The 57,671-nt window shown below is 45.0% G+C and carries 57 protein-coding genes (1 of these 57 running past the window's edge); 35 read left to right on the top strand and 22 right to left on the bottom strand.

Translation table 11 applies throughout. The features are described from left to right. Positions 1-1,056, bottom strand: the 5' portion of a protein-coding gene (locus tag IJ23_RS04240) for a proline--tRNA ligase (protein ID WP_033905527.1). The gene continues 660 nt to the left of window position 1, outside the view; the window shows 1,056 of its 1,716 coding nt (coding positions 1-1,056); the start codon lies at positions 1,054-1,056; its stop codon lies beyond the left edge, outside the window. 111 nt (positions 1,057-1,167) lie between these two features. Beyond that, the gene (gene tsaA, locus IJ23_RS04235; RefSeq protein WP_025768239.1) at positions 1,168-1,863 is read right to left on the bottom strand and encodes a tRNA (N6-threonylcarbamoyladenosine(37)-N6)-methyltransferase TrmO; all 696 of its coding nucleotides are present in this window, start codon (positions 1,861-1,863) and stop codon (positions 1,168-1,170) included. Positions 1,864-1,986: 123 nt separating this feature from the next. On the opposite strand from tsaA, the gene IJ23_RS04230 reads away from it, so the two are divergent. From IJ23_RS04230 to IJ23_RS04225, 3 genes are all read left to right on the top strand, one after another. Beyond that, positions 1,987-2,247, top strand: a complete 261-nt coding sequence (locus IJ23_RS04230; RefSeq protein WP_005380295.1) for a type B 50S ribosomal protein L31 — start codon at positions 1,987-1,989, stop codon at positions 2,245-2,247. Between the two features lie 3 nt (positions 2,248-2,250). Then, a complete protein-coding gene (gene ykgO, locus IJ23_RS23960; RefSeq protein ID WP_005380299.1) occupies positions 2,251-2,376 on the top strand; it encodes a type B 50S ribosomal protein L36 in 126 nt (41 codons plus the stop codon). A gap of 229 nt (positions 2,377-2,605) precedes the next feature. Next, positions 2,606-4,192: an AbgT family transporter gene (locus IJ23_RS04225; protein ID WP_005380301.1), complete on the top strand. Its 1,587-nt coding sequence runs from the start codon at positions 2,606-2,608 to the stop codon at positions 4,190-4,192. Between the two features lie 106 nt (positions 4,193-4,298). Here IJ23_RS04225 and IJ23_RS04220 read toward each other — a convergent pair whose 3' ends face one another. The 8 genes from IJ23_RS04220 to IJ23_RS04185 all read right to left on the bottom strand — a co-directional run bounded on the left by IJ23_RS04220 (position 4,299) and on the right by IJ23_RS04185 (position 11,463). Further along, complete coding sequence (locus IJ23_RS04220) at positions 4,299-5,372, bottom strand: hypothetical protein (protein WP_033905525.1); 1,074 nt, start codon at positions 5,370-5,372, stop codon at positions 4,299-4,301. After that, positions 5,369-6,481, bottom strand: coding sequence for an ATP-grasp domain-containing protein (locus tag IJ23_RS04215; protein WP_033905524.1), 1,113 nt, complete (start codon positions 6,479-6,481; stop codon positions 5,369-5,371). Before IJ23_RS04215 ends, IJ23_RS04220 begins: the two co-directional genes overlap by 4 nt. Next, on the bottom strand, positions 6,469-7,737 hold the full coding sequence (locus IJ23_RS04210; RefSeq protein ID WP_443083025.1) for a F390 synthetase-related protein: 1,269 nt from the start codon (positions 7,735-7,737) through the stop codon (positions 6,469-6,471). The genes IJ23_RS04215 and IJ23_RS04210 overlap by 13 nt, the downstream gene beginning before the upstream one ends. Continuing rightward, entirely contained in the window at positions 7,725-8,588 is an 864-nt protein-coding gene (locus IJ23_RS04205; protein WP_033905523.1) for an MBL fold metallo-hydrolase, read from the bottom strand. The genes IJ23_RS04210 and IJ23_RS04205 overlap by 13 nt, the downstream gene beginning before the upstream one ends. Further along, entirely contained in the window at positions 8,557-9,543 is a 987-nt protein-coding gene (locus IJ23_RS04200) for an NAD-dependent epimerase/dehydratase family protein (RefSeq protein ID WP_033905521.1), read from the bottom strand. The genes IJ23_RS04205 and IJ23_RS04200 overlap by 32 nt, the downstream gene beginning before the upstream one ends. After that, on the bottom strand, positions 9,540-10,529 hold the full coding sequence (locus tag IJ23_RS04195; RefSeq protein WP_200877248.1) for a ketoacyl-ACP synthase III: 990 nt from the start codon (positions 10,527-10,529) through the stop codon (positions 9,540-9,542). Before IJ23_RS04195 ends, IJ23_RS04200 begins: the two co-directional genes overlap by 4 nt. Before the next feature lie 194 nt (positions 10,530-10,723). Then, positions 10,724-11,173, bottom strand: coding sequence for a YaiI/YqxD family protein (locus IJ23_RS04190; protein WP_005380310.1), 450 nt, complete (start codon positions 11,171-11,173; stop codon positions 10,724-10,726). Next, positions 11,170-11,463: a hypothetical protein gene (locus IJ23_RS04185; RefSeq protein ID WP_033905520.1), complete on the bottom strand. Its 294-nt coding sequence runs from the start codon at positions 11,461-11,463 to the stop codon at positions 11,170-11,172. Before IJ23_RS04185 ends, IJ23_RS04190 begins: the two co-directional genes overlap by 4 nt. A 932-nt stretch (positions 11,464-12,395) precedes the next feature. Between IJ23_RS04185 and IJ23_RS04175 the strand changes: the two genes are divergently transcribed. After that, positions 12,396-12,881 (top strand): GNAT family N-acetyltransferase, encoded by a 486-nt coding sequence (locus IJ23_RS04175; RefSeq protein WP_081886393.1) that lies wholly within the window; start codon positions 12,396-12,398, stop codon positions 12,879-12,881. Here IJ23_RS04175 and IJ23_RS04170 read toward each other — a convergent pair. Together IJ23_RS04170 and IJ23_RS04165 are read right to left on the bottom strand one after the other, a co-directional pair. Next, positions 12,841-13,140: a DUF3301 domain-containing protein gene (locus tag IJ23_RS04170; RefSeq protein ID WP_005380315.1), complete on the bottom strand. Its 300-nt coding sequence runs from the start codon at positions 13,138-13,140 to the stop codon at positions 12,841-12,843. The genes IJ23_RS04175 and IJ23_RS04170 overlap by 41 nt on opposite strands. A gap of 13 nt (positions 13,141-13,153) precedes the next feature. Further along, entirely contained in the window at positions 13,154-14,191 is a 1,038-nt protein-coding gene (locus tag IJ23_RS04165; RefSeq protein ID WP_033905517.1) for a DUF3549 family protein, read from the bottom strand. Positions 14,192-14,267: 76 nt separating this feature from the next. Here IJ23_RS04165 and IJ23_RS04160 point away from each other — a divergent pair, with 76 nt between their 5' ends. Further along, entirely contained in the window at positions 14,268-14,582 is a 315-nt protein-coding gene (locus IJ23_RS04160) for a YqcC family protein (RefSeq protein ID WP_033905604.1), read from the top strand. 4 nt (positions 14,583-14,586) lie between these two features. Next, a complete protein-coding gene (gene truC, locus IJ23_RS04155; RefSeq protein ID WP_033905516.1) occupies positions 14,587-15,369 on the top strand; it encodes a tRNA pseudouridine(65) synthase TruC in 783 nt (260 codons plus the stop codon). 67 nt (positions 15,370-15,436) lie between these two features. Here the strand turns inward: truC and IJ23_RS04150 are convergent, their stop codons facing one another. The 3 genes from IJ23_RS04150 to map form a co-directional block, all read right to left on the bottom strand. Beyond that, positions 15,437-15,820, bottom strand: coding sequence for a DUF3461 family protein (locus tag IJ23_RS04150; RefSeq protein ID WP_005380322.1), 384 nt, complete (start codon positions 15,818-15,820; stop codon positions 15,437-15,439). Positions 15,821-15,962: 142 nt separating this feature from the next. Further along, a complete protein-coding gene (glnD, locus tag IJ23_RS04145; protein WP_017636037.1) occupies positions 15,963-18,587 on the bottom strand; it encodes a bifunctional uridylyltransferase/uridylyl-removing protein GlnD in 2,625 nt (874 codons plus the stop codon). Positions 18,588-18,695: 108 nt separating this feature from the next. Continuing rightward, positions 18,696-19,574: a type I methionyl aminopeptidase gene (gene map / locus IJ23_RS04140; protein ID WP_005380326.1), complete on the bottom strand. Its 879-nt coding sequence runs from the start codon at positions 19,572-19,574 to the stop codon at positions 18,696-18,698. 384 nt (positions 19,575-19,958) lie between these two features. Between map and rpsB the strand changes: the two genes are divergently transcribed. The 21 genes from rpsB (at position 19,959) to IJ23_RS04035 (ending at position 42,798) form a co-directional block, all read left to right on the top strand. Beyond that, a complete protein-coding gene (rpsB, locus tag IJ23_RS04135) occupies positions 19,959-20,687 on the top strand; it encodes a 30S ribosomal protein S2 (protein WP_005380327.1) in 729 nt (242 codons plus the stop codon). A gap of 132 nt (positions 20,688-20,819) precedes the next feature. Beyond that, positions 20,820-21,665, top strand: coding sequence for a translation elongation factor Ts (gene tsf, locus IJ23_RS04130; protein WP_005380328.1), 846 nt, complete (start codon positions 20,820-20,822; stop codon positions 21,663-21,665). Between the two features lie 147 nt (positions 21,666-21,812). Then, positions 21,813-22,538, top strand: a complete 726-nt coding sequence (gene pyrH / locus IJ23_RS04125; protein WP_005380329.1) for a UMP kinase — start codon at positions 21,813-21,815, stop codon at positions 22,536-22,538. Positions 22,539-22,638: 100 nt separating this feature from the next. Next, positions 22,639-23,196, top strand: coding sequence for a ribosome recycling factor (frr, locus tag IJ23_RS04120; RefSeq protein ID WP_005385348.1), 558 nt, complete (start codon positions 22,639-22,641; stop codon positions 23,194-23,196). A 96-nt stretch (positions 23,197-23,292) separates the two neighbouring features. Further along, positions 23,293-24,048, top strand: a complete 756-nt coding sequence (locus IJ23_RS04115) for an isoprenyl transferase (RefSeq protein ID WP_005380331.1) — start codon at positions 23,293-23,295, stop codon at positions 24,046-24,048. A gap of 12 nt (positions 24,049-24,060) precedes the next feature. Continuing rightward, complete coding sequence (locus tag IJ23_RS04110; RefSeq protein WP_005385351.1) at positions 24,061-24,903, top strand: phosphatidate cytidylyltransferase; 843 nt, start codon at positions 24,061-24,063, stop codon at positions 24,901-24,903. Between the two features lie 50 nt (positions 24,904-24,953). Further along, positions 24,954-26,159, top strand: coding sequence for a 1-deoxy-D-xylulose-5-phosphate reductoisomerase (gene ispC / locus IJ23_RS04105; RefSeq protein ID WP_017820752.1), 1,206 nt, complete (start codon positions 24,954-24,956; stop codon positions 26,157-26,159). Continuing rightward, complete coding sequence (rseP, locus tag IJ23_RS04100; protein ID WP_033905515.1) at positions 26,159-27,517, top strand: sigma E protease regulator RseP; 1,359 nt, start codon at positions 26,159-26,161, stop codon at positions 27,515-27,517. Before ispC ends, rseP begins: the two co-directional genes overlap by 1 nt. A gap of 44 nt (positions 27,518-27,561) precedes the next feature. After that, a complete protein-coding gene (gene bamA, locus IJ23_RS04095; protein WP_005391802.1) occupies positions 27,562-29,976 on the top strand; it encodes an outer membrane protein assembly factor BamA in 2,415 nt (804 codons plus the stop codon). Between the two features lie 13 nt (positions 29,977-29,989). Continuing rightward, the gene (locus IJ23_RS04090; protein ID WP_005391804.1) at positions 29,990-30,499 is read left to right on the top strand and encodes an OmpH family outer membrane protein; all 510 of its coding nucleotides are present in this window, start codon (positions 29,990-29,992) and stop codon (positions 30,497-30,499) included. A gap of 6 nt (positions 30,500-30,505) precedes the next feature. Then, positions 30,506-31,537: a UDP-3-O-(3-hydroxymyristoyl)glucosamine N-acyltransferase gene (lpxD, locus tag IJ23_RS04085; RefSeq protein ID WP_005380347.1), complete on the top strand. Its 1,032-nt coding sequence runs from the start codon at positions 30,506-30,508 to the stop codon at positions 31,535-31,537. A 232-nt stretch (positions 31,538-31,769) separates the two neighbouring features. Next, complete coding sequence (gene fabZ, locus IJ23_RS04080) at positions 31,770-32,222, top strand: 3-hydroxyacyl-ACP dehydratase FabZ (protein WP_005380349.1); 453 nt, start codon at positions 31,770-31,772, stop codon at positions 32,220-32,222. A 1-nt stretch (position 32,223) separates the two neighbouring features. After that, positions 32,224-33,012 (top strand): acyl-ACP--UDP-N-acetylglucosamine O-acyltransferase, encoded by a 789-nt coding sequence (gene lpxA, locus IJ23_RS04075; protein WP_005380357.1) that lies wholly within the window; start codon positions 32,224-32,226, stop codon positions 33,010-33,012. Positions 33,013-33,131: 119 nt separating this feature from the next. Beyond that, positions 33,132-34,271: a lipid-A-disaccharide synthase gene (gene lpxB / locus IJ23_RS04070; protein ID WP_033905511.1), complete on the top strand. Its 1,140-nt coding sequence runs from the start codon at positions 33,132-33,134 to the stop codon at positions 34,269-34,271. A 9-nt stretch (positions 34,272-34,280) separates the two neighbouring features. Next, complete coding sequence (rnhB, locus tag IJ23_RS04065; RefSeq protein ID WP_033905509.1) at positions 34,281-34,916, top strand: ribonuclease HII; 636 nt, start codon at positions 34,281-34,283, stop codon at positions 34,914-34,916. Between the two features lie 81 nt (positions 34,917-34,997). Then, positions 34,998-38,477, top strand: coding sequence for a DNA polymerase III subunit alpha (gene dnaE / locus IJ23_RS04060; RefSeq protein WP_005385364.1), 3,480 nt, complete (start codon positions 34,998-35,000; stop codon positions 38,475-38,477). 46 nt (positions 38,478-38,523) lie between these two features. Further along, the gene (gene accA, locus IJ23_RS04055) at positions 38,524-39,483 is read left to right on the top strand and encodes an acetyl-CoA carboxylase carboxyl transferase subunit alpha (protein ID WP_005380365.1); all 960 of its coding nucleotides are present in this window, start codon (positions 38,524-38,526) and stop codon (positions 39,481-39,483) included. A 106-nt stretch (positions 39,484-39,589) separates the two neighbouring features. Next, complete coding sequence (tilS, locus tag IJ23_RS04050; RefSeq protein WP_033905508.1) at positions 39,590-40,900, top strand: tRNA lysidine(34) synthetase TilS; 1,311 nt, start codon at positions 39,590-39,592, stop codon at positions 40,898-40,900. Between the two features lie 70 nt (positions 40,901-40,970). Then, the gene (locus tag IJ23_RS04045; protein ID WP_033905507.1) at positions 40,971-41,285 is read left to right on the top strand and encodes a c-type cytochrome; all 315 of its coding nucleotides are present in this window, start codon (positions 40,971-40,973) and stop codon (positions 41,283-41,285) included. Positions 41,286-41,473: 188 nt separating this feature from the next. Next, complete coding sequence (gene glnB, locus IJ23_RS04040) at positions 41,474-41,812, top strand: nitrogen regulatory protein P-II (RefSeq protein WP_005380372.1); 339 nt, start codon at positions 41,474-41,476, stop codon at positions 41,810-41,812. A gap of 140 nt (positions 41,813-41,952) precedes the next feature. Continuing rightward, positions 41,953-42,798: an endonuclease/exonuclease/phosphatase family protein gene (locus tag IJ23_RS04035; protein ID WP_033905505.1), complete on the top strand. Its 846-nt coding sequence runs from the start codon at positions 41,953-41,955 to the stop codon at positions 42,796-42,798. A gap of 1 nt (position 42,799) precedes the next feature. Here the strand turns inward: IJ23_RS04035 and IJ23_RS04030 are convergent, their stop codons facing one another. From IJ23_RS04030 to gloB, 3 genes are all read right to left on the bottom strand, one after another. Further along, positions 42,800-43,486 (bottom strand): YIP1 family protein, encoded by a 687-nt coding sequence (locus tag IJ23_RS04030; protein ID WP_033905504.1) that lies wholly within the window; start codon positions 43,484-43,486, stop codon positions 42,800-42,802. After that, complete coding sequence (locus IJ23_RS04025) at positions 43,483-45,066, bottom strand: lytic transglycosylase (protein ID WP_017820746.1); 1,584 nt, start codon at positions 45,064-45,066, stop codon at positions 43,483-43,485. The genes IJ23_RS04030 and IJ23_RS04025 overlap by 4 nt, the downstream gene beginning before the upstream one ends. 254 nt (positions 45,067-45,320) lie before the next feature. Continuing rightward, positions 45,321-46,079 carry a hydroxyacylglutathione hydrolase gene (gene gloB, locus IJ23_RS04020; protein WP_017636045.1) on the bottom strand — a complete coding sequence of 253 codons (759 nt, stop codon included), beginning with the start codon at positions 46,077-46,079 and terminating at the stop codon, positions 45,321-45,323. 37 nt (positions 46,080-46,116) lie between these two features. Here gloB and IJ23_RS04015 point away from each other — a divergent pair, with 37 nt between their 5' ends. Next, positions 46,117-46,863: a class I SAM-dependent methyltransferase gene (locus tag IJ23_RS04015; RefSeq protein ID WP_017636046.1), complete on the top strand. Its 747-nt coding sequence runs from the start codon at positions 46,117-46,119 to the stop codon at positions 46,861-46,863. Here the strand turns inward: IJ23_RS04015 and rnhA are convergent. After that, positions 46,860-47,324: a ribonuclease HI gene (rnhA, locus tag IJ23_RS04010; RefSeq protein WP_005380384.1), complete on the bottom strand. Its 465-nt coding sequence runs from the start codon at positions 47,322-47,324 to the stop codon at positions 46,860-46,862. The two genes, IJ23_RS04015 and rnhA, sit on opposite strands and share 4 nt — an antisense overlap. Positions 47,325-47,383: 59 nt before the next feature. Between rnhA and dnaQ the strand changes: the two genes are divergently transcribed. From dnaQ to IJ23_RS03985, 5 genes are all read left to right on the top strand, one after another. Next, complete coding sequence (dnaQ, locus tag IJ23_RS04005) at positions 47,384-48,106, top strand: DNA polymerase III subunit epsilon (RefSeq protein WP_017636047.1); 723 nt, start codon at positions 47,384-47,386, stop codon at positions 48,104-48,106. A gap of 8 nt (positions 48,107-48,114) precedes the next feature. Further along, on the top strand, positions 48,115-49,365 hold the full coding sequence (locus tag IJ23_RS04000; protein ID WP_025768253.1) for a TIGR03503 family protein: 1,251 nt from the start codon (positions 48,115-48,117) through the stop codon (positions 49,363-49,365). 202 nt (positions 49,366-49,567) lie between these two features. After that, a complete protein-coding gene (locus tag IJ23_RS03995; protein WP_050550062.1) occupies positions 49,568-50,164 on the top strand; it encodes a hypothetical protein in 597 nt (198 codons plus the stop codon). Positions 50,165-50,175: 11 nt separating this feature from the next. Continuing rightward, positions 50,176-50,568 (top strand): DUF1353 domain-containing protein, encoded by a 393-nt coding sequence (locus IJ23_RS03990; protein WP_033905503.1) that lies wholly within the window; start codon positions 50,176-50,178, stop codon positions 50,566-50,568. 84 nt (positions 50,569-50,652) lie between these two features. Continuing rightward, positions 50,653-51,063, top strand: coding sequence for a GNAT family N-acetyltransferase (locus IJ23_RS03985; RefSeq protein WP_033905502.1), 411 nt, complete (start codon positions 50,653-50,655; stop codon positions 51,061-51,063). Between the two features lie 73 nt (positions 51,064-51,136). Here the strand turns inward: IJ23_RS03985 and IJ23_RS03980 are convergent, their stop codons facing one another. Further along, positions 51,137-52,912, bottom strand: coding sequence for a SulP family inorganic anion transporter (locus IJ23_RS03980; RefSeq protein WP_005380390.1), 1,776 nt, complete (start codon positions 52,910-52,912; stop codon positions 51,137-51,139). Between the two features lie 203 nt (positions 52,913-53,115). Then, entirely contained in the window at positions 53,116-55,560 is a 2,445-nt protein-coding gene (fadE, locus tag IJ23_RS03975) for an acyl-CoA dehydrogenase FadE (RefSeq protein WP_005385392.1), read from the bottom strand. 376 nt (positions 55,561-55,936) lie between these two features. Between fadE and lpcA the strand changes: the two genes are divergently transcribed. Beyond that, positions 55,937-56,512, top strand: coding sequence for a D-sedoheptulose 7-phosphate isomerase (lpcA, locus tag IJ23_RS03970; RefSeq protein WP_033905501.1), 576 nt, complete (start codon positions 55,937-55,939; stop codon positions 56,510-56,512). Positions 56,513-56,563: 51 nt separating this feature from the next. Further along, positions 56,564-57,409 (top strand): class II glutamine amidotransferase, encoded by an 846-nt coding sequence (locus tag IJ23_RS03965; RefSeq protein WP_005385395.1) that lies wholly within the window; start codon positions 56,564-56,566, stop codon positions 57,407-57,409. 50 nt (positions 57,410-57,459) lie between these two features. On the opposite strand, the gene IJ23_RS03960 is transcribed toward IJ23_RS03965, so the two are convergent. Continuing rightward, positions 57,460-57,671, bottom strand: a 212-nt coding sequence (locus tag IJ23_RS03960) for an integrase core domain-containing protein (RefSeq protein ID WP_033905499.1), incomplete at its 5' end; no start/stop codon positions are given.

The following is a 57,671-nucleotide window of genomic DNA, read 5'->3' as shown; positions in this document are numbered from 1 at the left end:
GCTGCGGTCAACAATGAACGGCAGTTTAAGGCCAACAGGGCCAAGTGACCCTGGGCCTGCACCGATAAGCGCACGAATTTCTTCTTCAGGTGCCATTTCCAGTGGAGCTGCAACCTGAGGAAGGTTTTCTGCTTTCACTTCGTTCAGTTCATGATCACCACGAATAATAAGCGCGATGATTGGCGCATCAACTTCGTCAGATGCTTTCACAAACAGTGTTTTCACTGTTTTTTCAATTGGTAGTTCGAACTGCTCAACCAATTCAGCGATTGTTTTCGCGTTTGGCGTATCAACCAACGTCATTTCTTGTGTTGGTGCCGCAGCCTCAGAGGCTGGAGCTAGTGCTTCTGCTTTTTCAATGTTTGCCGCGTAATCTGACTCGCTAGAAAATGCGATGATATCTTCGCCGCTTTCAGCCAGTACGTGGAACTCTTGAGAGCCGCTACCACCGATAGCACCGCTATCTGCAAGTACAGGACGGTAATCCAGACCCATGCGATCGAATGCTTTACAGTAAGCATCGTGCATTGCGTCGTATGACTTTTGTAGGCCGTCTTTATCAAGGTCAAAGCTGTACGCATCCATCATTGAGAATTCACGTGAACGCATTACACCGAAGCGTGGACGACGTTCGTCACGGAATTTGGTTTGGATTTGGTACAGGTTTAGCGGAAGCTGTTTGTAAGAGCTCACTTCATTGCGAACAAGGCTAGTGATCACTTCTTCAGCGGTTGGGCTAAGTACAAACGGACGAACATGACGGTCAGTAAAGCGAAGTAGCTCAGGACCCATCTTTTCGCTGCGGCCTGTCTCTTCCCATAGTTCAAACGGCTGAACAACGGGCATCAAAGTTTCGACTGCGCCTGCATTGTCGATTTCTTGACGAACGATGTTTTCGACTTTACGCAGTACACGTAGACCAGTAGGTAGCCAGGTGTATAAACCTGAAGCCAGCTTACGGATCATACCTGCACGTAGCATGAGCTGGTGGCTCACTACTTCTGCGTCGTTTGGAGTCTCCTTCAGAGTAGAAAGAAGATAATTACTGGTACGCATTAAATTTATCCGTTTATTTAAGTTAGATACTCAAGCTTGAATAAGCAGGAGTATGGGAGTTCCCTAAAGGGAAATTTGTTAGCCGTCTATAATATCAGCCAATTGCGTTTGTCAAAAGCTTTCAATAGCGGTAACCGTTATTAAGTTGCTTGTTGCTGTGAACTTTACGTTCAAGTCGAACAAATTTACCGCATATTCTTTGTCGTCCGGCTTGTTTTTCTTATATGCAGGGCGAGGATCTTGTGCCAGAACTTGTTCAATGACTGATCTTACATAGTCAGTATCGGGTCGATTTTCTATCGTTGCTAATGCTTGAGCAGAAAAGGTGACTTGTGACTTTTCTGGTTCTTGGTCTGCGTATCCGCCTTGTGCTTCCGAAATAGAATCCGAATAGGGAATATAAGGCTTAATATCCACAATCGGTGTCCCATCCACGAGATCTACACTGCCTAAATCAAGATAGATTTGATCGCCTTGCTTAGTGACTCCTTTCACTTCAACGGCTGACATTCCGATTCCGTTTGGACGGAAAGTCGAGCGCGAGGCAAAGACACCAATTCGTTCATTGCCGCCTAATCGTGGCGGACGTACAGTTGGTTTCCAACCAGCTTCCAGATTCTGATCAAATAGAAACAACAACCAAACGTGAGAGAACTGTTCTAGCCCACGCACTGCTTCAGGGCTATTTGCTGCACCTAACAGTTTTACGCGTGCTTTAGCCTCTGGTACTAAGCGTGGTTGGCGCGGAACTGCAAACTTTTCTTTGTACGGTGTCTCAATGACGCCGATGGGTTCGATGGAATACATGGTGGACATCTTTAAGAATTCATTGAGATGAAAAGTATCACAAATTTCTCTTGCTTTTCTTGTTGATAATGATTATTAATTAAAATGTTATAACATAACAATTAAATTAAAAGGAAAAGTATTATGAAACCAGGAATCCACCCTGAATATCGTCCTGTGGTGTTCCACGACACCAGTGTAGATAAGTACTTTGTCGTTGGTTCTACGTTGAAAACGGAGAGAACCATAGAATGGAAAGATGGCAAAACTTACCCTTACTTTACGTTAGATGTGTCGTCAGCTTCTCACCCGTACTACACCGGTAAACAGCGCGTTGTACAAACCGAAGGTCGCATTGCGAACTTCAACCGTCGTTTTGGTCAATTTAAGAGCGAAAAGGAATAAATCATGAAGGTAGTAAAATCATTAAAAAGTGCAAAAAGTCGTCATCCGGATTGCCAGATTGTAAAACGGAGAGGGCGTCTTTATGTCATTTGTAAAACGAACCCGAGATTCAAAGCTGTGCAAAAGTAATCAACCTGCATATATCTAACTTATGGTTTTGTTTAATTGATAATGTTGAGTTAATTATCTTACATGGATGAAATATCTACATTTTTATTCAATGTTGGTTATAAATGCCTCTGTTTGTCACAGTTTGTAACATTTAGGGCTTTTATTTGACCTTCTACTCAAGTACCCTTCGCACGCTTTTTGACATTTTTGTCACATTTGCATAGGAATAAAAACAAGGAGGGAACAGATGAGTTCATCTGATTCAATTAAACAAAACTCGCCTAAGAAGCCGCTGTTTACGCGCTTTTTGGATACTGTCGAATATTTGGGGAACTTATTACCCCACCCGATCACACTATTTGCCATTTTCTGTTTAGCCATTCTGGTGATGTCGGGTATTGCAGGATACTTCGAAGTTTCCGTAGTTGATCCTCGTCCTGAGGGTGCAAAAGGTCGTGCCGCGGATGGCATGATTCATGTCGTTAGCTTGCTTAACGCTGATGGCCTTGAACTAATCGTTACCAATCTAGTGAAAAACTTTGTCGGCTTTGCACCTTTGGGTACGGTATTGGTTGCGATGTTGGGTGTTGCTATTGCTGAATACTCAGGCTTGCTATCTGCAGCAATGCGTGGCTTAGTAATGGGTGCATCTCAACGCATGGTAACAGTGACGGTCGTTTTCGCGGGTATCATTTCAAATACGGCATCAGAGCTTGGCTATGTGGTACTTATTCCACTGGCTGCAATGCTGTTCCATTCTTTAGGTCGTCACCCACTTGCCGGTCTTGCTGCGGCGTTCGCTGGTGTATCTGGTGGTTACTCAGCAAACCTACTTATTGGTACGGTTGACCCGCTGTTGTCAGGCATTACTGAAACGGCGGCGCAAATGATCGACCCAACTTACACTGTTGGTCCAGAAGTTAACTGGTACTTCATGTTTGTGTCGACATTCTTCATTGCAATCACAGGTGCGTTTGTTACTGAAAAAATTGTTGAGCCAAAGCTTGGCAAATACAGTGAAGAAGAAGCTTCAGAAGATTTGTCGAACGACAAAATGGGTGGCTTAACAGACATTGAGAAGAAAGGCCTAAAACTAGCAGGTGTTGCTGTACTGGTTGTTTCAGCGCTGCTTGCTTGGACGGTTGTTCCAGAAGACGGCATTCTACGTTCTGATGCAGGTACAATTGCAGGTTCACCATTCCTGAAAAGTATCGTGGCATTCATCTTTGTGTTCTTTGCTATTCCAGGCTTTGTGTTTGGTAAAGTTGTTGGCACGATGAAGACGGATCGCGATGTAATTGATGCAATGGCGAAATCTATGTCTTCTATGGGCATGTACATTGTATTAGTTTTCTTTGCGGCTCAGTTCGTTGCTTTCTTTAAATGGACTAACTTCGGTCAGGTATTCGCGGTTGCTGGCGCTAGCTTCCTGCAAGAAATTGGCTTAACTGGTCCAATGTTGTTCTTTGCCTTCATCCTGATGTGTGGCTTTATCAACCTAATGATTGGTTCGGCATCGGCACAGTGGGCAGTAACGGCTCCGATTTTTGTTCCTATGTTGATGCTTGTTGGTTATGCACCGGAAACGATTCAGGCTGCTTACCGAATTGGTGACTCGACGACAAACATCATTACTCCAATGATGAGCTACTTTGGTCTGATTCTTGCCGTAGCGACTCGTTACATGAAGAACTTAGGTATCGGTACGCTGATCGCGACCATGCTACCTTACTCAATCTGCTTCATAGTAGGTTGGAGTGTGCTCTTCTACCTATGGGTATTCGTATTTGGTTTACCAGTAGGCCCTGGCGCAGCAACATACTACACACCGTAGAAAACGGTTACCTCACACAGCTCCATTATAAAAAGCCTGCGAACGTCGCAGGCTTTTTTATCGATTGAGACTGTGTACGCAGGCTTACCTGATTATAGATGTCGGTTTATAGCTGAAAACGCATCAACAAAGGGCGATAAAAGTGCTGAGTGAGCCAGCATAAGCTTTTCCAAATTATGCGTTTGTACCAAGGTAAGTGCGCAATATAAACATAGCTAAATTCAATTTCTGGCCGGGCTTTTCTGTTGCGTTTAAAAGCCGGAGCACCTGAGCTCATATTAAAACGACGCTGGAATATCATTGCGTGGCGGATGGTATAGGCCGATATTCGACGATACAATGCGAGGCGTTGTGGCTTATTGGTATCGTAGCCAAAAATTGGGCAAGTCATATCATTATCAATTTCTACAATGCCTAACGTAGCCAGCATCTCTTCTTGATAAAACAGTCCCACTAACTTTACTAATTTGTTCTGGCTCGCCTGTTTTAAATATTGGGTTGAAAACTGGATGTTATTGAGGCTGTATTTATCAAGGTAAAGCATGTCATATAACTCTTTGGCACGCTGAAACTCTTCATCAGTGGTCAGTGGCCTAAACTGCCAATCTTTATCATTAAGCAGTTTGAAGTCTTTCGTTAAATCTCGGTTGAAGCTGAACGCTTGCCAATCATCAAGTAAATACACTTGTCGTGTTACCAAGCTTTGCCATTTTGGCTGCTTCAATCGCTGAATTAAGTGTGAATGCTGACGCTGGTTGAGGGAGCGAAGCACCAAGGGAAAGGTGGGGTATTGATCGAGTGCGACGCGACGCAGTTCATCGAGATTTAAGGCTGCCCATTGTTCGCTATACATATTGGTGGACAAGCACTGATTGTTGAGCGTTTGGACTTGATCCAATCCAGCCAATGATAAGATTGGTTTAGTCATATTAATAAGTAACTTACATACCCATCGAACAGCCACATTTTTGACTTTGTGAAGCTCTTCTTCGGCGTAGCCACTAAGCAGTGTCATAGGGGAGACTGCATAACAGTTGTTTGGTATTTGTGGTGTTACGGAGTAAGGAATGGCAACATCATCGATATAGTAGCAACCAAAGCTTGCTGTGCATTCATCAATAGGATTTGACTGCATAAGAGTGATAAAGGTTTGATGCCATTCTTGAGAGGAAAGTGTCATGAGTTCAATGCCTCTCCATTCCACTCAATATCAACGGTAGAAGCGTCGCTCCACTTCGTCTTGTTCTGCCTAGCTAACCGGAGTAATTCAAACATACTCCGGATTTGGCTCCCGACCGGTAAGTTATGCTGTTGCATCACATTCACTCCAGACCACCAATCTTGCCAAGTTCGAGCCTTGAACAGGGATAACCCGCCTTCAGCGATGAGTGTTATTGGACCTAAATGATGCAATCGCTGCTTGGAAGGACTGGTAAACTCCATATTAGGAAGCAGTTGGTTGCATCGAGACGAGAGTAGGTGCAAACCACTGGTGGCTCTTGGGTTACATTCAATCACGTAGAGTTCATCTTGTGATTTGATGAAGTCAAACGACACTTGCCCATGATAAGTATGACGTTTACCAAAAGCTGCGATAAATGTATCTAGTCGTTCGCACGAGATCGGCTGAAAAGCACTGGCGGCCGAGCCGTTTACACAGTATTTCGGCACATAAGCTTGGTGTGCTTTAAGGTCACCATGTTCAAAAATGGCATAGTTACACACCGGAGTCCCATGGATTTTTTGTTGCTGAACCCAAGGGTAAAGGGGCGATATCGTGGCGGCAGAAATAGACTGAGTCGTCACATCTCTTATGACTTGCCCGCCAAACCGAGAGTAAACGGGCTTTAGAACGGTTCTCTTATTAATTTCAATCTCACTTTTATCAGCGACCAAACGAGTTTTTGGAAGTGTGATTTCTGGCAAACTTTGAAGCTGTTCAAAGACGGTCAACTTGTTGTGCAGGGCATTGAGTAGTCCCACATTGGGCAGAAAAAAATCTACTTCTGGGCATTGTTTGGCAACATGAGCCAAGTAATACACTTCTTCACAAGTGGGTATCACTATATCAATACGCATCTGAGTAATGATTTTTAGGATCTGTTGTTGATAGGTGGGAAACGCAAATCGAGGCGAAGCGGTGGGGATATAAGACTCGATGCCTCGCAAAAACGATCCTAGAGGTTTTTTTAGCGAATCGGTGAGAGTTACGTCATGTCCATGATGCATACACATGGTTGCCCACTCTAGTGCAACTGGTGATCGGGCTCCGGTGATTAAGACCCGCATATGTTCACCACACGTCGTTGTTTATTCATTGGCGTCCAAATAGGCGCAGGGCGGTAACTAAATCTGACAGGATCAAGCCGCAATTGGTCAAACAACTTTATCAAGGCTTGATGTATAACCCGATGGTGGTGAACATCCGCTTCAATTTGAATGGTTTGTGACCCTGTTTGGGTGATTCGGTAATCCACGCGACTTTGGGCGGATAGTGTTATAGCGCGGTAGATGAGATCTGGTAACACCGTCACTGGGACGTGGTTTGCGTTTAGCGTGAGGCGATCACCACATCGTCCGGCAATTGCGCCAAGAGGTTCAAATACGCCATTATCCTGTTTATTCTCAATAATATCGTCGAGCTGATAACGAATAATTGGCTGAGTTTTACGACGAAAATCGGTAATGATTGGGCTGTAATGAGTACGTTCGGTATTCAGCCAATGTTTTTCGATGTAAACAACATCTTGATTCCAGCGCATTTGTCCATGCTGATCCGTACATGCAAGAAAACCTTCAGTACATTGATAGACTTCATGGAGTTCGCTGTCGAACCGTTGAGAAATAAAGTGACGGTCACTCTCGGTTAGGACTTCTGCACCAGAAATGATCCGCTGTGGTTGAATTGCGGGTTGACCAAATTGACCGCTGAACTGGGCGCAGAGCTGAAGAGCTTGCGCACTACCAACCAAAAGCGTGGGTTGGAACTCATCCAGCTCTTTTATCCATTCTTGGTAAGGTTTGGTTAAATCGGCATAAAAAAATGTTACAGGCCCTTTCGCGACGGATTTATACAGTGGGCTGTTGGCGCGCAAGGCTAGAGCAATTCGGTGTTTTTGCCATAGGTTGGGCAACAGGCGAGCCAATATATTGCCAGCCCATAGTTGTGTTTCCTGTTTGTCAGCAAGAAACAACCCGCGCATGCCTGATGTGCCCGAAGAAAGCCCAACAGTAACATCGCCAACTTTCGAAGCGGCGAAGTTGCGTGACTGTTCTGCGTCGAGTGCTTGTTGCATTAGCTGTTCAGCATCTAAGCCTTTCGTATTCAACTCCGAGAGGTTCTCCATCATGGTTTGCTTATTCATGATAGGGAAATCACTGAGTGGTGCACCTTGAAGTGAGCGGTAATACGGTGAATGACGGCATACCCAATCCAAGTGTTGCGTTAAGTGTTGTTGCTGCCATGTTTCGACTTGTTCCCTTGAGCCGAAGGGGCGGTAGCGGGTTCGCCAGAATTCTGAGATAAGCGTTATCACTTCATCCACCCTTCTTTGATTAGCTGCCGGATAGTTTCCTGACAATGTGAAGGCACGAAGCGAACAAAGTGGTGGGTTTGTTGGTAGCAACTTCTCAATTCGGAGAGGGTGTTTTTATAGGCATTTGTGTCATCGCAAAGCATGTTCGCCAGCCAATGCTGATCAATATTTTCACTCAAGCTCTCGATTAACCAGCATGCATCGGCGAGTAAGAATAGCCAACCTTGGTCTCTTTTAACCAGCAAGCCCACTTGGCCAGCTGCATGGCCTGGCAAGCTAACCATATAAATGAATCCGTCGTCGAACATGTCTTTACAGAGCAAATTAACACCTTGGCACTGAGGAAGAATTTGGCTGATTGGTACAGAAAAATCACTATGAATGAATAAGTTAGGTTCAAGCTGTGGAGGAAGTAGAGCTTTTAGGTATCCTTTTCTTACGCCTCCAATTCGACCACTTTTAGTAATTGCATCTACCCCTTTTTGTTGGCAATGCAATTGAGAGTGGGAAAACTCAGACACGGCAGCAATGTGATCAGCATGGAAGTGGGAGAGCACTAAGTGTTCAATATCATGAGGTTTGAGACTTTCTTTTGCTAACTGCGCAACAATTCCGTGTTCTTTTTTATAGCGACAAGGTGTTGTCCAAGCATAAAAACGTTCAGGGAAGGGACGAGTCGCGCTAAAAAAATGCTCGTGATATCCCGTGTCGAACAGGATGTTGCCTTGCGTTGGGTGCTGAATTAACGCAACGGCTGCCGGAAATGCTCTAGGCTTGATACCAGAACCTGGTTTGACAACAAAGCCTGGGTGTACGCAGTGTCCAGCCTCAAAGATTTTTATTTTTAGACCAGTTTGCATACTGCTGTATTCCTTCTTGAATTGAAAAAAGCGGTTGGTAATTCAGTGTTTGTTTCGCCTTGCTGATATCCAGAGTTTGATGATAGTTAAACAATCCTGCGCTGTATGAGGTGAGCCTTGGTTCTGGCTGATGTGGTAAGTGCCTTCGTATTTGCTCACTGAGCTTTAATAATGGTGATACCACACCGTATGGTAATGATTGTAACGTTACTTTTAGGTTTAACCCCTCACATAAAGCTTGCAGAACAGTCTCAATTGGCATTGGTTCGTTGTTGGAAATGTTGAACACATCACCATGCTGAAGTCGGTCTGCCTGAGTGCAAGCGAGCATCGCTGCATGGGCAACGTTGTCGACATAGGTCAGATCAACCACAGGATTTCTACCCGATGGCAGAAGCAGAGTGTTGTTTTTTATCGCCTTAAGCACTCTTGGGATAATCGCGCGATCATTGGGTCCAAAAATGCCACGCGGTCTTAAAATGATCGCTTTGCTTTGGCCTTTTACGGCTTCAATTTCTGATAGATATTTTGTGTGTGCGTAATCATTACACCAGTATGAAGCTATGGCGTCGGTTTCTCGAATATTCCAACGGTCTTGATGGTCAAAGTAGACGCTGGTGGACGAAATATGGATAAAACGCGAGATTTGATGCGTATTAGCCGCATTGACGAGGTTTTTGGTGGCATCTACATTGGCTTGATAAAACGCCTGCCACTTTCCCCATGGGCTTGAGAGAGCGGCACAATGGATGATTGCATCCATACCTTGGCATACCGCATGAACTGCTGAGTGGTCTCTTAAATCGACTATATGTGGGATAACATCGAATTGCTCGGCGAGTTGTTTAGCGATGACTGTATTTCGTGCTGTAAAATGCAGTTCATGCTGCTGGTGAAACATTCTCAGAATTGCGCTACCCAACATCCCGCTGCCACCAGTGACCAATATCTTCATAGTTTTAGCACTCCCATCCCTAGTGACAACCCTGCGGCGGTGCCAGCTAATAACACATGTTTTCCTGCGGTTTCTGGCTGATTACGCAGCCAGTGTAAGTTAATTGGGAGTGAGGCGGCGACTTGGTTTCCCAAAGTCGAAAAGTGATTAACGGTTTTCTCTGTTGGTAGCCCGGTGAGTGAAGGCAGTTTTTTTAATCCATGCGCGCTGGCTTGATGAGGAAGAAAATAATCAATATCGCCGAGTGTTACCGGAGAGGCGTCAAACCCTTTTTTTAGAAACGCTGGTAAGGCGTTACGCACATGTTTAAAGAGTGCTTTGCCCTCCATCTCAAACTGGCAACTTTTTAAATAGGCTTGATGCTCGGAGGTATGCGGATTGATATGACTACCTCCGCCCTTAATTTGACAAAATGAATACCCGGTATGATGCGTTTCAAAGTGACTGGTGAGCAATCCATCATCGTTGCGTTCTTCGAGCAAAAATGCGGCGGCACCGTCTGCGAATAGCGTTGCAACTTCTGGTTTGAGCGTAAAATTTCGATTCAGTGTGATGCCAGTGGCGAGTTCGCTGGTGACAACAAGAATCCGACGGTACCGTTTTGCTAAGAATAGACTCTGAGCAAGATCAAGCGCAGAGAGAAAGGATAAACAAGTGCTGTTCAAATCAAAGCTTTCTAGCCATGTTGGAGCGTCTAACGCGGCGAGAACCGCTGAGGCGTCGTAGGGTAGAGACTGGTGGTGTGTGCCGCTAGCGTAGATAAGGAGATCAACGGAGCTTAAGGTATGTGTGTTTCCTAAACACTGCTCTATTGCCTGCACCGCCATGTAAATAGCGGTCTCTTTTGTATTGGCTACATGACGATATTCAACGTCGAATTTATTTCGGCAGGTCCCTGGCGCTAATTTTAGGAAGTGATCCATCTCTCGATCAGACCATTGATTCGTTGGCAGGTAGCTTCCACTGGAAACGATGTTAAAGCCCATTATTCTCTATACACTTATTAAAAACGTCGTTCAAAATAAACCACGTTGCATATTGAAGCTATGGCGAGCGAGATGAAAAATAAACAGAACAAAACAAATGGGAGTAAGAGCACGCTTTGGGTGCAATGCTGAGAATGAATTTTCAGGAATGAGCCAGGCTTTTATTTGCTGGCTCAATTTGAATAGAGTGAGGGTTACTTCTTAAATTTCGCCAAAATACGATCCAAATGGTTTGCAAATTCGCGTCGATCGGTTTGAGAAAGCGCGGCGGGCCCACCAGTCTGAATTCCGCTTGAACGCATGGTTTCCATAAAGTCGCGGATATTTAGGCGAGCTTTGATGGTGTCTTTTGTATAGAGCTCGCCACGAGAACTGAGGGCTTGAGCGCCTTTAGAGATAACCTCATCTGCAAGCGGAATATCTGACGTGATCACCAAATCGTTGGCTTCTACACGCTTGACGATTTCGTTGTCTGCGATGTCAAATCCCGCAGGGACTTGTAGCGAGTGGATGTTGTCTCTTTTCGGCACAGGGACAACGTGGTTAGCGACAAACGTACATTCAATCCCCGTACGCTCGGCGGCACGCACAATGGTTTCGCGAATAACTTTCGGACACGCGTCTGCATCTACCCATAACTTCATGATGATTTCTCACTGAGTTTCGCTTCTAACTCTTCAATACGAATGGCTAGCATTTTTACGGTGTGTTCTAGGGCTTCAAGACGATCATTATCGGTGTGGTGCTGTGCTGCGATTTCAACCTTGGGTACGCGTTGAGCACTCTTCCAACTTTTTATTGCGGTGATTAACGCTGGCATTGGAACTGGCGTTTTCAATCGTGCTTTCACTAACGCTACGGTTGGCTCTTTTCCTTGTTGTTGCAACTGTTCCATTGCCGCTTCTAATTCTTTAGTAACGTCTTGAGTTAACATTTTTAATCCTTAACAACGATATATCTATCATCATACGTTGAGTGCGCTAATTTGGCGAATGGCATTTTGGAGAGTGTAGTGTGAGAGATCTCTTACATAGGTTGTGAGAGAAAACGATATCGTAAGCGGAAAAAGAGAAGATAAAGAGCTTAAGTTTATGATAAATAATGATTTAACAACTTGTTAACCAATGTGGGGGCCAAATATTTATCTTGGATAGATTGTCTATTTTTGGAAAAGGCGTAAATTGAGAGTTGTCAGCAGGAAGCAGACATGGAACAGGAAAGTACCAAGGATTTGGTTATCGTCAGGAAGACGATTTGGTTGGTCAGGATGATTAATCAAGCATGGAGCGTAGGACATTGTAAGGATACGATCATCAATAGGATGTTGATGACTAAGGATAGACAATGGACCCCTCTAGGATTGAGGTTATGGACAGCATCAGGAAGATGCAAGGGACACCGCTCAAGGAACAAGTGACGTGTGCTAACGAGGAATGTTAGCAGTCAGGATGATAAGGACACCGCTAGGACGGCGACGTAAGGAATAAGCTGACGGAATCAGCCACTATTATGGATGATGCATGGAGCACTTTTAGTAGCCGGACTGCTGCGAGTAAGACCATGACCCCGATACTTATGTGTCGGGGTCTTTCTTATATAAAAACGATATCCAGTGCTCTCATTGAATTAAACATCTCGATGTTACTTGGGGATATCAATATCACAAAATATATAAATTCCTAATAACACTTAATAAAAAACAACTCAGATCAATATCCTTTCCAACCAGTTGGTTTAACTTTCGGCTTCTCTACAAGGTGTTATGCCCGCAATCATTGAGCATGTTCAGCTCATCGAGTTTGTGATCTGCGGATAGATTAAGTTTGTTGTAATCAAGGAACAGATGTGGCCATAGTAACCAGAAGAATGCTTCTTCTACCCTACAATGAGTCGTTGCAACTAGAATTCGTCATGCTGAATTGCTGTGCGAAAAACCGTGCTGAATTGAATGGTCCGTATACAGTTGCGTCTGCCAAACAGATGTTTGAGAAAATACTGGATGATGAGAACATTTATAGTATGGCAGTGCTCGAGAGCACCAGTCGTGACTATATGGGGCACGTGTTTATTGCTAATCTCGATTCCGAACCTGAATTAGGGTTTATGTTTGATAAATCATATTGGGGTAAAGGGTTAGCAACAGAAGCACTAAAAGCATTTTTCCCCAAAGCGTGCCGTGAGTTGGGCTTGAATAAGGTGAAAGCTAACGTGAATAGCAATCATCAGGCTTCTATGGCGGTACTGAAAAAGCTGGGATTTGTTAAAACAAAAGAAAGTAAGGATCTATATGGTCCTTACTTTGAAATGGAATTTACAAGCGATGCGGTGGTAGGTGAAAGTTCTGCGGCCTGAAACCGACCATGGTTAACTCTCCTTGGTAGCAATCGTCACCAAGAGATGAAAACTCAAATTGATACACCGTATGCCAACGCCAGACTCCGTCTGGCGTTTTTAGTTTATGGGCACCAAAGGCGATGCTGATTAATTGGAGATCCAATTGCTCACATTTACGCGTGATGGCCGCTTTTGCGAGTTCGGCTTGGCGACGCTGTTGCCAAAACAGGTAACAGAAAAAGCAGAGCCCTAAAATTGCTAAAAGATCACCAATCATTCCTGAACCTTTCTTAGCTTTTTGTTGCTTGTTGTAAGCTTACTAGCGCATTTGCTAGTTCCTCTGATGGGTTTGAATGCAGCAAAGGCAATAACACCATTCTTAACTCTGGCAGCATCACTAAATCGGCAAATAACTGATTAAATAGGGCTTGATTACCGGTTTGAGCTAAACGCAGCAAAAACTGTTCTGCTACCTTTTCATTGGCGAGTAAGTGCCAAGCGCGACCCGCCACACCAATCAATACCTCCTGATGGCTTAAACGAGGGCTATGCAATATCGCATCTAATACTGGAGAGGCGACTTCTGTTGGTGCACCAGCAAGGGCTCGGATAAGTGCTGAAAGTAGGAAGAGATCAGGTTCGCTACTTGCGATTTCTTGCTGTGCCTTTTCCGCGATACGTTCTGCTAAACGCTCTTGAAGCTCTACATGCTCAAGCGCACCTAATAGTGCATAAAGTGGCTCATTTGGTAGGTGGTTCAACGCTTTGCGTATCATTACCCCGTTTTGCTCTTTGTCCAGGCGAGCGGCTATGTCTGTGATACCTTGCAGACCTACAGTTTGCCAATTATCCCAGCCTAAACCTCCAGAGAAGTAATGCTGGGTATGCTCGTAATATTGGCTGGTAGGAAGATTGAGGTTTGCGCGGACCTGGCTATGAAACACGGCCATTTTATCTTCGGAAGGTTTGAAAGTGTATGGGTTGTTAGACAGCTTTTGTTGTTGCTCTTCAGTGATATCATCATTGAGGCGTGTTCCCATAGCCTCCACGACGTATTTAATGAAATTGCCGATATCCGCTTGCTTTAACAAACCGCGCTCGTCCAATTCAAACTTTAGAAACCAAATCCAAGGTTGCTTTTGTTCATTCCAATAAGCGATGGCAAGGTGTGCTTTACGCTGCATTGGAAATGGGTAAGGTGCTTGACCTTTTTCTACATCGGTAAACTCTTTCTTAGCGATGGTTTTGATACGGCGACCAAGATCGAAGATTTGATAATCACAGTGGCTGTTGTTCAACAGTTGAGTGAGGGTTTGAATGTTTTCCATTAAATACGACGTCCTAACGTTCTTTTCACAAGAAATGGTATCATTCTCGGCTAATTCAAGGTTCGAGATAGAATTAATGGTAACAAATACTCAATTGGTCGACTTACTTCACCAACTTGAAGCGCAGCTTAGAGAGCATAACTTATGGCAATACACTATGCCTTCAGAGCAAGCCTTACAAAGTGCGGAGCCATTTGCGATTGATACATTGCATCCTCATGAGTGGTTGCAGTGGATTTTTATAGCCAGAATGCACGCACTAGTGAAAAATAACCAACCACTGCCAAGAGGGTTTTCTCTCGAGCCCTATTTTTCAGAAGCGTGGAAGCAGGAACCGCAGTTCGCCGAGCTGCTCGTTACAATCCGAACCATTGACGAACTGTGTAAGTAAACGAATGCTAGAACAAGAACTAACGCGATCTTCAGAACCAGTTGAGCTGGAGATCGTTTATCAGGATGAATATTTTGTAGCGGTCAACAAGCCTGCAGGCATGTTAGTGCATCGCAGTTGGTTAGATAAACACGAAACTCAGTTTGTCATGCAAACTTTGCGCGACCAAATTGGTCAGCATGTGTTCCCATTGCATCGTCTGGATCGCCCAACATCTGGTGTGCTCGTGTTTGCGTTGTCGAGTGAAGTCGCATCACAAGTCATGCCGATGTTTGCTGAACATAAAATGGAAAAGACATACCACGCGATAGTACGCGGTTGGATTGAGGAAGAGGGCGTCTTGGATTACGCACTCAAAGTGGAGTTAGACAAGATTGCTGATAAGTTCGCTTCACAAGAAAAAGAAGCGCAAGAAGCGGTGACGGAATATAAGCCGTTGGCTAAAGTGGAGGTTCCCTATTCGACGGGTAAATTTCCTACAACGCGTTATTGCTTAGTTGAGATGAAACCTAAAACGGGGCGTAAGCACCAACTTCGTCGTCATATGGCACATCTACGCCATCCGATCGTGGGTGATACAACGCACGGGGATGGAAAGCACAACAAGCTGTATCGCACAGAGTTTGATTCTCATCGTTTGCTACTGCATGCTTCAGAGTTACGGTTTGTCCATCCATTTACCGATCAAGAGATTGTCATGACGGCCAATCTTGATGAAACTTGGCAGCAATTGTTTACTCGATTTGAGTGGGATGAACCGATAATCGGCGCAGTTAGATCTAGATAATGATTGAGTACAAATAAAAAGGGTTAGCATCAATGCTAACCCTTTTTTAAAATTTAAGACTTAACGTTTACTTTAGTTTTTCAAGATCCGCTTCGATCTCTGCGATCTTACTCGAAACGACTTTTTCTAAATGACGAAGGTCTGAAAGAATTTTCTCTTTTACATCAACCTCAGGTTGTTTCGTTGGCTTAGTGATTTTATTCAGTTCATCAATGACTAATGTGAGGTTACGGTTGATTTCCGTTACTTCTTTATATTTGTGACTGCCACTATCAACAAGAACATTTTTGATTTGGCGTGGGTATTTGAATTTAACGCTTTTAGCGAATAGTTCGCCTTTTTGCTTGTGGAAATAGATCTTGAGTACGTCTTTGTGTGCTTCTTGGCGTAGGGAATAACGTTCAATCTGCTTAGGGTCGTGAATACCCAAACCAGTGAGGTGGGGATACATAGGCTACCTCTATTACATCGAATTGATATTGATATAACTGTAGCAGCCTATGTATGAGCTAGATAGCTGATATTTAGCCAAAATGCTTAACTTGTGGGCAAGATCGCTCTCGCCCTGAACCGAAAAGATTGGCAGGTTTGATCTAAGCTGCGACCTCATCAGATAACTTTTCGATCAATCTCTCTCTTAGCTCATCCTGTTGTTCTTCACTTAATCTTCCCCCTGCATCACTGGTTAAAATAAACAAGTCTTCTGCTCGCTCACCAATGGTGGTGATTTTTGCACCATGAAGGTTGATATTTAAATCAGCAAACGTACGGCCTACTTTGGCCAACAGCCCTGGTGTGTCTAGCGCGACAAACTCCATTAAAGTGTGTTTTTTACCTTTGGTTGGTAAGAAGTCGACTTTGGTTTTCACGTTAAAGTGCTGAAGTTTGTTCGGAGTACGGCGCGTTTTAATCTTGGTTGGTCGGCCTGCCTCCAGTACATGAGTGAGGTGTTTAATCACCGCGGCGTGACGAGACTCATCGATCGCTTCGCCATGTTGATCGAGTACCATAAAGGTATCAATCACGTGCCCATCTTTGCTGGTCATGATTTGCGCGTCGTGTACATTAAAATTACGCCTATCTAACTCCGCCACGACCGTCGCAAATAAAGCAGGCTGGTCTTTCGTATATACAAACACCTCAGTGCCGCCACGAGTGGCTTTTTTACTGATCAACACCAAAGGCTTAGTCGGATCTTCCATGCGAAGTAAGTGTTCGCAGTGCCACGCGATTTGCGTATGGGTATGACGAAGGAAGTAGTCAGCTTTGAAGCGTTGCCACAATACTTCAATTTCGCGCGCGGCAAACCCCTCTTTGCGCAGCATTGCGGAGGCCATTTGTTGATTGTGGCGAATTCGCTCACGCACATCGACAGGGTTCTCTAGGCCTCTACGTAAAGCACGTTGTGTGGAGTAATACAGCTCCGCAAGTAAAGTTCGTTTCCAAGCATTCCAAAGTTCTGGGTTGGTTGCACAAATATCTGCAACTGTCAGGCATACAAGATAATCGAGAGATTCTTCGTCTCTGACTTTTTTGGCAAACTCGGTAATGACATCAGGATCATAAATGTCTCGGCGCTGTGCGGTGACAGACATTAATAGATGATGTCTTACCAACCAAGCGACAAGTTTCGCTTCGGGCTTCGATAAACCATGCTCAATGCAGAAGTCGTACGCTTCTCCTTCACCGATAATCGAGTGATCGCCGCCACGACCTTTCCCGATATCGTGGAAAATAGCGGCAATAATCAGCAGCTCTTTCTTTTGCATCCGAGGGTAGACGTCACAGCAAATAGGGTGCTTCGCATGATTTTCTGGGTCACTAAAAGTGTTGATGTGTTTAAGTAAGCGAATACTGTGTTCATCAACGGTGTAGGCATGGAATAAGTCAAACTGCATTTGACCAACAATCTGACTCCATTGCGGTAAATAGGCCGCCATAACCCCTAATCGGTGCATGAGGCTGAATGCTTTGTGAAGAGCATTAGGGTGACGACATAACGCCATGAACTTTTCACGCGCAGCAGGAATGGTGTGCAAAAACTTGTTGAGCCGACGCCGAGCGGTGCGCAGTTGACGCAGCGTTGGTGGGCTCACCCCTTCAATAGTTGAGTCGTTAGCAATATGTAAGAACATATCCAGAATAGTTTCTGGGCGAGCTTGGAACAATGCGGGTTTCCGCGCTTCAATTAAAGAACCGCGACGTTGAAAGTCTGTATCGAGAATCTCGGCACTTTCTGTCGCCCCACCATTAATGATCGCTTGGTCAAAGAGTTTGAGTAGCATTTTATTGAGCTCTGCCACACGACGAAGCGTGCGGTAGAACTCTTTCATCATCATTTCTACGCCTCGGTTGCCTTCTCCGACGTAGCCTAGGTTTTCCGCAACTTGTGCTTGATGAGCAAAGGTCAAGCGGTTGTCATAGCGGCGAAGCTCCATGTGCAGAGCGAAACGTACTCGCCAAAGGAAGTCCTGACATTCAACCAATTCTCGGTATTCTGCGTCAGTTAAAAATCCGTATCGGCTCATTTCCAACAATGAAGTCGCACCAAAGTGACGTCGAGCGACCCAGCTTAATGTATGAATATCGCGTAGCCCGCCAGGGGTTGATTTAATGTCCGGTTCTAAGTTGTAGGTCGTGTCGTGGTAACGCGCATGGCGTTCGCGCTGCTCTTGAATTTTAGCGCGGTAAAACGTCTCACTTGGCCAGAAGGAGTCTGATAACACGACTTTCTTCAGTGCCTGAAAGGTGTCCTCGCTTCCACACAGCAGTCGCGCTTCTTGCAGGTTTGTCGCGACCGTTAGATCGGCTTTACCAATTTCAGCACATTCAGTAACGGTGCGAACAGCGTGTCCGACCTCGAGTTTTAAATCCCACAACAGCGTAATGAATTCGCTGATTTTTGCTTCTAACGCGGTTGGCAGTTTATTGTTCGACAGAATCAAAATATCGATATCGGAGAGCGGATGCAGCTCGCCTCGTCCGTAGCCACCAACGGCAACTAGGGAAATGTTGTAAATATCCTTGAAACCAAAATGTTGCCACAAACGATTGAGAAGCAGATCCATATATTCAGCTCTGGCTAAAACCAAGCTTGTTACCGGATGATGATTGAGAAACTCTTGGTTTTGATTAGAGCTAAACTTCTCTAATTCTTGTTTGAGTTCACCGATATTGATTTGTTCATCGGAAAAGGTAAGAGGGGACTGAAGTGTCATATTTGCCATCCGTGCAAGCTAATCTAATAACAATCTAACAAATTTGCGGCAGATAAAAAATATCCCCGCCGAAGCAGGGATATAGTAAACAACGAGTGGTTGTCAGCTTTACGCGTTTTTCATTAGGCGAGGAATCGTATCGTCGCTACGAAGCGTCAGTACTTCACAACCTTCTTTTGTTACTACAATGGTATGTTCCCATTGCGCAGAGTTCTTGCCGTCGCCCGTGTAAACAGTCCAGTCATCTTGTGCATCAACAGAGCAACCAAATTTACCTGCGTTAATCATCGGCTCAATAGTAAAGCACATGCCTTCTTTTAATACGCGGCGGTCTTTGTTCTTGTAATGAACCACTTGTGGTTCTTCATGGAACTCATCGCCGATACCGTGACCACAGAAGTCTTTCACAATAGAAAACTTGTTGCGAGGATTGTTCTTGTTATTCTCTTTGATGTACTTCTCGATAGCTGTACCGATGTCGCCAACTGTTGAACCTGGCTTAACGGTACGCATACCAACGTACAGTGCTTCTTGAGCTACCATGCACAGACGTTTGTTTGCAGGCGAAACATCACCGACTAGGAACATCTTAGAAGTGTCACCATGGTAACCCTGAGGACGCACGCTCAGATCGGCATTCTCATCATTTGGAACGATTACGGTAATATCAACGTTTAAGATGTCACCATCTTTTAGTACCGCCGGCTTCATTTGGCCGTTGCTACCGATTTCGTCTTTCTCCGCTGGAATACCATGGCATACGATATGGTTGATTGAAGTACAGATCGACTTAGGGAAACCATGGTAATCAAGCGGAGCAGAGTATGCGCCTTTTTCTAGAGCGTACTCATGACAGATTTTGTTTAACTCTTCTGTCGTCACACCAACTTTGATGTGTGGTTCGATCATTTCTAGAATCTCTGCGGCTAGCTTGCCCGCAATGCGCATGCGTTCTATTTCTTCAGCAGTTTTAATCTTGATTGACATTGGCTTTCTCTACTTATTCCTAAGCACGTAAACGTGCGAATGGCCGCATTCTATCAGACATCGGGGCGTTAACCCAAGTTAGATAGGAATATGCATCATTCTTAATTCGATCATATGTTTAAAGTTTTGCTTATAAATAGGAGAAAGTGGCTCGGTGAAGAAATAATTTTTACTAGCCACAGTGAGCTAAAATATGGTATAAAGCGCGCCGGAATAGAGGACTGTTCTCTTCGTTTAGCAAAGTTAAGCGGCGAAGCAAGCTTCATCCGAATAACCTTTTATCTTTAAATCACACACATTCCGTCACATATTCCGGGGTGCTGAGCAGAAGCTTGGTCGGAGTTATGGGGAATGTGGAGGCCTAACCCCATAGAGGATTTTAAAATGGCAACTGTATCAATGCGCGATATGCTAAAAGCTGGTGTTCACTTCGGTCACCAGACTCGTTACTGGAACCCAAAAATGAAGCCATTCATCTTTGGCGCTCGTAACAAAGTTCATATCATCAACCTAGAAAAAACTGTACCAATGTTCAACGACGCTCTAGCTGAACTAGCTAAAGTTGGCGAGAAGAAAGGTAAGGTTCTATTCGTAGGTACTAAGCGCGCTGCATCTGAAGCTGTTAAAGAAGCTGCAATCGCAAGCAACCAGTTTTACGTAAACAACCGCTGGTTAGGCGGTATGCTTACAAACTACAAAACAGTTCGTCAGTCTATCAAGCGTCTAAAAGAACTAGAGACTCAATCTCAAGACGGTACTTTTGACAAACTAACTAAGAAAGAAGCTCTAATGCGTACTCGCGAAATGGAGAAGCTAGAGAAATCTCTTGGTGGTATCAAAGACATGGGCGGCCTACCAGACGCTCTATTCGTAATCGACGCTGATCACGAACACATTGCAATTAAAGAAGCTAACAACCTAGGTATTCCAGTATACGCTGTGGTAGATACTAACTCTAACCCAGACGGCGTTGACTACGTAATCCCAGGTAACGACGACGCGATCCGCGCTGTACAGCTATACCTGAACGCTGCTGCTTCAGCAGTATCTGAAGGTCGTAACAAAGACGTAGCTGCAGTTGCTGAAAAAGACGGTTTCGTAGAAGCTGAATAATAGCGGCTCTGTGTCACACTTGGTCTATGTGAAACCTTTGTGTAGCATAAACTAAGTTATAGTTAGCAATGGGGGCCGACAATGTTAGGCCCCTGTTTTTTACCTTATTTCGAATCAAACGAGGAAGACAGAATGGCAACTGTAACTGCTGCTCTAGTTAAAGAACTTCGCGAGCGTACTGGCGCTGGCATGATGGAATGTAAGAAAGCGCTTGTAGAAGCAAACGCTGACATCGAACTAGCAATTGAAAACATGCGTAAATCTGGCGCAGCGAAAGCAGCTAAGAAAGCTGGTAACGTTGCAGCTGAAGGCGCAATCATCATCAAAGAAGAAAACGGCGTTGCTGTTCTTCTTGAAGTTAACTGCCAAACTGACTTCGTTGCTAAAGACGGTAACTTCACTGCATTCGCAGAAGAAGTTGCAGCTGCAGCTCTAGCTTCAAAAGCTTCTGTTGAAGAACTACAAGCACAATTCGAAGACGCACGTGTAGCTCTAGTAGCTAAAATCGGTGAAAACATCACTATCCGTCGCGTAGAATACGTTCAAGGCACTGCAATCGCTTCTTACCGTCACGGTGAGAAAATCGGTGTTGTTGTTGCTGGTGAAGGCGACGCAGAAACTCTTAAGCACGTTGCAATGCACGTTGCTGCTTCTAAGCCAGAGTTCGTTAACCCAGAAGACGTACCAGCTGACGTAGTAGAAAAAGAGAAAGCGGTTCAAGTTGAAATCGCAATGAACGAAGGCAAGCCTGCTGAAATCGCTGAGAAGATGGTTGTTGGCCGCATGAAGAAATTCACTGGCGAGATCTCTCTAACAGGTCAAGCTTTCATCATGGAGCCTAAGAAAACTGTAGGCGAAATGCTGAAAGAAAAAGGCGCTTCAGTTTCTACGTTCGTTCGCCTAGAAGTAGGTGAAGGTATCGAGAAGAAAGAAGAAATGAGCTTCGCTGAAGAAGTTGCAGCAGCTCAAAAAGGTTAATCCTTAGAGACTGTATAAAGATTAGACCGTAGCCAAGGCTGCGGTCTTTTTATGAGCAGTGAACGATTAGCCGTGATGAATAGCCATAACTGAAGTTGTGTCTATTCATGACTGTTAATCAACAACTCTCTTTGGAAGGTAAACTCCATGACTACGAACCCTAAACCAGCGTATCAACGTATTCTATTAAAACTGAGTGGTGAAGCTCTTCAAGGTGAAGACGGTTTTGGTATTGATCCTGCGGTCCTTGATCGTATGGCACAAGAAGTTAAAGAACTGGTTGAACTGGGTGTTCAGGTTGGTGTAGTTATCGGTGGCGGTAACTTGTTCCGTGGTGCAGGCCTAGCTGAAGCTGGTATGAACCGCGTAGTTGGTGACCACATGGGTATGCTTGCTACAGTAATGAATGGCCTAGCGATGCGTGATGCTCTTCACCGTGCATACGTAAATGCGCGCGTTATGTCTGCAATCCCTCTAAAAGGCGTATGTGACGACTATAATTGGGCTGATGCGATCCGTGAGCTTCGCCAAGGCCGAGTTGTCATCTTCTCTGCTGGTACTGGTAACCCGTTCTTTACAACGGATTCTGCTGCTTGTTTACGTGGTATCGAAATTGAAGCGGATGTCGTACTAAAAGCGACGAAAGTTGATGGTGTATTTACTGCTGACCCTGTAGCAAACCCAGACGCAGAGCTGTATGATAAGCTATCTTATGCAGAAGTTCTGGATAAAGAGCTGAAAGTTATGGACTTGGCGGCGTTTACGCTAGCTCGTGACCACAAAATGCCAATCCGCGTATTTAATATGAACAAGCCAGGCGCACTACGTCGCGTGGTAATGGGCGAAGCAGAAGGCACGCTCATCAACGAATAAGCTTGGCTTAAGGTGCCACTCCAAAGCGTTAGGGTGGTGCTTGCTTTGCTCAACCGTTTTAGGCTTTCTTCAGGAAAGATGACATTTTTAAGGTGAAACTGTGATTAACGAAATCAAAAAAGACGCGCAAGAGCGCATGGATAAAAGCGTTGAAGCGCTTAAGAACAACCTTTCTAAAATTCGTACAGGTCGTGCACACCCAAGCCTACTATCTGGTATTTCTGTAGAATACTACGGTGCAGCAACACCTCTAAACCAAGTAGCAAACGTTGTTGCTGAAGATGCACGTACACTTGCAATCACGGTTTTTGATAAAGAGCTGACGCCGAAAGTAGAAAAAGCGATCATGACGTCTGACCTTGGTCTAAACCCTATGTCAGCTGGCACTATCATCCGCGTTCCACTTCCACCGCTAACGGAAGAGCGTCGTAAAGACCTAGTTAAGATCGTCCGTGGTGAAGCTGAAGGTGGTCGTGTTGCTGTTCGTAACATCCGTCGTGACGCAAACAACGATCTTAAAGCGCTTCTAAAAGATAAAGAAATCTCTGAAGATGAAGACCGTAAAGCACAAGACGAAATTCAAAAGCTAACTGACGTTGCAGTTAAGAAGATCGATGAAGTTCTTGCTGCAAAAGAAAAAGAGTTGATGGAAGTTTAATACTCCCACACACATCACTGTTGGAAAACGCTGTGCTCACAGCTCAGCGTTTTTTTATGTTAGTCTATCCAACTGATGGAACTCAATTAACTCCCTATGCAAAATTCTCAAGCCTTCTCTGATTCCCTTCCTAAGCATATTGCCATCATTATGGACGGTAATGGCCGTTGGGCTAAGTCCAAAGGAAAACCTCGCGTATTTGGTCATAAAAAAGGCGTTAGTGCCGTTCGTAAGACCGTGGCTGCTGCTTCAAAACTAGGCATTAGAGCCATGACGCTGTTTGCTTTTAGTAGTGAAAACTGGCGTCGTCCGGAGGAAGAAGTGGGTCTTTTGATGGAACTGTTTATCACGGTCCTGTCTAGTGAAGTAAAAAAACTACACAAAAATAACTTACGGTTGCGCGTGATCGGTGATACCAGTCGATTTAGTGAGCGTCTACAAAAGAAAATTGTAGAAGCAGAAAACCTAACGGCAGATAACACGGGTATGGTGATCAACATTGCAGCCAACTATGGCGGTAAATGGGACATCACAGAAGCTGCTAAAACGTTAGCGCTAAAAGCACGTAACGGTGAAATTCGTGTAGAGGATATCAATGAGCAGCTAATCACTGAGCATTTGACCATGGCAGACCTACCGGAAGTGGATCTTTTAATTCGCACCAGTGGAGAGTGCCGCATCAGCAACTTTATGTTGTGGCAAATGGCTTATGCAGAAATGTACTTTACACCAGAGTACTGGCCAGAATTCGATGAAGACAGTTTGGTAGAAGCTGTAACTTGGTTTATCAACCGAGAACGTCGTTTTGGCTGTACAGGTGAACAAATAAAGGCATTGATGGCAGCTCAATAAGGACTAGTTAGTTTGAAACAGAGAATAATAACAGCACTAATTTTAGCTCCCCTGGTTATTTTAGGCATTTTTAAATTACCGCTAATGGGCTTTATTGCCGCTTTAACTGCAATAACGCTATTAGGTTTTTGGGAGTGGACTCAGTTTACAGGAAGCAACTCTCGCATTGCTGCCCTTGTGCCGGCAATCATTATTACCGGACTTAGTTTTCTATACATCTCGCCTGATGCATATAGCCTCAATCACTTAACGACACCTCATTATGTCGTCTTGGGTATTGGTTTTGTTTGGTGGATTATTGCTAGCTTAATGGCGATTACTTACCCCAAAACGACGAAATCTTGGCAAAGTAATTTTGTTTTACGTCATGTATTTGGTTTTCTGACATTAATCCCATTCCTTTGGAGTGTGATTATTCTCAGAGCGTATGACATCACTGTAGATCCATACCACGGCGCAAAGCTTGTGTTGTACGTTTGTTTCTTGGTATGGGCTGCAGATAGCGGCGCCTACTTTGCAGGCAAAAGCTTAGGCAAACGTAAGATGGCTCCTCATGTAAGCCCCAATAAAACCATTGAAGGGCTAATTGGTGGCATTATCACGGCATTAATCGTAGCGTGGGCATTTGCTGATTGGTTCGATATCCAGTTCACTAGCCCTGTCCATATGGTGCTGATTACGCTGGTTACTGTCGTTATTTCAGTGCTTGGTGATCTGGTTGAAAGTATGTTCAAACGTGTCTCAGGCATTAAAGACAGCAGTAACATTATCCCAGGGCACGGTGGTGTGCTAGATCGTATCGACAGCCTAACCGCAGCATTCCCAGTTTTTGCTCTTCTTTACTACGTATTCTAATTTATCAGGAGCGGCGTCGTCGCTCCTGAGCTTTCTAACGGTCTTACAACATGCAAAAGTTAACGATTCTTGGTGCTACTGGATCAATTGGTGCAAGCACGCTTAAAGTGGTCGAACAAAACCCAGATCTGTTTTCTGTCGTTGCCTTAGCGGCAAGCACTAACGTTGAAAAGATGATCGGTCTATGTCGTCAGTGGCAACCTAAATATGCGGTCATGGCAGATAAAGCTGCGGCGTCTCAACTTCAAGCTGAGCTACACTCGGTTTCGCCAGGTACCGAAGTGCTAGGTGGTACTGATGCGCTATGTCATATAGCTTCGCTGGACGAGGTCGACAGTGTAATGGCTGCTATTGTAGGAGCCGCTGGCTTATTGCCTACCATGGCTGCCGTGAAAGCAGGTAAGCGAGTCTTGTTGGCAAATAAAGAAGCACTTGTAATGTCAGGCCAGCTATTTATTGATGCTGTAGAAGAATTTAGCGCAGAGCTACTTCCCGTCGACAGTGAACACAACGCCATTTTCCAATGTTTACCACAGCAAGTACAAACCAATCTAGGTCGTTGCAATTTACAAGAACATGGCATTTCTCATATTTTGTTGACTGGATCTGGTGGTCCTTTCCGTTACACTGACATCGCAGAACTGGAGCAGGTGACACCCGCTCAGGCGATCGCTCATCCAAACTGGTCGATGGGGCCAAAAATTTCTGTTGATTCTGCCACGATGATGAATAAAGGCCTTGAGTATATCGAAGCTAAGTGGCTATTTAATGCTGCTCGCGAACAACTGAAGGTGGTTATTCATCCTCAATCTGTGATTCATTCTATGGTTCAGTATCGTGATGGTTCGGTCTTGGCACAAATGGGAGAAGCGGATATGGCGACGCCAATTGCGCTCACCATGTCATACCCGTCAAGAGTAGAAGCTGGGGTTAAGCCGCTAGACTTCACGAAAGTTGGTGAGCTGACGTTTTTGCAGCCTGACTTTGCTCGTTACCCATGTTTAAAACTCGCAATTGATGCTTGTTATGAAGGTCAACACGCAACAACGGCATTGAATGCAGCTAATGAAGTCGCTGTTGATGCATTTTTAAATAACAGACTAGGTTTTACCGATATTGCTCGCATCAATGAGTCTGTGTTGAATAAAATCAACGCAAGCTGCAAAGCTGAGAATGCGAATAGCTTGGAAAGCTTGCTCGAGCTAGATAGAATGGCACGAACTATTGCCCTAGAAACCATACGCGAGCGTAGCTGATGACTGGTATATTGTGGAATCTCATTTCTTTTATCGTCGCACTGGGCATTCTTGTTGCCGTGCACGAATTTGGGCATTTTTGGGTTGCTCGCCGTTGCGGCGTTAAAGTTGAAAAGTTTTCAATCGGTTTCGGCAAGTCTATTTGGAGTAAAGTAGGCAAAGACGGAACGGAGTACAGCATCTCAATGATCCCTCTCGGCGGCTATGTGAAAATGGTTGATAGCCGTGTCGATGAGGTGCCAGAGCATGAGAAGCACCTAGCGTTTGATAAGAAGCCGTTATGGAAGCGAACCTCTATTGTTGCGGCTGGCCCCATCTTTAATTTTATTTTCGCAATTTTTGCCTATTGGCTGGTATTTCTAATTGGTATCCCAGCTGTTAAGCCTGTAATTGGTGAAGTTACGCCCAATTCGATTGTTGCGGAAGCTGGAATTGAATCTGGAATGGAACTTAAATCGATATCTGGTATCAAAACTCCGGATTGGGAATCAGTAAATATGGGATTGATTTCTCATATTGGCGATGATTTGATGACGGTAACACTAACGTCAGCGAATGAAGTTGGTTCAGAAGTAACGAAAACGCTCGATTTACGTGAGTGGAAGTTTGACCCAGAAACTCAGTCAGCGATGCAGTCGTTAGGTTTTGCTCCGTATACACCGGAGGTGTATCGAGTTATCGAGCAGGTCTCGCAAGGTGGAGCGGCGGAAAAAGCCGGTGTGCTTCCAGGTGATGAGGTTGTCGCAATTGGTCAACAACGAGTAACCGAATGGAAGCAAGTGGTTGAAGCGGTTCGTTCTAATCCTGATACACCGCTTGAATTGACGGTGTTACGTCAGGGTTATGAGCAAACATTGACGCTGACGCCCGGTAGCCGTGAGCTAGCTAACAAAGAAGTCGTTGGTTTTGCAGGTATTGCACCTAAAGTCGCAGAATGGCCAGAAAGTTATCGCTTCGATCTTCAGTTTGGTGTATTCGAGTCAATAGGTAAAGCAGTAGACAAAACTGGCCAAGTCATTGGTTTGACAATCAGCATGCTTAAGAAGCTGATTGTTGGAGACGTTGGTCTGAATAACCTGAGTGGACCAATATCAATAGCCAAAGGCGCAGGCGCGACAGCAGATTATGGTTTGGTCTACTTTTTAGGTTTTCTCGCTCTAATTAGTGTTAACCTAGGTATTATTAATCTCGTTCCTTTACCAATGTTGGATGGCGGTCATTTGTTGTTTTTTGCAATTGAAGCAGTCATTCGACGTCCTGTTCCTGAGAAAGTGCAGGAAATGGGCTTTAGAATTGGTGGTGCGATCATCTTCTCGCTCATGGCGTTAGCGCTATTTAATGATTTTACTCGTCTGTGATAGTTCAGAGACAAAAGCAGTAGCAAGGAATAATTAGAACAAGTATGGCGATTAAGCGAATTCTATTTGCAAGTTTACTGGCGACCAGTGTATCTGCAAATGGAGCAGAGAACTTCGTAGTTCAAGATATTGAAATCGATGGATTGCAGCGTGTAGCACTGGGTGCTGCATTGTTGAAAATGCCTGTACGTGTCGGTGATACCATTGGCCAAGGCGATGTTGCAGAAATTATCCGCGCCCTGTATGCATCTGGTAACTTTGAAGATGTGAAAGTGTTGCGTGACGGTGGTGTTCTGATGGTTCAAGTCAAAGAACGTCCTACCATTGCAAGCATCTCTTTTTCAGGTAACAAAGCAATCAAGGACGAGCAGCTACAAGAAAACCTGAACGCGTCTGGCGTTCGTGAAGGTGAAGCGCTTGACCGCACCACGCTAAGCAACATTGAAAAAGGCTTAGAAGACTTTTACTACAGCGTAGGTAAATACAACGCAACAGTAAAAGCGGTGGTGACTCCACTACCACGTAATCGTTCTGATCTTAAGTTTGTCTTTACTGAAGGTGTGTCGGCAAAAATTCAGCAAATCAACTTTATCGGTAATGAAGTGTTCAGTGATGAAGAACTGCTTTCGCGCTTTAACTTAAATGTTGATGTGCCGTGGTGGAATTTCCTTTCTGATGAAAAGTATCAAAAGCAAGTCCTTGCAGGTGATATTGAAGCACTCAAATCATTCTACCTGGATCGTGGTTACTTAAAATTTAACGTTGATTCGACACAAGTTGCAATCTCTCCTGACAAGAAAGGGGTATACATTACTCTTGGTCTAGAAGAGGGCGAGGTTTACACCGTTAAGGACGTGAAGTTCCGTGGTGATTTGATTGGTGAGGAAGCGACGTTCGAAAGACTTGTGCCATTTGAAGACAATGAGACATACAACGGCTCGTTGGTTACTTCAATGGAAGAAGGGATTAAGCGTGTGCTTGGTGAGTCCGGTTATGCTTATCCTCAAGTGAATACCATTCCTGAGTTTGACGACGAGAATCAAGAAGTTTCTTTGGTCGTTAACGTAGATCCGGGTAACCGAATTTATGTTCGTGACATTCGCTTCACGGGTAATAACTCAACCAAAGATGAAGTCCTTCGTCGTGAAATGCGTCAGATGGAAGGCAGTTGGTTGAACTCGAAATCGATTGAAACGGGTAAAACTCGTCTAAATCGTTTGGGCTACTTTGAAAATGTTGAAGTACAGACGGTTCGAGTTCCTGGTAGTGATGATCAAGTTGACCTAGTTTACTCTGTCAAAGAAGCGAACTCTGGTAGCGTTAACTTCGGTGTTGGCTACGGCACAGAATCGGGTGTGAGCTTCCAGGTTGGCCTGCAACAAGATAACTTCATTGGTAGTGGTAACCGTGTTGGTATCAACGCGATGATGAATGACTACCAGAAAAACATCAGTCTAGATTACCGTGATCCGTACTGGAACTTAGACGGTGTAAGCTTAGGTGGTAAGGTTTTCTATAACGAATTTGAAGCGAAAGAAGCCAATATCGTTGACTATACCAACGAAAGCTATGGCGCGAGCTTAACGTGGGGTTTCCCATTCGATGAGTTGAACCGTTTTGAATTCGGTGTCGGTTATACGCACAACAAGATCGGTAACTTATCGCCTTACTTACAGGTAGAGCAGTTCTTACGAGCACAAGCAGACAACATTGATTCTAGTGGAGCGTTGAACACAAACGATTTCGACTTCAATATCTCTTGGACACGTAATAACTTAAACCGTGGCTACTTCCCTACGGCAGGTAACCATCAGCGTGCATTCTATAAAATGACCGTACCTGGCTCTGACGTTCAATACTTCAAAATGCAGTACGATGTTCGTCAGTATGTGCCATTGACTAAAAAGCACGAGTTTACCCTCTTGTTCCGTGGCCGCTTAGGTTACGGTAATGGTTACGGTCAAACGGATGGCAACGATAACTTGTTCCCATTCTACGAAAACTACTACGCAGGTGGCTTTACATCGCTTCGTGGCTTTGGCTCAAACTCTGTTGGTCCTAAAGCGGTTTACCGTGATACATCTGGTTCAAACAATGGCGCAGATACAGCAACAGATGACTCTGTTGGTGGTAACGCCGTAGCGCTAGCAAGTGTTGAGTTGATTGTCCCAACACCATTTGCATCAGAAGAAGTACAAAACCAAATTCGTACCAGTATCTTCTTTGATATGGCAAGTGTTTGGGATACGGAGTTTGACTACCGCGATTCAGGTGCGGAATATGGTGACCGTTACTACTACGATTACTCAGATCCAACCAACTACCGCTCTTCTTACGGTGCGGCGTTGCAGTGGATGTCTCCAATGGGGCCACTAGTCTTCTCACTAGCGAAACCAATTAAGAAATTTGATGGCGATGATGAAGAGTTCTTCACATTCACTATCGGTAGAACTTTCTAAAGAGGAAAATATTTTGAATAAAATGATCAAAGCGGCTGGGATTGGCCTTCTTGTACTGAGCTCTTCAATGTTTGCAAATGCGGCAGAAGCTGCACAGAAAATTGCTTACGTAAATACAGCTCAAGTTTTTCAAGCTCTTCCTCAACGTGAAGTTGTACTACAAAAAATGCAGAAAGACTTCAAAAGCAAAGCTGATGAACTGAAGTCAATCCAAGCACAAGCTAAAACAAAGATTGAGAAGCTACAACGTGACGGCGAACTTTTGGGTCAAGACGAAGTTGAAAAGCTACGTATCGATATCGCGAAGCTCGACAGCGAGTACAAAGTGAAAGCACAAGCACTTGAAAAAGCAAGTGCGCGTCGTGAAGCTGAAGAAAAAGCGAAGCTTTTCAAAACGATTCAAGATGCAGTTAAGAAAGTCGCAGACAAAAATGGTTACGATCTTGTGATTGATATCTCTGCTTTGCAGTACGGCAAGCCAGAATACAATATCTCTGAAGACGTAATTAAAGCTCTAAAATAAGAAGTTATGAAGACATTAACATTAGCCGAATTGGCGACAATTACCGGGGGTGAGCTGTTTGGTGACGAGTCTCTCGTTGTAAGCCGTGTTGCTCCAATGGATAAAGCACAAGAAGGTGACGTAACCTTCTTGTCTAACCCAAAATACGCAAAACACCTTTCTGAGTGCCAAGCTACCGTTGTTATGGTAAAGGCTGAGCATAAAGATCAATGCGTTGGAAATGCGCTAGTGGTTTCAGACCCTTATGTCGCATTTGCTCGTGTGGTCCAAGCGATGGATACCACACCAAAACCGGCAGACGATATTGCACCAAGTGCTGTGATTGCCGCTGACGTTAAGATGGGTGAGAACGTTACAATCGGCGCTAACGCTGTGATTGAAACGGGCGTGGAACTCGGCGACAACGTAAGTGTTGGTGCTGGTTGTTTTATCGGTAAGAACGCCAAGCTAGGGAATAACACCAAGCTTTGGGCTAATGTCACTATCTACCATGAAGTGTCATTGGGTGATGACTGTCTCGTTCAATCGGGTACCGTCATTGGCTCTGATGGCTTCGGTTACGCGAATGACAAAGGCGAGTGGATTAAAATTCCTCAGCTTGGTTCAGTGCGTATCGGTAACCGCGTTGAGATTGGTGCTTGTACTACGATTGACCGCGGTGCACTCGAAGATACTATCATTGAAGACAATGTCATTCTGGATAACCAACTTCAAATCGCGCACAACGTGCAGATCGGATATGGTACCGTGATGCCTGGTGGTACTATTGTCGCGGGCAGTACAAAAATTGGTAAGTACTGCCAGATTGGCGGCGCGTCTGTTCTGAATGGCCATATCACTATCGCAGATGGTGTGGCGATTACAGGTATGGGCATGGTAATGCGCAGTATCGAAGAAAAAGGCCTTTACTCATCAGGTATTCCACTACAAACGAACAGAGAGTGGCGTAAAACTGCAACTCGAGTTCACCGTATTGATGAGATGAATAAGCGCCTGAAAGCGGTTGAAAAACAGCTGGAACAGAAAGAAGAAATTTAGAACAAGTTATCTTTCGCTCTGTATTTAACGTGAAAGCTAACAGGCTCTAGTTCCATATTCTGTACGAAGACTCGCGAAATGCGGGTCTTTTTCTTCTATAATGACGCGCTCTAAGTAGATTTAACTCCAAGATGGTGCGTATTTTGCTAGTATATTGCAAAGCGATTCGGCTTTACGACCTGTTGCCACGTTTGCCATCTTGGCGGCAAAAAATTGATATAGGAAGACGACTTTGACTACTGAAAAGAAAACGATGAACATCTCTGAAATTCAAGAGCTACTACCTCATCGCTACCCATTCTTATTGATCGACCGAGTGATAGACTTCCAAGAAGAGAAGTACCTTCACGCGATTAAAAACGTGTCGGTTAACGAACCTCAGTTCACAGGTCACTTTCCTCAACTACCAGTATTCCCAGGTGTTTTGATTTTAGAAGCAATGGCTCAGGCAACAGGCTTACTTGCATTTAAATCATTTGGTGCACCAACAGAAAATGAACTGTACTACTTTGCAAGCGTAGACGGCGCGAAATTCCGTAAACCAGTGGTTCCGGGCGACCAATTGGTTATTGAGGTAGAATTTCTGAAAGAACGTCGCGGCATTGCTGCATTTAGCGGTGTAGCAAAAGTTGACGGCGAAGTGGTATGTTCTGCAGAACTGAAGTGTGCTCGTCGAGAGTTTTAATATGATTCATGAAACCGCTAAAATCCACCCGGCAGCGGTGGTAGAAGAGGGCGCCAAAATTGGTGCTAACGTAACAGTAGGTCCTTTTACGTACATCACCTCTACGGTTGAAATTGGTGAAGGCACAGAAGTGATGTCTCACGTTGTGATCAAAGGTCACACAACTATTGGCAAAGATAACCGTATTTTCCCACATGCTGTCATTGGTGAAGAAAACCAAGACAAAAAATACGGTGGTGAAGACACAACTGTGGTTATCGGTGACCGTAACGTCATTCGTGAAGCGGTCCAAGTTCACCGCGGCACAGTGCAAGACAAAGCAACCACGATCATTGGTGATGACAACTTATTGTGTGTAAATGCACACGTTGCGCATGATGTTGTTATTGGTAACCACACTCATATCGGTAATAACTCGATTCTTGGTGGTCACGTTACTGTTGATGATTATGCCGGTGTGATGGCACTGTCTGCGATTCATCCGTTTTGTACAGTGGGCGCTTACGCGTACATTGGCGGCTGTTCAGCAGTGGTGCAAGATGTCCCAGCTTACGTACTCGCGCAAGGTAACCACGCCACACCTTTCGGCTTGAACCTTGTTGGCTTGAAGCGTAATGGCTTTGAGAAACCAGAGATTCGTGCGCTACAAAAAGCGTATAAAGAAATCTACCGTTCAGGTAAGACGCTAGAAGAAGTGAAGCCTATTCTAGCTGAAATGGCTCAAGAGTGGCCAGCAGTGAAGCGTTTCTCAGATATTCTGGAAACGACGGAACGTGGCATTATTCGTTAATTGGCGAATGAACCAATAAATAAAAAGATCGTGACCGAATTTGAGGTTACGATCTTTTTGTGTTTTATGGATAAGGCAAACCGTTATCCATAGCGCACAGGAAAAATAGCGAAGTAGATATGGAAAGACCATTACGTATTGGCATCATTGCCGGAGAATTGTCTGGCGATACGCTAGGTGAAGGCTTTATCAAAGCAGTAAAGCAGCAATATCCAGACGCAGAGTTCGTAGGCATTGGCGGTCCGAAAATGATAGCCCAAGGTTGCGAGTCTCTGTTTGATATGGAAGAGCTTGCGGTGATGGGATTAGTCGAGGTTTTAGGCCGCTTACCGAGACTTCTTAAAGTGAAAGCTGAGCTCGTTCAGTATTTTACTCAGAATCCGCCTGATGTTTTCATAGGGATCGATGCTCCTGACTTCAACTTACGCTTGGAGCTTGACCTCAAGCAAGCGGGCATTAAAACCGTTCATTACGTGAGTCCGTCTGTTTGGGCTTGGCGTCAGAAGCGCATCTTTAAAATAGAAGCGGCAACGAACTTGGTGCTAGCATTTCTTCCGTTTGAGAAAGCGTTCTACGACAAATTTAATGTACCTTGCGAGTTCATTGGTCATACCTTGGCTGATGCCATCCCACTAGAATCAGAACAAGCGCCTGCACGTGAGTTGCTTTGTTTAGAACAAGATAAAAAGTGGCTTGCTGTCCTGCCAGGCAGTCGTGGTAGCGAGTTAAAAATGCTCTCAGAGCCATTTATTGAAACCTGCAAGTTACTCCATAAAAAATTTCCAGAACTGGGGTTTGTTGTCGCGCTTGTTAATCAAAAACGCCGTGAGCAGTTTGAACAAGCATGGAAAGAGCTAGCGCCAGAGTTGGACTTCAAGTTAGTTGATGACACCGCACGCAACGTCATCACCGCATCCGATGCCGTGATGTTGGCCTCCGGTACCGTAGCGTTGGAGTGTATGCTTCTCAAGCGTCCAATGGTGGTGGGTTATCGTGTGAATGCATTTACTGCTTTTTTAGCTAAACGTCTATTGAAAACGAAGTATGTGTCATTGCCGAATATCTTGGCGGATGATGAGCTCGTCAAAGAATATCTACAAGATGAGTGCACACCAGACAATTTGTTTACTGAGGTTTCTCGCTTATTGGAAAGCGACAATAAACCGATGTTAGATAAGTTTACGGAAATGCATCATTGGATCCGTAAAGATGCGGATCAACAAGCCGCAAACGCGGTTCTAAAACTGATTGAAAAATAGAGATTTATCATGGCTGTTAAACCAAAAGCGACCAAAACCAAAGTTGAACTCCCTCCGTTTGAATATCCGCAAGGTTACCAGCTTGTGGCCGGAGTCGACGAGGTAGGACGTGGCCCTTTGGTGGGAGACGTCGTCACCGCTGCGGTTATCCTTGATCCTAACAATCCTATTGAAGGGTTGAACGATTCGAAAAAATTGACCGAAAAGAAACGCATGGCGTTGCTTCCTGAAATCAAAGAAAAAGCATTGGCGTGGGCGGTCGGGCGTTGTTCTCCTGAAGAAATCGATCAACTGAATATTTTGCAGGCGACTATGGTTGCGATGCAGCGTGCAGTGGCGGGGTTACAGGTTCAACCTGATTTGGTGTTGATTGATGGTAACCGTTGTCCGGAGCTGCCAATGGATGCTCAAGCTGTAGTAAAAGGCGATCTACGTGTTGCCGAAATCAGTGCGGCTTCAATTATTGCCAAAGTCGTGCGTGACCAAGAGATGGAAGAGTTGGATAAACTTCATCCACAATTTGGCTTCGCGAAGCACAAAGGTTACCCAACTAAAGTGCACTTTGAAGCGATTGAGCAACACGGAGTGATCAGTGAACACCGCAAGAGTTTCAAGCCAGTAAAAAAAGCGTTAGGCATAGAATAATCAAACGATCTAATTGGTGTTATAAACCCAACCTCTTTAGGTTAGAATCCCCAACAAAATAGAGTTACACGGTACCTGTTAATGTCAGATCCCAAATTCATCCACCTGCGTGTTCATAGTGACTTCTCGATGGTGGATGGCCTCAACAAAGTTCCGCCAATTGTAAAGAAAGTTGCTGAGCTCGGTATGCCCGCAATGGCGTTGACCGACTTTACCAACCTATGTGGTTTGGTGAAGTTTTACGGTACGGCGCATGGCAGTGGTGTTAAACCGATCATTGGTGCTGACTTTAAAATGCAGTCGGACGAGTTTGGTGAAGAGCTGACACAAGTGACTTTGCTTGCGGCGGATAATGTAGGTTATAAGAACCTGACGTTATTGATATCAAAAGCGTACTTACGTGGACATGTCCAACACCACCCAGTGATTGACAAAGCCTGGTTGGCTGAAATGTCTGAAGGCCTGATTGTATTATCCGGCGGTAAAAGCGGGGAAATTGGTCGCGGCCTTTTGAAAGGCAACCGTCAAATAGTGCAAGGGTGTGTTGATTTCTATAAACAGCATTTTCCAGATCGCTTTTATCTTGAGCTACTTCGTACCGGTCGTCCAGATGAAGAAACTTATCTTCACTTTGCGGTTGAATTGGCAGAGCAGCAAGACTTGCCAGTAGTGGCGACCAATGAAGTTGTATTCCTGAGTCCAGACCTATTTGATGCTCATGAAATACGCGTAGCGATTCACGATGGTTACACATTAGAAGATCCGCGCAGGCCAAAAAACTACAGTCCGCAGCAATATCTTCGTACAGAAGAAGAAATGTGCGAGCTGTTTGCTGATATTCCTGAAGCGTTAGAAAACAGTGTCGAGATAGCGAAGCGTTGTAACGTGACTGTGCGCTTAGGGGAGTACTTCCTACCAGCCTTCCCAACCGAAGGGATGAAAGAGACTGAGTTCCTAGTCATGAAATCCCGAGAGGGGTTGGAAGAGCGTTTAGAGTTCCTATTTCCAGATGAGGAAGAGAGAAAACGTCGCCGCCCTGAATATGATGAACGTCTTCAGATAGAGCTAGATGTTATCAACCAAATGGGATTTCCTGGTTACTTCTTGATCGTAATGGAGTTCATCCAGTGGTCAAAAGATAATGGAATTCCTGTCGGTCCTGGACGTGGTTCCGGTGCTGGTTCTTTGGTGGCTTACGCACTAAAAATCACCGATCTGGATCCACTAGAATACGACTTGCTGTTCGAACGTTTCTTGAACCCAGAACGTGTTTCGATGCCCGATTTCGACGTCGATTTCTGTATGGATAAACGTGACCAGGTTATTGACCACGTTGCGGAAATGTACGGTCGTGACGCGGTGTCTCAGATCATCACGTTTGGTACCATGGCGGCAAAAGCGGTAATCCGTGACGTTGGCCGCGTATTGGGCCACCCATTTGGTTTTGTTGATCGTATTTCAAAGCTGATCCCGCCCGATCCAGGTATGACGCTAGATAAAGCGTTTAAAGCTGAACCTGCACTACCTGAATTGTATGAGGCCGATGAGGAAGTTAAAGAACTCATCGACATGTGTCATATTTTGGAAGGCTGTACGCGAAACGCCGGTAAACACGCTGGTGGTGTTGTAATTTCACCTACAACAATTACCGATTTTGCGCCAATTTATGCAGACGCTGAAGGTCACTTTCCGGTTACTCAATTTGATAAAAACGATGTTGAGACCGCTGGCCTAGTTAAGTTTGACTTCTTAGGTTTACGTACCTTAACCATTATTGACTGGGCGTTAGGGCTGATTAACCCACGCCTAGAGCGAGAAGGGAAAGAACCGGTTCAAATTGAATCCATACCGTTAGAAGACCCTGCCTCTTTCCGTTTGTTGCAAAACTCTGAAACGACAGCAGTATTCCAGCTTGAATCTCGAGGCATGAAAGAGCTGATCAAACGACTTCAGCCAGACTGTTTCGAAGACATTATCGCATTGGTAGCACTCTTCCGTCCGGGTCCTTTGCAATCGGGCATGGTAGATAACTTTATCGACCGTAAACATGGTCGAGAAGCGATCTCTTATCCAGATGAAAAGTGGCAACACGAGTCGCTAAAAGAGACGCTTGATCCAACCTACGGCATCATCCTGTACCAAGAACAGGTAATGCAGATTGCGCAGATCTTAGCGGGTTATACGCTAGGTGGTGCGGACATGCTTCGTCGTGCAATGGGTAAGAAAAAGCCAGAAGAGATGGCAAAACAACGTGCTATCTTTGAAGAAGGTGCGATAAAGAACGGTATCGATGGCGAGTTGGCGATGAAAATCTTCGACTTGGTAGAGAAGTTCGCCGGTTATGGTTTTAACAAATCGCACTCTGCTGCTTATGCATTGGTTTCTTATCAAACTCTTTGGCTGAAAACACATTATCCTGCCGAATTTATGGCTGCGGTAATGACAGCCGATATGGATAACACGGAAAAAGTCGTTGGCTTGGTCGATGAGTGTTTCCGTATGAAGCTTACCGTGCTGCCACCAGACATCAACTCTGGCCTATATCGCTTTAATGTTGATGAAAATGGCGCAATTGTTTACGGTATTGGTGCGATAAAAGGGGTTGGTGAGGGCCCTATCGATGCGATTCTTGAGGCGAGAAATAAAGGTGGTCACTTTAAAGACCTATTTGATTTCTGTGCTCGAGTTGATCTAAAACGTGTCAATAAACGAGTGATAGAGAAGCTGATTTACGCGGGCGCGTTGGATCGACTAGGCCCACACCGCGCGGCTATGATGGCGTCACTCAATGATGCGGTAAAAGCAGCAAGTCAACATCACCAAGCTGAGGCGTTTGGTCAAACGGATATGTTTGGTGTGCTAACGGATGCACCTGAAGAAGTAGAGCATAAGTATACGCAGGTTCCGCCTTGGCCAGAAAAAGTGTGGTTAGAGGGCGAGCGTGATACCCTAGGTCTATATTTGACAGGGCACCCAATTAACGCCTACGTAAAGGAACTAAACAAATACACCAGTTGTCGACTAAAAGACGCAACGCCCACTCGCCGCGATCAATCTGTCACGGTAGCCGGCCTGGTTATTGCCGCTCGTGTAATGACGACCAAGCGTGGTACACGAATTGGTATTATGACACTGGATGACCGAAGTGGCCGCATGGAAGTGATGTTGTTCTCTGATGCGCTGGATCGATACGCTGAACTTCTCGAAAAAGACAGAATTTTGGTCGTTTCTGGACAGGTCAGCTTTGATGACTTCAACGGTGGCCTTAAAATGTCGGCGCGTGAAGTTATGGATCTCGGCAGTGCGCGCGAGAAATACGCTCGTGGTTTGTCGGTATCGATAGATGCAAATCAGATCAACGATCAGTTTTTTGAGCAGTTCAGCCGTATTTTAGAACCGCACAAAGCCGGAACCGTACCCGTCAATGTATACTACCAGCGTGCCGACGCCAGAGCGCGGTTAACATTGGGCACCGAGTGGCGAGTTACGCCAAGTGATACATTACTCGACGATTTAAAACAGTTGCTTGGCAAAAGCCAGGTAGAACTCGAATTTAACTAAAAATTCAGCGCAATATGTTAGACGCTGAGTAAACAAGGATTCATAGATGAGCCTAAACTTTCTTGAATTTGAAAAGCCAATTGCAGAACTAGAAGCGAAAATTGAAGCATTACGTGATGTCTCTCGTCACGGTGGTGATTCTGCGATTGACCTGGATAAAGAAATCGAACAGCTTGAGAAGAAAAGCTTAGAGCTGAAGAAAAAAACCTTCAGTGACCTAGGTGCATGGGAAACAGCTCAACTGGCTCGTCACCCACTACGTCCTTACACGCTGGATTACATCCAACACGCTTTTGAGGAGTTTGATGAATTAGCGGGTGACCGCGCGTTTGCAGACGACAAAGCGATTGTGGGTGGCATGGCTCGCCTTGAAGGCCGCCCTGTGATGATCATTGGTCACCAAAAAGGTCGTGAGACCAAAGAAAAGGTGAAACGTAACTTTGGTATGCCGAAACCAGAAGGTTACCGTAAAGCGCTACGTTTGATGGAAATGGCAGAGCGTTTCAACATGCCGATCATCACATTTATCGACACGGCTGGCGCGTATCCAGGTGTGGGCGCAGAAGAGCGTGGTCAATCTGAAGCTATCGCGAAAAACCTAAAAGTGATGTCTGGTCTTAAAGTGCCAGTAATCTGTAACGTTGTTGGTGAAGGCGGTTCTGGTGGTGCACTAGCAATCGGTGTAGGCGACTACGTGAACATGCTTCAGTACTCTACGTACTCGGTAATTTCTCCTGAGGGTTGTGCTTCAATCTTATGGCGTGATTCAGACAAAGCGCCACAAGCGGCAGAGGCAATGGGTCTAACTGCTCCGCGTCTTAAAGAGCTTGAACTGATCGACGAAATCATTGAAGAGCCACTAGGCGGCGCTCATCGCGATCATGTTCAAATGGCAGCGAATATGAAAGCGACACTACTTCGTCAGCTAGAAGATCTAGAACAATTGGATGAAGAGACGCTACGTGAGCGTCGTTACCAGCGTCTAATGAGCTACGGTTACTGTTAATTTCGGTGATTGCTATTAAGCGTTAGCTGATATCTCAAGTGATAACAGTTAAAATAGAAAGGGTTGGATGAGAGTCCAGCCCTTTTTTGTACCTATCGGATCGTTTATGGAATCGCTTTACCTGCATTTTGCTCAAGTTCTCGGCCGCTACTATCAATCAGGCACTAAGGTTGTCTTGGCGTTTAGCGGAGGAGTGGATTCACGTCTTTTACTCGAATTACTCAGTCGCTACCAACAAGCGCACTCTGTAGAGTGTCACGCTGTGTATGTGCACCATGGTTTAAGCTCGAATGCCGATAATTGGGCCGATAAATGCTTACTTTGGGCACAACAAGTGGGGATATCTTGCTCGATTGAGCGAGTGAGCTTAGACATCAACAATGGTGAAAGTATTGAACTTCTTGCTCGTGAAGCTCGCTATCAAGCCTTAACTAAGTACATTCAAGTAGGCGATATACTGTTGACCGGCCAACATGCTGATGATCAACTAGAGACTTTTCTCCTTGCTCTTAAGCGAGGCAGCGGGCCAAAAGGGTTATCTTCGATGGCGGAGAGTATGCCGTTTTCTGGCGGATCCCTAGTTCGACCATTGCTTACTATCAAGCGGAAGACCATCGAAGACGCGGCTACTAAATTAGGTTTGGAGTGGGTGGAAGACGAAAGCAACCAAGATACTCGTTATGATCGTAACTTTCTTCGTCATTGTGTTATCCCTGAATTGTCTGGTCGCTGGCCGAGTATCCATCAAGCGGTTCAGCGCAGTGCAAGCTTATGTGCTCAACAAGAGGTGCTATTGGATGAACTATTGAGCGCGGTGTTTGAACGCGCTTTACAAACGGATCTAAGTTTGAGTATTGAAGAACTGGCTAAGCACAGTGGATTAGCGCGTGCGCGCTTGATTCGTATGTGGCTGTCTAAGCTTAATACTAGTATGCCGACTCAGGTACAACTCAATCTCATCTGGAATGAAGTCGCATTAGCTCAGCAAGATGCCAACCCCAAACTACAACTTAAACAAGGTGAAGTGCGCCGTTTTCGAAATTGTCTCTATTGGGTAACGGAAACGGCTGACGTCACTGAGTGGCAAAGTACGATTCAAGTTGATGCGACTTTGTCGCTGCCAGAGCGGCTAGGGGAGCTGACCTTAACGACGAGTTCTAGCAACGCAACGATTGCGCTTCCGAGTCAGCCAGAATTGCTTCGCGTGACCTTTAATCCGGAAGGCTTATCAGCGCATCCAACCACGCGTAATCACAGTCGAAAACTGAAGAAGTTGTTCCAAGAATACAATGTGCCAAGCTGGCTGCGTCGTCAAATTCCGATTTTGATGTATCAAGACCGAGTCGTTGCTGTGGCAGATCTGTTCGTTGATCAGGCATTTAATGGTCAAGATTGTGAACTTATTTGGCGCAGGTAATGAAAATTCATGCCACAATGTCGATTATAAAATATAAAAATCCTTAAATAATAATTGATTAGGTGAAGCAATGAAGAAAACAATCATGGGTGCAATGGTGGCGTTAACCATGTTCAGTGGGCAAGCTCTAGCTGCGGGAGATGTCGCAGCAGGTCAAGCAAAGTCGGGAGTATGCGCGGCGTGTCATGGCGCTGATGGTATTGCTGTCATTCCGGGTTACCCAAATCTGAAAGGGCAAAATGAGCAATATATTATCAGTTCAATTAAAGCTTATAAAAATAAAGAGCGAACAGGTGGACTTGCTGCTGTGATGCAAGCTCAAGCTTCATTGTTGTCTGATGAAGACATCGCTAACCTAGCGGCTTACTACGCAAGTTTGAAGTAAACGTGAGCCTGAAGTAAAGCTTGGACGATTGGGCATTGAGCAGTCCTCATTGGGTTTTATCAACTCACGATATTCGCTATGTTAATTTGCTCAATCTGGATTTTCGCTGGTGGATCAGAGACAAACATTGAATGTTGCGAAACGCTAAACGATAATAAGCGCAATCGATTGAAGCTTAAGGGATGAACATGAAAAAAATTGAAGCGATTATCAAGCCATTTAAACTGGATGATGTTCGAGAAGCGCTAGCTGAAGTTGGCATTACAGGGATGACCGTCTCTGAAGTGAAAGGCTTTGGTCGCCAAAAAGGTCACACCGAGCTTTACCGTGGTGCAGAGTACATGGTGGACTTTCTACCTAAAGTGAAGCTCGAAATCGTTGTAACGGAAGATGTGGCTGATAAATGCGTAGAGACAATCATTGAAACCGCGCAAACTGGTAAGATTGGTGATGGTAAAATATTTGTCACTGATATTGAGCGTGTGGTTCGTATTCGTACTGGTGAAGAAGACGAAGACGCGATCTAAGGTTTCTTGTCACCTGTTTCGTATTTATTATGCTAAAAGGGAGCCAAGTGGCTCCTTTTTTGTTGTTTGCTTATTAGTGAAATCATTTAACCCGAGATTTGTTGTTCTAGATTTTGGGTGCCTACATTCAGGTTTGTCGTATGTTTAAGCGTTTTTTTCTGGCGTTAGCTTTTCTCGTAATGGCGGTATTGGTTGGCTTCCAGGTTATTTTCACCGTACCAGATCAGCCGCAAATTATTACTCAAACAGGTACCGAGCTGACACAAGATATCAGGTGCATCGAATTTAGCGATTCAAAAGCTCTCGATCATGACGGCAAAATCAATGTGCTTGTCTGGAATATCTACAAACAGAACCGGGCTAATTGGCAACGTGCACTCGATGAGTTTTCTGCTGATAAGCAGTTACTGTTATTGCAAGAAGCCAGCATGACACCATCATTTAAACAGTGGTTGGTGGATGGTCGCTGGGTTAGTAATCAAGTGAGTGCTTTTAAGGCGCTGGGTAGCGGTGCCGGTGTAATTAGTATTGCTCAAGGGCAACCAGAAAAAGCCTGCGCTTACACCTCTAAAGAGCCGTGGCTTCGCTTACCTAAGTCTGCATTATATAGCCAGTATCACTTGAGTAATGGCGAGAAACTCGCAGTGGTGAATGTACATGCGATTAACTTCACCGTGGGTACAAAAGAGTATGTATCTCAGTTAACGGCGCTTGAAATGCTTTTAAAGCATCATGTGGGGCCAATTCTATTTGCTGGAGACTTCAATAGCTGGAGTGAATCTCGCGTTAATGCGATGAGGCAGGCCTTAAAGGCTGCGGACTTACAAGAGGTGACGTTCTTGCCGGATCATCGAGTCCAATTTATAACAGGGTTACCACTGGACCATGTGTTTTACCGAGGTCTGACGCTTAAGTACGCAAAAGCGCCGCAGAGCGACGCTTCCGATCATAACCCATTGTTATTGTCATTTACGTTAAATGACTAGCTTAGGTTACCACAATATAAAGTGCCCAAATAACGTAGAAGAATACCCATGGCAGGCTTGCAATCACCAAAGCTTGGCCACGTTCAAACTCCGTCCACGTCAGTACAACGCCGTAGCCGAGCACAATGTACCAAGGCAGAAGCAAAGGTAACGAGCTAGCGAAATGAGACCATTCGTTAGTAAGAGGCAGCTTTAATAGACCATTGAGGCTATTTAAATCGGCAGCGTAAGTCATTACCTGACCATGCTTGAGTAGCAAGCTCGCGTAGCTTGCTACATCGCCCAATACTGCTGGGAATAAGATAGCACACGATGCGGCAAACCATTTCCAGTAACCGTATTGTTGTTTGCTTGCCTTTGTTGCAAGAAAGAACCAAAGCGCGAGCAATATTAAGGTGGCAAAGCGGTTGAATACATCATTGATGATCGCGCTTGCCATTAGCGTGTTTGGTTCTAATAGCTCAATCTGCTTCGGGTCGATTTGCTGAAATTGCGCAGCAAGTTGGTCACTGAGCCACGTGAAATCGACATTCGAAAAGTAAGCACCCCAGAATAAAAACGGACTAAGCATCAGGAAGATGAACGGTTGCCATCCCCATCCACCGCGTTGATAAAGCGCGAGAAAACAAGATGTTGGAGAACGAAAAATGTCCAACAGCATCACAAGTGGATTGCTTGATGGGTTCATACACTTACCTTCGTTACGTCAACGTACAACTTAAGCTTTTGACCTGGTTGTAAGTATTTTTTCTTGTGTAGCGAGTTCCATTTCACGATGTCGTTCGTTTTTACTTTGAACTTGCTTGCAATGCCGCTAATGGTGTCGCCAGAGCGAACGTTGTAGAAAACGGTACGGATCACAGAACCTTTGTCTGAGTCCTTCCAAATCACTAGCTTTTGACCCACACGCAATGGATCTTTAGGGCCCATACCATTCCATTTAGCTAACGATTTATACGACACTTTATTGTTACGTGCGATTGACCACAAACTTTCTCCAGACTGAACGACATGGGTGAGCTTGAGTTGACCACGAGCACGAGATTGAGTCTTGTTTAATCGGTTTTGTGCCGTTAATGCATATTTTGCATCGTCTTTTGTTGATGTCGGAATCAATAGGTATTGACCAATACGAATGTTGTTATTCGATAGGCCGTTGGCACGTCGAATGACTTTCGTGGTTGTGCCGTATTTATTAGCTAGCACGCTTAAAGAGTCACCAGATTTCACCTTGTAGCGAGCGACCTTCATCCCTTTACCGCGATTTTTCTCCACCTTGGTGAGAAAAGTCTCTTTTTTCTCTACGGGAATCAAAAGTTGGTGCGGCCCCTCAGGCGCTGTCGACCACTGGTTGTATGCTGGGTTGTAACTCTGCAACTCTTTTACGCTAATGCCGGCATAATCTGCGGCAATAGCCAGATCTAACTGCTCTTCTGGATCAACAAGCGTTAGAACAGGCTTGTTTGGAATTGCAGGAATATTAAGTCCGTACTTGTCTTGGTTTGCGATAACGTCAGCCAAGGCCAATAGCTTAGGAACGTAACTGCTGGTCTCTTTTGGTAAGTCTAATGAGAAGAAATCGATAGGTTTACCGAGCTTTTTATTCTTACGAATTGCGCTAGAAACTCGGCCTCCACCGCTGTTATAAGCGGCGATTGCATGTTCCCAGTTACCATCAAAACGCTCGTTTAGTTGTACTAGGTAGTCCAGCGCTGCATCCGTTGCTGCTGCCACATCTCTGCGACCGTCATACCAGTAGTTTTGCTCTAGTCCCATCATTTTTCCGGTGCCAGGGACAAATTGCCACAACCCAGCCGCGCTACCATGTGAGTAGGCAAAGGCATCGAATGAACTTTCCACTACAGGAAGTAAAGCTAGCTCCATTGGGAGTCCGCGCTCTTCGATACGTTTTGTGATCATGTATAGAAAAGGAGTCGCACGCTTAGATACCGTGTAAAGGTGATTTGGGTGCTTTAAATACCACGTACGGTAGTAGTCCACTTTCTTGTGGTTTGGGATATCCATGTCCAGCTGCATGGCGATACGTTGCCACACATCTTCTTGTTCTTGGGGGGAGAGAACTTTAGGCGCGTCGTTAGCGGATTTTTTTGCTAGTGACGATTTATTGCCCGGTTGAGCTTTTACTGCATTTTGCTTTGCAGTCTGCTCAGATTTATTGGTTTCTGGTGTAGAAGACGTTGAATCTGACTGAGTCAATTGACAGCCAGATAATAACAACGCCAACGCCCAAGTATACTTCAAACGCATGGATTCAGCCTATTTAGGGCCTGTTTATCTTCACCTGCCTGTCGCGCAACGTAATGTGCGTGGCAGTCGCAAGATAATAGACATCTTTTAAACACTAACTAATTTATAGAGGCAAAGAGCTTCTAATTATGCAATGGGGAGAAATTCAAATAGATTTATATCAACCCCAAACGTAAGAGAAGCGCCAGTGGCGCTTCTCGAAAAATCAGTCCCTGATAATACTGGGGTCTTGCAAACTTACAAGCAGAAAATGGTTAAAATTCGTTCTTCCACTCGCGTAAAGCAGTAAAAACCGAGCATGGATCGCTATTTTTAATGCGACTAGCAACAGATTGAACCACGTCAGGGTTAGAGGTTCGCAAGAACGGATTAATCCACTTTTCTTTGCGTATTGTTGTTGGAAGTGTCGGAATGTTGAGTGCTCGCAGTCGGTTTACATCGTCGCGATATTGGCGAAGTTGCTCATTGTCAGGTTCAACCGCTAGAGCAAACGCCACGTTACTCGCGGTGTATTCATGCGCGCAGAAGACTTGAGTTTCTTCTGGTAGAGACGTTAGTTTGCTCAGTGATTCAAACATTTGCTCAGGCGTACCTTCAAAAATACGACCGCAGCCAGCAGAAAAGAGCACATCACCGCAAAACAGTTTTCCGTCCCCAACGTAACCGATATGGCCCAAAGTATGGCCGGGTAACCCAAGTACTAAGAAAATCTCACCAAACAACTCCAGCTTGTCGCCTTCTTCCATTGGTGTCGTTAGGGTTGGAATTGGCTCTGATTTTGGGCCCACAACGGCGACGTCAGGAAATGCACGCACTAAGTCTGGAACGCCACCAATGTGATCGTTGTGGTGGTGCGTAATTAAAATCGCTTCTAAAGTTAATTCGTTAGCCTGCAGAAATTCTAATACTGGCTTCGCATCGCCCGGATCAACGACTGCGCAGCGCTTATCGCTATTTTGTATCAGCCAGATGTAATTATCATTAAATGCGGGTATGCTTTTGATCTCTAACACGATTCGTTCTCCGTCACCCATTTTAGTCAGGTGGTTAATGAAACCAGCACTCAGCAACAAAACTATACCACACCCGTCGACTTGGTCAGCAATGAACAACGGTCCGTGGGTGCTTGAGTCAATCCAGACCCGACTTGATGAATGGTGCCCGAAACTCTTCGGCTACCATATGCTCAAACTGGGCGGGTTGAGCTGTGAGCTAACCAGCTGTAATTGTAACATTCAACACCAAGTCAACGTAGATATCCAGAACCCGTTGCATAATGTGATTGCAGATGGTTACGAATTACCCTTTTTGGAAAAAAGCTTTGATGTTGTGATACTCGCTCATCAGCTCGACTATGCAAGCGATCCACACCGTTTGTTGCGTGAAGTCGATAGAGTGATGATGGATGATGGCTATGTAATTATTACTGGATTCAACCCATTAAGCTTGACTGGATTAGCGAGTTTGCTTCCATGGCGTAAACATAATTTGCCTTGGAGTGGACGAATGTTTACGTCGAACCGCATCAAAGATTGGTTAGGGTTACTTAATTATCAAGTGATTCATTGTGATCGTTATGCGCTGTTTCCGATGAAACGTTACCGTACGATGTGGACATGGTTGGAAAATAGTCTTGGTGATTGGGCATCACCCGCTGGGAGTTTGTATTACATAGTCGCGCGGAAACGGACATACCCTCTCAAGCCTATCAAACCGCATTGGCGCTTGAAGAAAAAGCTCACACCACTTGGGGTGATGAATCGAGAGGGTAACACTATGAGGAAAGAATCTCGCTAAGAGGGTTGGTAACCTGTATCTTCCTCAGTTGGGTTTTCTGCAGCAGTCCGGGCTAGCTCATCACACATTTCGTTCTCACGATGGCCCGCGTGGCCTTTTACCCAATGCCATTCAACTTGATGGCGTGCGGTTTCTTTGTCTAGAGCTTGCCATAAATCGGCATTCTTCACGGGTTTTTTATCCGCTGTTTTCCAACCACGCTTCTTCCAGTTATGGATCCACTGAGTAATACCTTGGCGCACATATTGGCTGTCAGTCGTTAAAGTGACTTTACAAGGTTGTTTTAACGTCTGTAGCGCGACGACAGCCGCCAACATTTCCATGCGGTTGTTGGTAGTTAACGTATAGCCTTTGGAAAGTGTCTTTTCTACGTCTTTGTAACGCAATACTATGCCGTAACCACCTGGTCCTGGGTTACCTAAACAAGAACCGTCAGTGAAAATCTCAACGTGTTTGGTCATATTTTTTGGTACTATTAGCCGAAACATTTAATAAAGCATAGTCTGACATACATAACCTTATGAATACCAGCAGCAATTCTGAATATAACCGCATTGTCGTTCTCGATACCGAAACCACAGGTATGAACCGCGAGGGTGGTCCTCACTACATGGGACACCGCATTATTGAAATCGGTGCCGTGGAGATCATCAACCGTAAGCTGACTGGTCGTCACTTCCACGTTTATTTAAAACCCGATCGTGAAATCCAACCAGAAGCGGTTGAAGTTCACGGTATTACGGATGAATTCTTGGTTGATAAACCGGAATACGCGAGCGTGCACCAAGAGTTTCTTGAGTTTATTAAAGGCGCAGAACTTGTTGCCCACAACGCGCCCTTCGATACCGGCTTTATGGATTACGAGTTTGGCATGCTCGATCCTAACATCGGCAAAACGGACGACTACTGCAAGGTGACCGATACTCTTGCTATGGCGAAGAAAATCTTCCCTGGTAAGCGAAACAACCTTGATATCTTATGTGAACGTTACGGTATTGATAACTCGCACCGTACACTCCACGGAGCTTTGCTCGATGCGGAGATTCTAGCCGACGTTTACCTCTTTATGACGGGTGGTCAAACGAGTCTAGAATTTAACGCGAATAAACAAGAGGGTGGGGTAGAAACCATTCGTCGTATTGAAGGAAGAAAAGCGCTAAAGGTTTTGCGCGCAAGTGCCGATGAACTAGAAGCTCACCAAAAAAGATTAGAGTTGGTGAACAACTGTATTTGGCATCAATAGGAGAAGCTATGTTGAGGGCTTTGTTGGTCGCGTTTTTAGCGATATGGAGTAGTCTCTCGAGTGCTGCGAGTGAATCTACAATGTCTTTGTTAGACAATCGCTTTCGAGTTGATCCAACCATCGAGCAGATCACGTTTTTGGTTTATCGTGAGCAAAGTTCTCAGCCAGTTGTTTTAGTCCGTCCTGACGGTAAAAAATACTATGCTTGGGGCTCTTACGACAATGTACGTTGGTATCAAGAAGCCTCACTCGATATTATTTCCGTTGATAACCCTATGCCAGGTCCATGGCAGGCTGTGGGGAAAGTTACGCCTAAAAATAACATCCGCTTAATTTCTCACCTAAAGCTCAGTACGGATCTGTTCCCAAACCGATTATATAATGGGGAAGCGCTTAAGTTTACAGCTCGCCTGACCTCCGACGGCAAACCTCTTGTACTGCGCGACTTCCTTGATCGCGTGAATCTGCGCGTGACATTTACCAAGTTTGTCGAAAATGAAGATGAGCTGATCAAAGAAGCACGTCCAGTGCCGATGGTTGTGGGTGAGTTTTCTGATGACGGCCGAGGCTTGGATGAAAAAGCAGGGGATGGAGTGTTCACGGTTCAGCTCCCAATAGACGTTGAGCCTGGTAAGTACCGTGCGCGCATCACGTCTGGCAATGGCGTATTCTTACGAGCGCAAGAGCAAGTCATCTTGGTTTATCCGAACCCAATCTCTCGTACTTTTATTCAGGCTCGTAATCCCGATAAGCCACACCAATTAGTGGTGAGTGGCGAGCAAGGTATGATTGCACCAGGCTCTATTGCAGTCACAGTGAAAAAGGACGCTCCCGATGGTTTCATTAGTTACAGCCAAGGACAGGTCTCTAAAGATGGAATGAGAGTTACGTTGAACCTCAATAACGATGCTGAGCTTGGTAAGTACGCATGGCGCGGCGAGATCTTTGCCACTGATTTTGCAACTCAGCGCTCGTTGGTGTTTCCTATCCCAGAGCAAACCTTCAGTGTTGTTGATGAAGTTGATCTAGAAGCTGCTCGAATTGCAAAAGAAGCTGAATTAGCCGAACAGCGCCGTATTGAAATGGAAAAGCAAATTATCGCTGAGCGAGAGGCTGAGCGTAAGCGCAGCATGATTATTATCGCGGTGGGTAATTTGATAATGCTGCTGATTGTGATCATTGCATGGATAGTCTGGCGCAAAATTAAAGCGAAGCGCGATGCCATGCCAGAGATGCAATTAGAAGTACCAAAGAAATAGTAGTAACACATAAAGCGAGAAACGGAGCCAATCGGCTCCGTTTTTTCAGTTTAAGTTTGAGACAGAGTTTGATGCTTCTCATGGTCATTAATCATTTTATTTTAAAGTAACACCATGATTTAACGTTGATTAATCATAATAAAGCTCGCATGATACTCTTTACGTTTCGACTTGATTTTAGTGCGTATCGACGGAGTGAGTTATGACAATTGGAGAGTTAGGACTAGAACATTTACCACGACAAAAGGCCTTGGTTGAGTCAGCTTATGATGCCTTTTGTTCTGAAAAAGACGTTGTTGCCGCGGTATTGCTTGGCTCCTTGTCATCAGGACAAGGTGACCGTATTTCGGACGCTGATGTTGTTGTATTTACTCAAAACAACTTCCATAAAGCCTCAGAGCCTTGCTTTACCCAGTTTGAAGCTAATAAAGATATTTTTTATCGCCTTGAGGGAGAGCACAACGAAAATGCGTGTTTCAAAAAATACATTTTTAATGACCTAACCAGTGCAGAGATTCATTGTTTAGATCTCTGTGAGCCCTTCAAACTTTCTAAGCCATTTAAGACTTTATTTGATAAAGCTGATGTGATTGGGGGCATGGTTACTGATGAACCTGCGCCAAAGCATGAAGATTTCCCAGTTTATACCAGTGGTGATCAAGGCCTGATCTGGGAACTCTTTGATTGTATTAAGTGGTTGAGCAGAGATAACCATGAGCTTGCTAAGTCCTATTTGAAAAACTCTCTGAGAAACTCTAATTTGAGAGTCATCTCCGTTCCTCCCACTGAAGTTAGCTAGGCGGTTAGGTTATGAAATACAAAAAGCGTCAGAAGTATAAATACACTCTCCATTCTGAAGAAAAGATTGAGACTCAAATTTCAGTGAGTAACGCGTATGACAGCCCTTTTCTTAGTTTGTCCAAACAAGGCGTGTTAACGATTAAAAAGGGCTATGCATGGGATGGAGCGAGTGGGCCAGCGTTAGACACAAAAAACATTATGAAAGCTTCTTTAGTGCATGATGCTCTTTACCAACTCATGAGGGAAGAGGTGTTGCCACAAAGTGCTCGAAAGCATGCGGATACGTTGTTGAGAGAAACATGTTTAGAAAAAGGAATGTCTAGCTTCAGAGCAACTTATATCTATTATGGCGTCAGAGTTGTCGGTGGCTTCTTTTCTAGACCTGATACTTTGTGTGCTTAATGGGAACATCTTTCCAACGTTTAACTGTTTATTTATACAGTTTAGTTATGTAAGCTCCAAGGTGATACAAAGGAGTAGTACATAATGACAATAAGATATGAAGAGCATGTGCCAAGCCCGAAAGAATACTATGATATGCGTGTCAAAGCCGGGCTATCACCCAAATCGTTGAAAGCTGCTGAAATTGGTCTACCCAATTCGTTATATGGCGTATCTGTTCGGGATGAAGGAAAGCTCATTGCAATGGGTCGGGTTGTTGGTGACGGGGCGTGTAACTTCGAAATTGTCGACGTTGCCGTTGATTCTGATTATCAAGGCAACGGTTTAGGTAGAAAAGTCATGGAATACATCGACGGTTATCTTTCATCTGTTGCACTTGAAGGCTCTTACGTTTCTATGATTGCTGATGAACCGGTCTTTTACGAAAAGCTTGGTTATAGGCTGGTGGCTCCTAAAAGCCAAGGGATGACAAAAAAGTTTAAGCCAAAGGCGTAACACGTATTCAGCTGTGAAGATAAGCACTAGAAAACAGGAGTTTAATTTCCTGTTTTCTATATTAAATTTGTATTTAAGCCACTTCTGGAATTGGTTTGGGTGGCTGCTCTAAATCAGGCTCTTTTTGAACAGTAGGAATTTGTCCCTCACCCACAGCACTGATGTAACAGCCACTAAGTTTAATGGCAAGGTACATATCAGCTCGCAGTAAGATGCCTCCTTCACTGGTGCTGATACCAGTAAGCTCACACCATTGACGAAGACGTCGTTTCCTTCCTGCGAGGATTAAGCGTACGCCTCTCTTTTTCAAAGTATTGTGAATATCTGCCAGTGTTGCCATCACACTAAGATCCAAGTGAGTAAAGCTCGACACGGCGTCGATGACAACGCAACTTGCGTCTTTGTGATGCTCTGCCTGCTCTAACACTCTACGTTTAAAGTAAGGAGCATTGAAGTAAGTTAGCGGTGAGTTAAAGCGGTAAATCACCATTCCAGGAATAGGCGAAGCTTTTCCTGAGTCGTCGATGGTCCGAATGGTGCCTTTTTCATCCAAGCCAAGTAGCTGATCACTCGGCCGCATGACAATACGTAAAAATTGAAACAGCCCTAGCAATACCGCCAAAGTGATCCCCGGTATTACACCCACGATCAACACAGAAATAAAAGTAATGATGGCCAGATAAAATGCATCTTTGTCACGAGATTTTAATTTCCAAATTGCTTTAAGATCGAGCAGCGATAGGGACGCAATGATCAATACAACACCAAGTGAAGCGATAGGGATGAACTGTAAAGGCTCATAAATAAATACCGCAATAATGGCAATGGTGATTGCAGCGACAATCGAAACTAATTGAGATTTACCACCATTTGCATCATTAACGGCTGTGCGTGAGTCAGCGCCGCTTATCGCGAAACCTTGTGAAAACGCTGAGGCAATGTTGGCAAAACCCAACGCCTGAAACTCTTTATTTGCATCAATATCATAACCGTTTTTAGCCGCGAAACTGCGGGCGGTGAGCATCATGCTAACAAAACTGACAATCGCAAGGTTGAGCGCCGGGACTACTAGTTCACGAACTTCACCTAGCTCAAATTCCGGTGTTTGAAACTGAGGGAAGCCACCTTGAGTGAGTCCGACAACCGATACGCCCATCTCTTGTAAATGGAAAAACCAAACTGACGCAGTAGTTACGAGGATCGCCAGCATGGCAGCAGGCCAAGTTGGTCGGTAGCGTTTGGTGAGCAAATAAACGACAACTGTCACGATACTCAGAGTTACAGTAGGCCAATGAAGATCGGTTAATCGTTGTGGAGCTTCCCATAAACGTTCCAGTAAATAACGTTGCTCGTATTTCAAACCGACTACTTTCGCAAACTGACCAACGATAATTGTGAGAGCAACACCGTTGAGTAGACCCAAAAGAATCGGACGAGAAAGGAAATCTGCAAATACCCCTAGCTTGAAACGACTTGCCAGTACACACCAAATCCCCGTCATCGCTGTCATGGTCATAACCAACTGCCAATGTTTTGTGGGGTCACCTGCGGCAAGTGGTGTCACAACAGCAGCAATCACTGCACAGGTTGCTGCATCGGGTCCGACAATGAGTTGTCGAGATGTGCCCATCATGGCGTAAACCAACATTGGCAGTACACACGAATACAGACCGACAATTGCGGATACACCAGTTAATTGTGCGTAAGCTATGGCAACTGGCAGTGCAACCGCGACAACAGAAAAGGCGGCTCTAAAGTCGTTAACAAACCATTCTTTTTGATAATGCTTAAGCTGAACAAGCCCTGGGAACCACTGTGCGAGTAATATTTTAGCCAACGGATTTACCATATATGTGAGTGAGTTACTTAAAGTATACACCGCTTAGTTGGAACGTCTGTGAGTTAGTTATCACTGGAAATCGGGGAAAAGATTGGAGTGCGAGGATTTTATTGCGCAGGGGGGGCTTTGTAGTGTGAGGTGTTATGAATCCGATTCTGGAAGCAATAAAAAACGGGAGCTGATACTCCCGTTTGTGATCTCAGATTCTAGAGTTACGCGACACTATCCATCTGAGGGTATAGCGGCTTTGCGGCAAGCAGTTCCGGCTCAAAATCGTCAACGTTGATTGTATCTAGACGATGCTGTTCCGCTTCTCTGAGTAGATCGGCTTCTTCTTGCGTGATAAAGCCTTGCTCTAGCCCTTCCTGAGCAATCATATCCAAACGTAAGAATGGGCGACGCTTACCCTGCGCTTTACATACTTTGTCAAACACAGGTTCAGCTTGAAGAATGACTGACAGCGCAAGCTCAATCTTACCTGCTGCGTTGTGCTCGGTTGGTTCAAGGTATTGACCGCGACCAATGCGTGAGCGCGTTGCACTTGGCGTTTGTAGAATGCGCGCCACTTTACTGTCTAGTTTATCGCTTGGCGCTTTGCGTACACGACCGAATGGCATGATTAACACGCGCAGTGCACGACCAATCACTTTGTTCGGGAAGTTTGCTAAGAATTCGTCTACCGCCACTTCCGCTTGTTTCAAACTGTCTTGTAGACCCCAGTGTACTAATGGTAAATCTTCGACTGGGCGGCCATCTTGCTCAAAACGTTTCAACGTCGCAGAGCTCAAATATAGCTGGCTTAGAATGTCACCAAGACGCGCTGATAGACGCTCTTTACGCTTCAAAGAGCCACCTAGCACTGCCATCGAGATATCCGATAGTAAGGCAAGGTTTGCACTGTAGCGGTTCAATTGTTGGTAGTAACGCTTGGTTGCATCTTTGGTTGGCGATGAAGAGCCCAGACCGTCGCTCAAACCAAACCAGATACTGCGCACTAGGTTACTCATTGTAAAGCTCACGTGACCAGCAAGCGCTTTATCAAATTTCTCGACAGCATTACTTGCTTCAGAATACGCCGCGTTCATTTCTTCAAGAACGTACGGATGGCAACGGATTGCGCCTTGGCCAAAGATGATCATTGAGCGTGTTAGAATGTTAGCACCCTCAACCGTTACTGCGATTGGCGCACCTTGGTAACCACGAGCTAGGAAGTTAGAAGGTCCCATACAGATACCTTTACCGCCTACGATGTCCATTGCATCGATGATGCTTTGCTGGCCGCGGTGCGTACAGTGATACTTCACGATAGCTGAGATAACTGAAGGTTTTTCACCTAAGTCGATACCCGCAACGGTTAAGTTGCTTGCTGCATCCATCACGTAAGCATTACCACCCAAGCGTGCTAATGGTTCTTCAACTCCTTCCATATGGCCGATCGGCTGTTTGAACTGACGGCGAATACGTGAGTAAGCACCGGTTGCCATTGCCGCAGTTTTGATGCCACCTGTTGAATTTGAAGGTAGCGTGATACCACGTCCAACCGACAGACACTCAACCAGCATACGCCAACCTTGGCCCGCCATTTTTTCACCACCGATAATGAAATCGATAGGAACAAAGATGTCTTTACCGCGCGTTGGACCATTTTGGAATGGTACATTGAGCGGGAAGTGTCGGTTACCAATCTCAACACCTTTGACATCAGTTGGGATAAGCGCACAAGTGATGCCAAGATCTTCTTTGTCGCCTAGCAAACCTTCAGGATCGCGAAGTTTAAATGCTAAGCCTAGTACCGTTGCGACTGGCGCTAGGGTGATGTAGCGCTTGTTCCAAGTCAGGCGCATACCCAGTACTTCTTTTCCTTCCCATTCGCCTTTACAGACCACACCGTAATCTGGAATAGATCCAGCGTCAGAACCCGCTTCTGGACTTGTTAGGGCGAAACAAGGGATTTCCTTACCTTCAGCTAGACGCGGTAAGTAATGATTTTTTTGATCTTCAGTACCGTAGTGTTGCAGTAGCTCACCTGGGCCCAAAGAGTTAGGAACACCAACGGTAGACGATAGAACGCCAGAAACACCCGTTAGTTTTTGTAGTACTAGTGATTGCGCGTATGCTGAGAACTCAAGACCACCGTACTTTTTCTTAATGATCATGGCGAAGAACTTATGATCTTTCAGGTATTGCCAAACTTCTGGCGGTAAGTCCGCGAGTTCATGGGTCACTTGGAAATCACTCACCATGGCGCACACTTCATTCACAGGGCCGTCTAAAAAGGCTTGTTCTTCCGCACTTAACTTAGGTGCTTGAATTGCGTGTAGCTTTTGCCACTCTGGTTTGCCTTTAAATAGTTCGGCTTCCCACCAGACGGTACCTGCGTCTAACGCTTCTTTTTCGGTTTGAGACATAGCTGGCAGCACTTTCTTGAAAAGCACTAACGCTTTGCGGCTAATTAAAGACTGACGTACGCCAGGAACCGCGAGCACAGCTGCGGCGAGAACGTAAATAGCCCAACCAATAACGCCGACAGTACCAGCTACTGTAAGAGCCAGCATGGCTGCGGTGAGTAAGCTAATAGATTTCACGAGAGACATGCGGTGGTAGAGCGTAATGCCTAGCACGATCGCCATCGTGATGATTGAGAGCAAGATGTCCATATGTATTTTCCTTTTCAGACTTTATAAGTTTTGTACGTCTGTATGTTAGGTAAGAGGTCTAACCAGTTGGTTTAAGTGTAATCAAAATATTAAGGAAATGTAAAACATAAGATTGGATAAAAAGTGATCTAAGTAGAGTTAAAATTCTAAAGTTGAGATTTGAGTGATGGTTTCATGAGCAAGTTGACAAGTTTATTACCATCACTAATCTAAATCTGTTGGTTCACTATCGACACTAATTCTCGTTTGTGGGTAAACTCAGAGTAATCAAACCCGAGTTCAGGTTTATGAAATGTCCGATACCAAATTGGTATCAGAACAATTTGCTCAGTGAGTCAAGAGCTGACTGAAGCCGAAATAATAAAGAGAACGTCTTATGTACCATGATCTGATTAGAAGTGAATTAAACGAAGCTGCTGAAGTGCTCAACAAATTTTTAAGCGATGACCATAACATTGCGCAAATCGAAGCAGCGGCGAAAATGATTGCTGACTCATTCAAGCAAGATGGTAAAGTATTGTCATGTGGTAACGGTGGTTCTCACTGTGATTCAATGCACTTTGCCGAAGAGCTAACAGGCCGTTACCGAGAAAATCGTCCTGGCTATGCTGGTATTGCTATTTCAGATCCAAGCCACCTTTCTTGTGTGAGTAATGACTTTGGTTATGACTTCGTGTTTTCACGTTATGTAGAAGCGGTTGGTCGAAAAGGTGACGTACTGTTTGGTCTGTCGACGTCAGGTAACTCAGGTAACATCCTGAAAGCGATTGAGGCAGCGCAAGCTAAAGGCATGAAGACGATTGCGCTAACAGGCAAAGATGGCGGCAAAATGGCAGGCCTTGCAGATATTGAAATCCGCGTGCCACACTTTGGTTATGCAGACCGCATTCAGGAAGTTCATATTAAGATTATTCATATCATCATCCAGTTGATTGAAAAAGAGATGGAATAACCGTTTTACGGCCACCGTTTCGAGCTGTGTTGTTAGGGAGTTTTTTAAGCCATGTGTGAATTGCTCGGTATGAGCGCTAATGTTCCAACGGATATTTGTTTCAGTTTTACTGGGCTCATGCAGCGTGGAGGTCGAACCGGCCCACACCGTGACGGATGGGGGATCACCTTCTACGAAGGGAAGGGCTTTCGAACCTTCAAAGATCCCAAACCAAGTTGTGAGTCTAAAATAGCAGAGTTGGTACAAAATTATCCCATCAAAAGTCGTGCGGTCGTTAGTCATATCCGACAGGCGAATCGTGGTGGTGTTAATTTAGAAAATACTCATCCCTTTACACGTGAGCTGTGGGGTAGGTATTGGACGTTTGCGCATAACGGTCAGCTCTCTGGCTACCAAGACTTGCATACAGGTCGACATCGACCTGTCGGTGAGACAGATAGTGAACTGGCATTTTGCTGGTTGTTGAAGCAAATGGAAGATCGATATCCTGAGCCACCAAAGGATATGGAGTCGGTATTCTTATATGTTGCTAAATGTTGTGATGAGCTAAAAGAGAAGGGTGTATTTAACATGCTTCTGAGTGATGGTGAGTATGTAATGACGTATTGCACCAATCATTTGTATTGGATCACAAGACGCGCACCGTTTGGAAAAGCCGCGTTGCTTGATGAAGATGTGGAAATTAACTTCCAAGAAGAAACAACGCCACACGACATCGTTTCTGTGATCGCAACTCAACCTTTGACGGGCAACGAAGCTTGGCAGCGTATGAAACCTGGCGAATACGGCTTGTTTCACCTAGGTGAACTAGTCAAAAATAATGCCTCTGAACTGGTAAATGTGCCGTTTGCGGCGGCTAAGCCAGGCAATCAAGCGCCAACCGAACCGTTAGAGTGATGGTCTCTTACTCTGAATGACCCGTCCTGATATGGGTTGAAACTTTTTAACTAAAACGATCGATGTACTTCATCGGGCGTTTTGTATTTTAAAGCCGTATGAGGCCTCATTTGATTATAGATATCTACGGACTCTGCTACCATCGTCCTTGATTCTTTCAGATCTTTCGGTTTCTTCAGCAAGAGCTCCATTTTGAGTATCCCATTTACACGCTCAGCTAAAGCATTCTGATAACAGTCATACCCGTATGTCATTGAGCAAG

It is taken from the genome of Vibrio sp. OY15 (assembly GCF_000742455.1).
GTDB lineage: Bacteria > Pseudomonadota > Gammaproteobacteria > Enterobacterales > Vibrionaceae > Vibrio > Vibrio alginolyticus.
This window is presented reverse-complemented; position numbering and strand designations above follow the sequence as displayed.

What these genes read in the sequence shown, in the direction of transcription:
- accA (WP_005380365.1), top strand. Translation starts at nt 38,524, where the DNA reads ATGAGCCTAAACTTTCTTGAATTTGAAAAGCCAATTGCAGAACTAGAA.
- rpsB (WP_005380327.1), top strand. Translation starts at nt 19,959, where the DNA reads ATGGCAACTGTATCAATGCGCGATATGCTAAAAGCTGGTGTTCACTTC.
- map (WP_005380326.1), bottom strand. Translation starts at nt 19,574, where the DNA reads ATGTCAATCAAGATTAAAACTGCTGAAGAAATAGAACGCATGCGCATT.
- fadE (WP_005385392.1), bottom strand. Translation starts at nt 55,560, where the DNA reads ATGGACATCTTGCTCTCAATCATCACGATGGCGATCGTGCTAGGCATT.
- IJ23_RS04025 (WP_017820746.1), bottom strand. Translation starts at nt 45,066, where the DNA reads ATGCGTTTGAAGTATACTTGGGCGTTGGCGTTGTTATTATCTGGCTGT.
- IJ23_RS04225 (WP_005380301.1), top strand. Translation starts at nt 2,606, where the DNA reads ATGAGTTCATCTGATTCAATTAAACAAAACTCGCCTAAGAAGCCGCTG.
- truC (WP_033905516.1), top strand. Translation starts at nt 14,587, where the DNA reads ATGCTAGAACAAGAACTAACGCGATCTTCAGAACCAGTTGAGCTGGAG.
- dnaE (WP_005385364.1), top strand. Translation starts at nt 34,998, where the DNA reads ATGTCAGATCCCAAATTCATCCACCTGCGTGTTCATAGTGACTTCTCG.
- IJ23_RS04200 (WP_033905521.1), bottom strand. Translation starts at nt 9,543, where the DNA reads ATGAAGATATTGGTCACTGGTGGCAGCGGGATGTTGGGTAGCGCAATT.
- pyrH (WP_005380329.1), top strand. Translation starts at nt 21,813, where the DNA reads ATGACTACGAACCCTAAACCAGCGTATCAACGTATTCTATTAAAACTG.
- lpxD (WP_005380347.1), top strand. Translation starts at nt 30,506, where the DNA reads ATGAAGACATTAACATTAGCCGAATTGGCGACAATTACCGGGGGTGAG.
- rnhA (WP_005380384.1), bottom strand. Translation starts at nt 47,324, where the DNA reads ATGACCAAACACGTTGAGATTTTCACTGACGGTTCTTGTTTAGGTAAC.
- IJ23_RS04160 (WP_033905604.1), top strand. Translation starts at nt 14,268, where the DNA reads ATGGTAACAAATACTCAATTGGTCGACTTACTTCACCAACTTGAAGCG.
- tsaA (WP_025768239.1), bottom strand. Translation starts at nt 1,863, where the DNA reads ATGTATTCCATCGAACCCATCGGCGTCATTGAGACACCGTACAAAGAA.
- IJ23_RS04170 (WP_005380315.1), bottom strand. Translation starts at nt 13,140, where the DNA reads ATGATTGGTGATCTTTTAGCAATTTTAGGGCTCTGCTTTTTCTGTTAC.
- lpxB (WP_033905511.1), top strand. Translation starts at nt 33,132, where the DNA reads ATGGAAAGACCATTACGTATTGGCATCATTGCCGGAGAATTGTCTGGC.
- glnB (WP_005380372.1), top strand. Translation starts at nt 41,474, where the DNA reads ATGAAAAAAATTGAAGCGATTATCAAGCCATTTAAACTGGATGATGTT.
- IJ23_RS03980 (WP_005380390.1), bottom strand. Translation starts at nt 52,912, where the DNA reads ATGGTAAATCCGTTGGCTAAAATATTACTCGCACAGTGGTTCCCAGGG.
- rseP (WP_033905515.1), top strand. Translation starts at nt 26,159, where the DNA reads ATGACTGGTATATTGTGGAATCTCATTTCTTTTATCGTCGCACTGGGC.
- IJ23_RS04030 (WP_033905504.1), bottom strand. Translation starts at nt 43,486, where the DNA reads ATGAACCCATCAAGCAATCCACTTGTGATGCTGTTGGACATTTTTCGT.
- IJ23_RS04045 (WP_033905507.1), top strand. Translation starts at nt 40,971, where the DNA reads ATGAAGAAAACAATCATGGGTGCAATGGTGGCGTTAACCATGTTCAGT.
- IJ23_RS04215 (WP_033905524.1), bottom strand. Translation starts at nt 6,481, where the DNA reads ATGCGGGTCTTAATCACCGGAGCCCGATCACCAGTTGCACTAGAGTGG.
- IJ23_RS04220 (WP_033905525.1), bottom strand. Translation starts at nt 5,372, where the DNA reads ATGACACTTTCCTCTCAAGAATGGCATCAAACCTTTATCACTCTTATG.
- IJ23_RS03995 (WP_050550062.1), top strand. Translation starts at nt 49,568, where the DNA reads ATGACAATTGGAGAGTTAGGACTAGAACATTTACCACGACAAAAGGCC.
- IJ23_RS04190 (WP_005380310.1), bottom strand. Translation starts at nt 11,173, where the DNA reads ATGAAGTTATGGGTAGATGCAGACGCGTGTCCGAAAGTTATTCGCGAA.
- IJ23_RS03990 (WP_033905503.1), top strand. Translation starts at nt 50,176, where the DNA reads ATGAAATACAAAAAGCGTCAGAAGTATAAATACACTCTCCATTCTGAA.
- bamA (WP_005391802.1), top strand. Translation starts at nt 27,562, where the DNA reads ATGGCGATTAAGCGAATTCTATTTGCAAGTTTACTGGCGACCAGTGTA.
- glnD (WP_017636037.1), bottom strand. Translation starts at nt 18,587, where the DNA reads ATGACACTTCAGTCCCCTCTTACCTTTTCCGATGAACAAATCAATATC.
- IJ23_RS04035 (WP_033905505.1), top strand. Translation starts at nt 41,953, where the DNA reads ATGTTTAAGCGTTTTTTTCTGGCGTTAGCTTTTCTCGTAATGGCGGTA.
- lpcA (WP_033905501.1), top strand. Translation starts at nt 55,937, where the DNA reads ATGTACCATGATCTGATTAGAAGTGAATTAAACGAAGCTGCTGAAGTG.
- IJ23_RS04115 (WP_005380331.1), top strand. Translation starts at nt 23,293, where the DNA reads ATGCAAAATTCTCAAGCCTTCTCTGATTCCCTTCCTAAGCATATTGCC.
- ispC (WP_017820752.1), top strand. Translation starts at nt 24,954, where the DNA reads ATGCAAAAGTTAACGATTCTTGGTGCTACTGGATCAATTGGTGCAAGC.
- IJ23_RS03985 (WP_033905502.1), top strand. Translation starts at nt 50,653, where the DNA reads ATGACAATAAGATATGAAGAGCATGTGCCAAGCCCGAAAGAATACTAT.
- IJ23_RS04150 (WP_005380322.1), bottom strand. Translation starts at nt 15,820, where the DNA reads ATGTATCCCCACCTCACTGGTTTGGGTATTCACGACCCTAAGCAGATT.
- IJ23_RS04000 (WP_025768253.1), top strand. Translation starts at nt 48,115, where the DNA reads ATGTTGAGGGCTTTGTTGGTCGCGTTTTTAGCGATATGGAGTAGTCTC.
- IJ23_RS04185 (WP_033905520.1), bottom strand. Translation starts at nt 11,463, where the DNA reads ATGTTAACTCAAGACGTTACTAAAGAATTAGAAGCGGCAATGGAACAG.
- tsf (WP_005380328.1), top strand. Translation starts at nt 20,820, where the DNA reads ATGGCAACTGTAACTGCTGCTCTAGTTAAAGAACTTCGCGAGCGTACT.
- IJ23_RS04195 (WP_200877248.1), bottom strand. Translation starts at nt 10,529, where the DNA reads ATGGGCTTTAACATCGTTTCCAGTGGAAGCTACCTGCCAACGAATCAA.
- IJ23_RS04230 (WP_005380295.1), top strand. Translation starts at nt 1,987, where the DNA reads ATGAAACCAGGAATCCACCCTGAATATCGTCCTGTGGTGTTCCACGAC.
- dnaQ (WP_017636047.1), top strand. Translation starts at nt 47,384, where the DNA reads ATGAATACCAGCAGCAATTCTGAATATAACCGCATTGTCGTTCTCGAT.
- ykgO (WP_005380299.1), top strand. Translation starts at nt 2,251, where the DNA reads ATGAAGGTAGTAAAATCATTAAAAAGTGCAAAAAGTCGTCATCCGGAT.
- IJ23_RS04015 (WP_017636046.1), top strand. Translation starts at nt 46,117, where the DNA reads ATGAAACCAGCACTCAGCAACAAAACTATACCACACCCGTCGACTTGG.
- tilS (WP_033905508.1), top strand. Translation starts at nt 39,590, where the DNA reads ATGGAATCGCTTTACCTGCATTTTGCTCAAGTTCTCGGCCGCTACTAT.
- IJ23_RS04205 (WP_033905523.1), bottom strand. Translation starts at nt 8,588, where the DNA reads ATGCAAACTGGTCTAAAAATAAAAATCTTTGAGGCTGGACACTGCGTA.
- lpxA (WP_005380357.1), top strand. Translation starts at nt 32,224, where the DNA reads ATGATTCATGAAACCGCTAAAATCCACCCGGCAGCGGTGGTAGAAGAG.
- rnhB (WP_033905509.1), top strand. Translation starts at nt 34,281, where the DNA reads ATGGCTGTTAAACCAAAAGCGACCAAAACCAAAGTTGAACTCCCTCCG.
- IJ23_RS03965 (WP_005385395.1), top strand. Translation starts at nt 56,564, where the DNA reads ATGTGTGAATTGCTCGGTATGAGCGCTAATGTTCCAACGGATATTTGT.
- IJ23_RS04165 (WP_033905517.1), bottom strand. Translation starts at nt 14,191, where the DNA reads ATGGAAAACATTCAAACCCTCACTCAACTGTTGAACAACAGCCACTGT.
- IJ23_RS04175 (WP_081886393.1), top strand. Translation starts at nt 12,396, where the DNA reads ATGCTTCTTCTACCCTACAATGAGTCGTTGCAACTAGAATTCGTCATG.